Source organism: Mycobacterium colombiense (assembly GCF_001665835.1).
Taxonomy (GTDB): Bacteria; Actinomycetota; Actinomycetes; order Mycobacteriales; family Mycobacteriaceae; genus Mycobacterium; species Mycobacterium colombiense_A.
In genome coordinates, this window is record NZ_LZSX01000025.1 from 1 (window position 1) to 57,671 (window position 57,671).

Here is a 57,671-nt window from a genome sequence, read left to right on the forward strand (position 1 = left end):
TTTACTCGGCCCGATCATTTCGTTGAGCGGCTGCGCGCCAAATAGCTCACAGCCCGATGTAGACGGCCTTGGTGTTGCCGGCGGCGGGGCGTTGAGCGCAGCCCTCTTGGCCGCCAATCGGTTTGCGGCGTCGTCTCGGAGGGCGTGGCGTTGTGGGTCCGGGTCGGTGTTGCCGGCGAAGCACGCTTGCGGCGCGGCGTCGACGACGGCAAGCGCGCTCGCGTAGCGCTCGTCGGCGTGTGCGCGGTCGCCTGCGGCCGCGGCCCGGTCGCCCTGGGTTTCGCGGACGAGTTCGAGGTTGACGCGCACCGGGCAGGAGCCCGCCACGTCGGTTCGGGTCAGTGCGTCGGTGAAGTGGGAGTCGGCGTCCTCGAGCCGGCCGTCGAGCACGGCGGCTGCGCCCGCGACAAACGGCGCCCTCGCCGGTTCCACCACGTTGGCGACGCCGAGGATCGCCGCGTCGGACCGCACCGCGTCTGCGTCACGGCTCGCGAACGCGCCAGCCGCCGAATTGCCCGCCAGCACAACCGACAACAGCTTGATCGCAACCAGCAGCGCGACGGCGACGAGCGGAGCCGAGTAGACGAGCAGCCGCCGTCGCAGCCGCAACCGAGCCGGTCTGCCCGTCATGACGCCAGGTCCCGTCGAGCAATGCGGCCGCGCCGGAACTCTCGGACCGAGAGGTAGATCTCAGCGAGCAGCAGCCCCGCCGCGAGCAGCGCAGGGAGCCAATACAGCTCGGTCTGGTCGGACGCATCCCCACCCCTACCCGGCGCGTCGGGCAGTCCAACCTGGAAGGGCTGGCCGAGACCGCGGTGTACGTACGGAACGTCGAGTTGTGCTGCGATTCTGTGCAATTCGGGCTCATCGATCGCGTCGCCGCTGCCGTAACCCAGCACCGCTCCCCCGGCCACCGAACCCCCCATGAGGTTGAAGTCGCCCTGCGGCGCGCGCGACCCGGGCGCACCGGAGCCGAAGTAGAGCACCACGTTCCGCGAACCCGGATATTGCTGCGTCGCCTGGATCAGCTGGTATCGGAGCACGTTGTCCGCCGCGCTCGCGTTCACGTCGGAACCCGTGTTCTGCGAGCCGAGCGCCGCGACGGTTGGTCGCAGGCTCCAAACATCCTCGGACAGCGGCCAATCCAAGGAGGCTTTCGAGGCGAAGCCGATGAGCGCGTATCGAGCCGCCGGGTACTGCTTGATCAACGCCGCGATGTCGTCGCGCATGCCCGCGATCTGTGGTTCGCCATTGCCGTAGTCCTCGGCATTTGCGCCTGCCGAACGGTCGACCACCAGGAACACGTTGAGATTGGCGCCGGCGGCGGCCCTTGCGCCCTGGCCCTTTCCATTGTCAAGGAGCGCCGGGCGGGTGGTCGCCGTGATGAGCAACAGCACCGCCAAAGTCACGCCACTCCAGCGCAGTACCGCGCGGCCCCGCCGGTGTCCCGCCGAGAGCAGCACCTGGCGCAGCGCCACCACGCGCGCCAGCAACAGCGCGCCGGCCACGACAGCAAGGATTGGCCAGGGCAGTATTGGTTGAAACGTCATCGGCGCAACACCAAGAGGGCCACCGACAGCACGGCCGCCGACAACAAGGCGATCACCAGCGGTGCCACCGGCGCGTCCCGGAAGTCCGCGGTCACGACGGTGCCATCGGCAAGGCGCGCCGGTGGGGCGTGCGCGCAAATTTCGTTGAGCGCCGCGGTCACCGATTTGGCTCCCGGGGCGACATACCGGCCACCGGTCTGCTTGGTGAGCGTGACCAGCTCAGCGCTCGCGGGTGAGGCGGCAGTCTCGATCACATTGACTTGGGCCCCGGCCCGCTCGACCAAGGCCCGGACACTGGCATCGGTGAACAATGCGGGACGCTGCTCCCCCGCGGCACGAAGATCCGACGGCCCGAGATAGATCACCGAGCGTCGGTGCGTGGCGCGCTGCTCGGCGGCAGGAAAGCCGGAGAGGCACAACGCGAGAACGTCATTCACGCTTACGGCGTAGTCGGTATACGGCACGGCAGGGGCGAACGACGCCGAAGGCGTCTCGTGGACGCCGGTGTAGTCGCCGAACCGGCCGGCGGCGTATTGATGGTCGCGCGTCAGCGGCACCAGGCGGCGGTTGGCCGACGTCAGGCCGATCCGTTGGGCCTGAGGGGAATTCGTGGTCTGGCGGGCGAAGTAGTCGAGCAGTTCCGCCGTCGACGCATCGGCCACCGGCTGCCCGACGCACAACATGATGTCCTCGGGGTGGGCGGCGTCGAAATCGTTGGTCGCCACGCTCGGACGGGCCGCAGCCCAGGTCGCGGCGCCGAACATGACCGTCAGGACCACCAGCGTCACAATTGTCGACAGCGACCGCAGCCGCGCTACTTTCGCGTACTCGGGCAACCGGGTCAGTCGTGCGACGTTGGCCAGCGGGCGCAACCGGCGGCGGGTAGCGGTCATCGACAGCAACGCCGCCAGCGCGACAACTGCGGCGAAGCAAATCAATCCGATGAGCGCGACAGGCCACCACTTCAGGTCCACGAGCGGATCAACTCCTGCGCCCGAGCACTCACGTCGTCGACGTCGACCCGCGTCTCGGCGTTGAACTGCCCGTCACCGAGCCGGGTGAGCAGCGGCGCGGCCGCGGCCAGGTCCCCGCCGGCCATGGCGGCGATCTGCAGATACTGCGCCCGCGTGCCGGTCGCTTGATGCAGAAAACTGCGCAGCGTCCGGCTGATCGCCGTGCACGCCGCCGGAGCCGGCATCCGCCCGGCAGTGTGCTCGTCGGCGATCCCCTGCACGCAGCGGGCGAATCGGTCGCGGATCAGCCGGGCATGCACTCGCCGCGCAACCGGGATGCGTCGCAACCTGTCCGACGGCAGCGTCCACACGAAAACACCGACATACCAACCGAACACGGCGAGGATCAGCACCACGGCCAGCCACAGCCACCACGACGAGTACGGCTGCGGGCCGAACACATAGCGCAGCAGGTCATCCGGCACGGGCGGCCACCTCGGTCAGGAGAACGAGCTCGCGCCGAATGTCCTTGCTGCCGGCGATAGTCGCGTGCGGAATGGCGTGGGCGGTCAGGAACGCATCGAGGCGGTTGCGTCGCGTCCGCTCGGCGCGGCGGTACGCGGTGACCACCCGAGGCCCGAGGTCGGCTCCGTTCAGGACGAAGCGACCGGTGGCGACGTCGTAGCCGTCGGTGTTGTCGGGACCCACCGCGGGCATGTCCGACACCATCGCCCACATGATGTCGTGGCGCCCGGTCAGTCTGGTGAGCACCTCGCTGAGCCGGTCATCGACCTCCGGTTCGTCGGAGACGACGATGATCAGCATGATGTGCCGGTAATGCGTTGCGACATAGTCGAGTTGGGCGGTGACGTCGCTACGACCGGGGCCGCTCGTGGTGTGTTGATACCAGCGGTGCAGCAGTCCCTCGATGTGCGACTCGCCGCGCCGCTGCGGGATGTTCACGCTGCCGCGGTGGTCGCCGTAGACTATGCCGATCTGGTCGGACCGCCGCAGGCCGATCAATCCCACCGCACCCATGATGTGCGCGGCGACGTCGCGTTTGCACTCCCCGCTCGGGGCGAGCGCCGACATGTTGCGACCGGCGTCGGCGACGAGCAGGATCTTGTGGTGCTTTTCGGACACGAACCGTTTGATGAGCACGCCGCCCGAGCGTGCGGAAGCCTTCCAGTCGATGTCTCGGACGTCGTCGCCGGGAACGTACGGGCGTAGGTCGTCGAATTCCATGCTGCGCGTATGCAATAGCGCGTAGCGGCCGCCTTCGAGCAGACCGCGGGTGTCGGTGCCGAAGTGCGCCCTGGCCCGGTTGAGGTGCTTACCCACGATTGGCCTCAGGGCACGCGAACGGCCCGCAGCGCGGCGTCGATCACGACCTCGGGAGTGATGTCGGCGCTGGCCGCTTCGAAACCGAGGATGAGCCGGTGGCGCAGCACCCGGTGCGCGAGGTTCGCGATGTCATCGGGAAGCACGTGCGCGCGCCCGGCCAGCACCGCCTGCGCCCGGGCCGCCTTGCAGAACGCGATCGTGGCCCGTGGGCTGGCACCGTACTCGACTAGGCGCGCGATCTGCTTGGGCAGCGCCCGCGCGGGATGGCGGGTCACGTCGACCAGTTGGCTGGCGTAGAGCATCAGCGCGCGGTCCATATGGACGTGGCGCACCACCTCCTGCAGGCGCAACACGTCGTCGAGGTTGACCACCGGCGCCGTCGGGTGTCCCCTGTCGTAGATGCCGGCGTCGATCCGCGACATGACTTCCACCTCCTCCTGCGGGGAGGGGTAGCGCACGACCTCCTTGAGCAGGAAACGGTCGGTCTGCGCCTCGGAGAGCGGATAGGTACCTTCCTGGTCGACAGGGTTCTGGGTGGCGATGACCAGAAACGGATCCGCAAGGGGGTGGACCTGCCCGGCGATCGTGGTCTGCCGCTCCTCCATTGCCTCGAGCATCGCGCTCTGCGTCTTGGCACTGGACCGGTTGATCTCGTCGAGCAGCACGATGTTGGCGTGCACCGGACCCAGTTGGGTGACGAAGGAGTTGGTCGCCGAGTCGTAGATCTGGGTGCCGATGATGTCGCTGGGCAGCAGGTCGGGTGTGCACTGAATGCGTTGAAAGCGGCCATGAATCGACTCGGCGAGCACCTTGGCGGCGGTGGTCTTGGCCAGGCCCGGCACGCTTTCGAGCAGGACGTGGCCGCCCGCGAGCAGACCGATGAGCAGCGACTCCCGAAGCTCACGCTGCCCGACGATCTTGGCGGCGAACGCCTGGGAGATGGCGTCGACGATCCGTTGGACGCCGTCGAGTTCGCGCTGATCCGGTTGTGTCCGTGCTGTAGACATACGCCCGCTGGGATACCCAGGTGCCGATTTTCCACACTTCCGGCCACACGACGCTGCTCGCGCCTGTTCAGCGTGTTCGCGAGCGCCGCACCACTGCTACGGCTAATTCCCTTGCGGGGGCCACTTGTTCTTGGCTTCAGCCTCGAGCCGCAGCCGGATTGCCTTCGCCCGCGCCTCGGCAGCCCGAGCTTGGGCTTCGGCGGCTTCTGCTCCCGCCCAAACCTCGGCCGCCCGAGCGCGAGTTTCGGCGGCTTCCGCGCGCGCCCGCGACTCGGCGGCCAGGGCCTCGGCTTCGGCGGCTTCCGCGCGCGCCCGCTCCCGCGCCCGCGCCTCGGCGGCCAGGGCCTGAGTTTCGGCGGCTTCGGCGCGCGCCCGCGACTCGGCCACCAGCGCTTCTGCTTCGGCGGCTTTTGCCCGCTTGCGCGCTTCGGCCGCGAGGGCCTCGATTTCGGCGGCTTCTGCCCGCTTTCGCGCCGCGGCGGCGTGCGCTTGCGCTTCGGCGGCTTCCGCCTGCTTCCGCGCCTCGATGGCCAACGCCTCGGCTTCGGCAGCTTTTGCGCGCGCCCGCTCCCGTTCCCGCGCCTCGGCGATCAAGGCTTGAGTTTCGCTGGCTTCTGCCTGCGCCCGCGCCTCGGCAGCCAAAGCTTCGGGTTCGGCGGCTTTCGCCCGCCTCCGGGCTTCGGCGGCCAGAGCGTGGGCTTCGGCGGCTTTGGCCTGCTTCCTTGCTTCGGCGGCCCGGGCCTGGGCTTCGGCGGCTTCTGCCCGCTTGTGCGCCTCGGTGGCCAACGCTTCGGCGGCCGCGGCTTCCGCGCGCGCCTGCTCTCGCACCCGCGCCTCCACAGCCAGCGCATCCGCCACGGCGACCTCTGCCTGTGCCTGCGCCTCCGCGGCCACCGCTTCGGGTTCGGCGGCCAGCGCTTCGGCCGCGGCGGCTTCGTCCTGCGCCCGCGCCTCGGCGGCCAGCGCTTCGGCTTCCGCGGCCAGAGCTTCCGCTTCCGCGGCCAGGGCTTCGGCTGCGGCCGCGTCAGCCCGCGCCCGCGCTGCGGCGGCCACCGCTTCGGCTTCCGCGGCCAACGCCTGCGCCGCGGCGGCTTCCGCCTGCGCCCCCGCGTCAGCTTCCGCCTTGGGTCGCGGCGGCTTCGGCTTGGTCGGCGGCCTGGGTTGATTGACGAGCGGCTGACGGTTCCGCATCGGGGCGCCGGCCGCGGCCCGCGCCTTTTGCTCGGCCACTCTGTATGGGCCGGCGAGGAAATCGGCCAATACCAAGGCCACGCCGACCAGCAGTACCAGCGGCAGGGCCAAGGATGGGCGGGTGACCATTCCCCAGATACCGGCGACTGTCAGCGGCGCCGCGAGCAACACTGCGGCTCCCGGATAACGACCGCCCAGGTCGAGGATTGTTGCGGGCACCGCGGACGCGCGAGCGGCGAACGGGAGCCGATCCGGTCGACTGACGACGACTCTCTGAGACCCCACGATCCCGCTCCTTTATGGAGATGCTGGCTCATAAGAGTACTGCGCTGTCGGCCGTTCTGGTGGATCAAATTTTCGTGTCGAAGTAGCAATGTCGCCGCAATACCGGCGGCCAGGCCGGGCGGCTTGGGAGGTGACGGTAGTTCGCGGCGATGGCGAGCGTGGGTGTGGCCGTCGAGCGCTGGGATCTGGACGACCTACCACCGGTGCCGACCGGATTTCACAATCCATCGTGAATTACGTGCCAAGCCTCTACGCTGCCGATAATGCTGCGTCTTCCGGCGAGGAGGTTGAGCGCATGGAGCCGTCGGTGGCGTCAGATTATCCGTGTAGCAACGGATTCAATTGGGCTCAATTGGTGAAGATGCCGATCGTGAGCGATGAGTGGCATCATGGACACCAAATCCTCAACTTCTACCCGATGGACAAGAATTATCGAGAATCACCGGCAGCGCGGACGATGGTGACCGAGCACTTCGGCAATGCACAGGCTCTCGACACCGATGCGGAATTGCTCAAATTCGGCTCTGACCACGTTACGTTGCGCGGCGCGTTTTTGGAGATGGGCGTATGCACCGGCAGAACCATCAACTTCATTGCCGCGCTCAACCCCCGGCAACGCATCTGGGGGTTCGATTCCTTCGACGGCCTTCCTGAACGATGGGCTCGCACCGATATCACTGTCCCCCAAGGTACTTTTCGAGCGAACGTCGAGGGGTGGATGCCCCCGGTGCTCCATAACGTAGCGTTGGTAAAGGGCATGTTCCACGACGCCCTTCCGGAGTTCAAAAAGCAAATTCTGAAATCCACTCCCATCGCGTTCCTACATGTCGATTGCGACATTTACGTATCGACGAAAGAGATTTTCAACCAGTTGGTCGACAACATCGTGTCAGGTACCGTGATCGTATTTGATGAGTTTTATAATTATCCGGGCGCCGAGGAACATGAGTTCAGGGCATTCCAGGAGTTTCTGGACCGGACCGGGAAGGAACCGGTCTACCTTGCCTACAACCAGTACTTCGAACAAGCGGTTGTCCAGATTGCCTGAGGCGATTTGCGGTGGCGCTCAAACCGGTAAGTGCTCGGCGCGCGCCAACCGCTTCGCCAGATACGGCGCCGTGCGACTGTGTTTCGCGCGTGCCACCTCGATCGGCGGGCCCGCCGCAACGATTCGTCCGCCGTCGCTGCCGGCCCCCGGTCCCAGGTCGATCACCCAGTCCGCACCCGCGACCATCCGCATGTCGTGTTCGGCCACCACGACGGTGTTGCCCACGTCGACCAGGCGGTGCAGCTGGCGGTCGAGCAGATCCACATCGGCGGGGTGGAGCCCGGTGGTCGGCTCGTCGAGGACGTAGAGGGTGTGCCCTCGTCGGGGTCTCTGCAGTTCGGCGGCGAGCTTGATCCGCTGCGCCTCGCCACCCGACAGCTCGGTCGCGGGCTGTCCCAGACGGAGATACCCCAGTCCGACCTCTTGCAGCGTGGTCAGGCTCCGCGCTGCGGTGGTGACGTCGGCAAAAAACTCCGAGGCCTCGTCGACCGTCATCGCGAGCACGTCGGCGATCGTTCGGTCGCGATAGCGCACCTCGAGTGTCTCGTCGGAGTAACGCGCTCCTTGACACGCCGGACATGTGGCGTATGTGCCTGGCAAGAACAACAATTCGACCGAGACGAACCCCTCCCCCTGACAGGTGGGGCAGCGACCTTCGGCCACATTGAACGAGAACCTGCCCGCTGTCCAACCGCGGCGACGCGCCTTCGGGGTCGCGGCGAATTCACGGCGCACGGCGTCGAACAGGCCGGTGTAGGTCGCCAGCGTCGAGCGCGGCGTGCGTCCGATCGGGCGCTGGTCGACTGATACCAGCCGGTTGATCTGCTCGGCCCCCTCTGCCGTCACACCGACACTCGCGTCGTGATCGAGATCGACGATCCCACTGTCGGTTTCGTCGTCATCGGATTCGGCCGGTTCGGCTGCTCGTCCCATGCCGAGATGGCTGTGCACGACATCACCGAGCACCTTGACGACGAGCGTCGACTTGCCTGATCCGGACACTCCGGTGACCGCGGTGTACACGCCGAGTGGCAGCTCCACGTCGAGTTCTCGCAAATTGTGGAAGCAGATCCCGCGCAGCCGCAGCCACCCGGACGGCGTGCGCGGTTGCCGAGGCGGCGGCCCGGCCCCGTCGAAAAGGTACCGACGAGTGACCGACCCCTCGATGTCAGCGAGACCCGGCACCGGCCCGCTGTAGAGCACGCCCCCGCCAAGCTCTCCGGCCCCGGGCCCAACGTCGACGATCCAGTCGGCGCGGCGTACCACGTCCATGTCGTGCTCGACCACGAATAACGAATTGCCCGCGCGCCGCAGGCGATCGAGCACCTCGAGTAGCGGTTCGGCGTCGGCGGGGTGCAGTCCGGCCGACGGCTCGTCCAGCACATAGAGCACGCCGAACAAGCCGGCCCGCAGTTGAGTCGCCAGCCGCAACCGCTGAAGTTCGCCGGGTGACACCGTCGGAGTGCGGCGACTCAGCGTGAGATAGCCGAGGCCGAGATCCATGAGTACCTGCAGGCGCGCGACGAGGTCGGCGGCGATCATGGTCGCCACTTCCGTCAGCTCACCGGATTTCGTGGACTCGTACGCGGCGGCGGCATCGGTCCGAGAAGCCGTCGGGCGCAACGCCTCAGCAAGGTCGGCCAACGGCATCGCGGTGTAGTCGGCGATGGTGCGCCCGGCGAATGTCACCTTCAGCGCCTCCGGCCGCAACCCGGAACCGTCGCATACTGGGCACTCGACGCTGTCGACGAATTGCAGTACCCGGCGACGCATCATCGCGCTATGGGAATTGGCCAACGTGTGGCGGACATGACGCTCGGCGCTGGAGAACGTGCCGTTGTAGTAATAATCGGCCTGCACGGGGTGCTGGCTTGGATCGATTTCGACCGTTGGTTGTTCGTCGGTGAACAGGATCCAATTGCGTTGCCGTTTAGGGAGTTTGCGCCATGGCTTGTCGATGTCGTACCCCAGCGTGACGAGGATGTCGCGGAGGTTTTGGCCCTGCCACGCGCCCGGCCATGCGGCAACGGCGCCCTCGCGGATGGTCAGCGAGGGGTCCGGTACCAGTGTCTCTTCGGTCACCCGATGGATTCGGCCCAGCCCGTGGCATTCGGGGCACGCCCCCACCGCGGTGTTCGGCGAGAACGCATCGGAGTCCAGTCGTTCCGTAGCGCCGGTCGGGTAGGTGCCGGCGCGGGAGAACAGCATCCTCAGCAGGTTCGACAGCGTGGTGACGGTGCCGACGGTCGACCGCGACGTCGCCGAACCCCGGCGCTGCTGCAGTGCGACGGCAGGCGGTAGCCCGGTGATGTCATCCACCTTTGGTGCGCCGGTTGGCAGTAGCAGCCGACGGGCGTACGGAGCAACCGATTCGAAGTAGCGGCGCTGGGCCTCGGCATAGATGGTCCCGAAGGCCAACGACGATTTGCCGGATCCGGAGATTCCGGTGAACGCGACCAGCGCGTCACGCGGCGCTATGACGTCGACACCCCGCAGGTTGTGGACCCGCGTCCCGTAAACACGCACGCAAGGGTCGATTTCGTCCGTGCTCCGATTGGACATTTGCGCCATCTTGCTCAGCCGGATACCCCCAGGTGCGGCCCCGCAAGCGTGTGCTCCCCGGCAGCGACTAGCGGGGTCTGTCTGCAATCCCATTTAACGGCCGGCCGGCCGGGAATTCGGCCGAGGCCATGACGGAGACATCACCAAGCCGCATCCGCCTGAGTCATCACGTCGTGGAACTCGACGACGGGCGCCGGATCGGACTTTCGGTCGACGGCCGCGGAGTGCCGTTGTTGTTCATGCACGGGCCGCTGAGTCGTAGGGCATATCCCAGCACTGACAATCCAAAAGCCACATCCACTTCCACGTTCGTGGCGGCCGTGCCGCTCATTCTGTGCGATGAGCTACCAGCGTTGATGGATGGAGCTACGCGCCTGATTTCGCAACGTTAAAAGGGCATGGGTCAACCGTTTTAGGTGATCAGCAAGTCGACACCACTATCAGTGACGTTGAGACTGACGCGGGATAGATCGGTTACGACAACGTCGGCATCCGCCAGTTCGTCCGCGCGGTGAGTGGTGGTGACGGCCAGTACTTGCGCCCCTGCGGCTCGACCAGAACCGACGCCCGCAGGCGCATCCTCCACCACCAGGCACTCGCGTGCCTCGAAGCCCAGCGCGGCAGCCGCCTTGAGGTAGCTCTCGGGGTCCGGCTTGCCGGCTGATACGTCTTCTGCGCCGATCAGCAGCTTGGGATCTGGCAACCCTGCTGCCGCTAGGCGCGCAGCCATCAACGAGCGGGGCCCGGAGGTCACCGCCGCCCAGTGACCACGCGGTAGGGCATCGAGCAGCCGATGTGCTCCCGGTAACGCCACTACACCATCGAGATCAGCGGACTCTTGCAGCGCGAGTAGCCGAGCTGTGGCTGCGACGCGCTGCTGTGGTGCCACGAATTGCGCGACAGTGTCTTCGGTTCGCCTGCCATGACAGACCTTGAGGACCGGTTCATAGTCGACGCCGTATTCCTTGGCCCAGGTACCCCAGGACCGTTCGACTGTGGCGGTTGAGTCAACCAGGGTGCCATCGATGTCGAACAAGATTCTCTTGCCGTGCAGTACCGCCATCGACTGCAACCCTAATGGGGGTAGGGCCCGTGCATCCGAGGGTGTGTCCTACGAAACAGGTGCGTCCCCACACCTCTCCCAGCCGGCGACCTGAGGTGCGCTGGGCGGAGGCGGCAAGCCTTCGTTTGCCGTCTATGGCGACGCTCGGCGATGTCCAGGCCACTAGGAACAGGCCACTATCCGGTGAAAAACGCACGTCAAGCGGGCTATTCGCTACAGCGTTGATTAACGCGATCCGCCCCTTCGCTGGGTTGACCATCGTTGCTAATACGCGGGTTACGCACTTTTGTAAAGGTGAATCGAAGGAAATTTAACTACTTTGTCCCAGCATCTTCAATTTGCGTCGTCCTGATATCATGCATTCAATCAACTGCTTGGCCCCTGCCTGCCGCTACCCAACGACGCCGCGTCAGGCATTTTCAGCGTGGGCGACGAAAGGATTTCTTGGTGCCGACAGCCACCAAAATGGCTCAATACGAGTTCATTCATGAGACTTTACAGCAGGGAACGGCCGCACTGGACTTCACAATGTCGCTGTTCGAGAAGAGTTATAAATCTAACTTTCCTGGCCATGTTCGCGAGGTGAGTGTCCTTTTAGAGAACGCGTGGAAGTACCTGCTGGGAGCTAGCGACGGGCACGAACTATATCAAGTATGTGGAGAGGTACATGAGCAGTTCTTCACATCCGAAGGAACCGGATCATGGTTCAGCGAGGGCTACTCGAGGTACAAATCACAGCGTAAGCCGAAACAGGATTTCAATAATCTCGCAGACGCCATCAGCGGTAGAACCGTACTCGACTTCGGCTGTGGCCGCGGTCATTTAGCGCTGCTGATCGCACGTGCCGGCTTTGACTGCTACACCACAGACGTCATGGACTACCGTTGCGCCGACGCTGGTGTCCTACCCTTTCGGCAGATGGCATCCCCTGTCGATGTCCCCTACCCAGACGACTCGTTCGACAGCGCGATTGTCAAAACGGTTCTCCATCACGTTGATGAGCCCGATGTAACTCCGCTATTGATCAATTTGCGGCGTGTTGCGCGGCGGCTGATCATCGAGGAGGACACTTACGCTGTCCCGGCTGCGTCGCTCGGGCGTGTACGGGAACAAACTGAGCTAACCGACTTTAACAAATTGGATGATAGCGCTCAATTCCAAGCGCTCGTGCTTATTGATTTATTCGGTAATGCCGTTGCCCAGGGGCTTGTCGATATGAATTTCGGTCTTCAGTTCAAACAAATTAGCGAGTGGCATTCATTATTTAGTAGCCTTGGCTTCCGTATCGTCGACACCGAAGTTGTGGGCTTCCGCCCCGGCAACATTCACAAATGCTGCCAGGTTCGCTTCGTCGTTGATCGCGAAGAAGTGAAATAGCGCACTAAAGCATGGTGGTGTGATGCATGCCACGAAGCGTGTCTGCACGAAGAGGCTATTTGGCCGGCCACTCAAGCCCAAGATGATCGCGCAATATGGGCCCAGCGTACTGGGTGCGGAATCGTCCGCGGCGCTGCAGGATGGGCACGACGTGATCGACAAACGTCGTGAGCTCGTGCGGCAGTGTCGAACCCATGATGGTGAACCCGTTGACCGCGCCCGCGTCTGCCAAGCGATCACATGATCGGCGAGCTGCTCGGGGCATGCCAATGAAATGCGTCTGCCCCGCCAGCCCGCCAGTCACCTCCTCGGCGGTCTTCCGCAACGAAGCATCGGGCCGCGCACGCAGCCGCAAAGAGCTGCTCGCCCCGGCTTGACGGCGCCGACCGCTCGGCCCAGAGTTCGGCGGGCAGCGGAAGCATCAGGATCGAAACCATCCGTGTCAACCGCCGCCAACACGCCGACCCACGCGCGAGGTGACGTGACTTTGACGCTCACTTTTGACGAGGTGGCCGATCGACCAGCACCCGCTGTCCGTCTCGCCACTGAACGACGCGAATCTGATGGCCGGTTTGCACGCCGGTGACCGGGTCGACACGAAAGCGACCGAACAAGGTGGTGGTATCGAGTCGTTGTGACGCGGCCAGCACCGGCAAGGATTCAACAGTGCCGGCTTCCTTCACACAGCGCTGCCAAACGACACCCGCGGCGAAGGCCGCAGCAGCCGGATAGGGCGGCTCAATACTGTTCGCGCCCCGGTAACAACGGCTGAACCACTCGCTGTTAGGCCCGTCCACGGGATCATCTGTCCCGTCGTCGAACCACTGGCACGGTCCGTAAAACCGCTCAACGAGATCACCGATGGCATGCCGGAGCTCATCGACCCCCGCGGCGACCAATCCAACTGCACGCCAACGGCGTTCGCTGCACCACTGTGCGATGGCGACGTCATCGTCGAAGGAACCGGCCGATAACAGCACATCGCCCGCCGGGACTTGCGCCAGCACGTCTCTTGCCCGGCCTGGCCGAAAAGTGACCGCCCGCCGCCGCAGACCAAGTCGCCGCGCTGCCGTCGCCGCCCCTTCGGCCACCTCGCGGCCGAACCCCGTGTCGACATGCATTATTACCACCTGCGACCCCTCACCAAGACCTTCGGCCACAAGCGTTTCGAGCACAGCGGCCAGATAGCGGTAAGCGGGAGACCCCCCGTTGACAACACGCGGATACGCCGGCCGCGCCAGCCGGGCGGTGGCGCCACCGTGGTTCCAGACGACCCCTTTGCTGGCGGCCGCGGCCGCGAGCGCGGGCCCCGAACCGTAGGGCCCGAACACCACGTCGGGCCGGCGAGCCTCGGCGGCCCGCATCGCGGACGCCGCGGAGGGGTAAGCGTCGAGGACCTCGAGACTTACTCCGGAACGGTCGGCCCAGAGAGCAAGGGCGCTCGCCCCCGCTTTCCCGAATCTGGCCAGCGGCCCCGACAGCGGAGTAACCAGGACGGCGCGAGTTGCCACGCCCACAACTTAAGCGAGTCGAACAACCGCCCACCACCCCGCCCGCCCGACCTCATTTCGCAGTCCCGTCTGGCGCTAACACCCTGGTAAAAGGTCGGGGGCTGACCTGCTCAATGCGTCTCGCTGATGGCCGAACGGTCGGAGCCAACCGTCCACTATGTGACGGCTCGCCTTGGCCGCAAGCCCGTGAGGATCAGCAGACCAACCGGCAGCAGTACGGCGACCGTGAGCAGAATCGTTTGCCAGACCGTGGCCCCCGTCGTGAAGTGTTCCAGGTGTGTGAGATGAAAGATCAGGTGCGGGATGGCGAACAGCAGGTACGCGCCCAGCGCAATTCGCACCATGCGGCGCTCCATCGTGACTGCGGCGACAACGAATACGAGCGCAAGCGAGAGATTCATGGCGCCGTAGTCGCGCATGAGGTGCTCGGAGAACGGCGGGATGAGGTCCACCCAGGGCACGTAGTCGTAGAACGCCCGAGGCGCCAGTGTCGCGACAAGCCCGACCACGATCTCCACGAATGTCAGAAACCACACCCCGGCGCGAAGCACGATCAGCCGGGCGTTCACCGCGACCTCTTGCGTCGGCGATGCGGTAGGGGCAGGTAAGCGCGGATGGCGTCGCGGTACGGCCGTTGGCCGGCGGCCTGCTGTTCATTGAGGTATTGCTCGAAGGTGATCGTGCCGGCGGCGTGCTCGGGGGCTAGCAGTCCGCCGGCCCGTATCCCGCCAAACACCTTGCCGGGCAAGCGGATCGGGGCGATGGGTCGGCGCTTACCGACGATCGCCAGGTAGCTGCGGGCAAGATCGTCGAGCGCACGCGCCTGCGGGCCGCCGAAATCCGGCGCACGCCCGATCGGCTCGCCCAGCGCCAACCGGGCCAACCGTTCGCCCACGTCGCGCACGTCGACCGGTTGGAACCGCAGGCCCGACGGCAGCGCGATGACCGGCGGCTTCGCGAGCATGCGCAATAGGAAGGCGATCAGATCGTGAAACTGGGTCGCCCGCAGCACCGTCCACGGCAGGCCCGACTCGGCGATCGTGCGTTCGTTGGCGAGCATCATGCGGTAGAGGGCGAATGGGATGCGGTCGATTCCGACGATCGAGACATAAACCAGATGCGGTGAGCCCGCCCGTTTCGCCGCCGCGACCAGCTGCTCGACGGGATAGACGCAGTGCACGATTGTGTCGACGCCGTCCACGGCCGCGTCGAGCCCATCACCGGTCTGCACGTCCCCCAGGACATGCCGAACATCGGTGGACTGCTGGGGGCGCCGCCCGCGACTGAGAACGCGGACCTCCGCCCCCGCCGCCGTCAAACTGTCGACAACGATGCGGCCCACGGTTCCCGTGCCGCCGGTTACGAGTACAGAGTTCGTCATACCCTATGAACCGGACAGGCCCGCAGGATGTGACAACTGCTGGGCAAGAAACCGCAGTTTGTCGGGATTAGCCAGGATCCGCACGGCCGCTATCCGCTCGCCCGTGATCTCGAAGCACAAGACACCCGCCAGTGTGTCGCCGTCGAATGCCAGCATCGCCGGCTCGCCGTTGACCTCGGCGGCATCGAGACGCAGCTGTATCTGCGCCAGGTTTCTGGTGAACACCCGCGCCACGTACTGGGCCATCCGGTCGCGGCCCGAGATTGGGCGCCGGGCGGCCGCCACCTTGCCGCCGCCGTCGGCCGTGGAGGTCACATCAGCTGTCAAGATTTCGACGAGTCCGGCCACGTCGCCCGCGCTGGCGGCGGTGAAGAAGCGATCGACCAGGGACCGCCACTGTGCCCGATCCGGTTGGTGCACCGGCTGACGGGGTTCACCCAGTCGCTGCCTCGCTCGCCGGTACAGCTGCCGGACGTTGGCTTCCGACATCTCGAGGATCTCGGCGATCTCTAAATGGCTGTACGCGAACGCCTCTCTGAGCACGAACGCCGCCCGCTCGTTGGGCTTGAGTTGCTCCATCAAGCTCAGCAACGCGATGGACACCGACTCGCGTTGCTCGGCGGTTTCCTGCGGGCCGAGTGTCCGGTCGTCGGTGAGGACTGGCTCCGGAAGCCACGGCCCGGGATAGACCTCCCGTCGAGCGCGGGCCGACGTGAGCCGGTTGAGGCACAGGTTCGTGACGGCCTTGGTAAGCCACGCCGGCAGCGATTCGATGAGCGCTGAGTCTGCGCCGTGTAGTCGCAGGTATGCATCCTGCACCGCGTCTTCGGCTTCGCTCGCCGACCCCAGCAGGCGGTAGGCCAACCAGAACAGGCGCGGCCGCTGAGCCTCGAAGTCCTCCACGAGGTCGGTCACACTGCCAAGACTGCCACGGCTCGGATGTCGCCGGATGGCTCCGGTGGGGCGGGCGGGGCTCGAACCCGCGACCAACGGATTATGAGTCCGCGGCTCTAACCAACTGAGCTACCGCCCCCGACAAGGTTGTCCGTAGGAAACCGTAGCCGAAGACGGGAGTCAGGGTGCGTCGGGCGGCGGCGCCACCTCGACCTGAGCCGACATGCACGGTGGGCGCCCCGTAACCGGAGCGCCCACCGGCAATCCATCTCTACGTCCTCAAGATCACGCAGGCGCCGGCCCCGGCTGCCCGGCTTGACCCTTGATCTTGGGGATCATCTCAGGCGCGTAGACGAAAATCGCCGACTCGACCTCCCACTCGGCCTGGGCCTGACTCATCGGCGTGGTGCGGGTGATCATGTTGATCAGCTCCTGGCCCTCTCCGTACGGATTGGGGTTGGACCGAACCTGATCGGCGAACCAACGACCCTCGGCGGCCTCGCTGCAATCATTGAAATCGGCGTTGTGCACCATCTTGTTCTGCGCCAGCAGCTTGATGTACTGGTCGTCGGCTGGGGTCATATTGCACGCCGCCGACGCCTGCGGCGCTGACACCACAGCACCACCGAGCATCGCGGTGCCCAACGCAAGGCCGGCGGCCCCCACCGTCAGCACCCGCACGCGCGATCGTGTCGTTCTCACCTCTCCGGACCCCCTTATCGTGAAATTTGCTAGCTTCCCTCTTGCACCAGAGTTCGGGTACCACCGGTGTTAAGCGCGGCAAACGACGATTCCAACAAACAACGCGTGAACAGCAATTAGCTAAAATTACTGTGCGAGAAACTGTTCGGGTCTAAATCGGTAACTGGGCACGACCGGTACGAAGAATGCGGCGCGCCTTGCCGAAACCCGTATCAAGGGTTCCGCTTCCGGGCAGACTCAAGCTAGCTGGCATACGAACACGAAAACGGCCGGAGGGCACAGCCCTCACGGCCGCTTACGCTCTCAGCACAACAGAATCCGTTGCGCCCCAATGATTCTCGCTACGCCGCCGGCCAGTTCGCGTTTGCGGCCTGGTCTTTGATCTTGGGGATCAAGTCTGGCGCGTAAACGTAAATCGCCGACTCGACCTCCCACTCCGCCTGCGCCTGGGTCATCGGGGTGGTGTTGGTGATCATGTTGACCAGCTCTTGGCCCTCGCCGAACGGATTGGGGTTGGCCCGAACCTGGTCGGCGAACCAACGACCCTCGGCGGCCTCGTGGCAATCGCTGTAGTCGGCGTTGTGCACCATCTTGTTCTGCGCCAGCAGCTTGATGTATTGCTCGTCGGCCGGACTCAAATTGCAAGTAGCGGAGGCGAGCGGAGCCGACAGCACCGCGCCGCCGAGCATCGAGGCGCCCAGCGCGACGCCGGCGGCCCACACCGATGACACTCGAACGCGCGAGCGTGTGCGGGTGCTTGTCATTTCCGAACCTCCCTCTGCGCGGGCACGCAGTCGCTTCCGACGCAAACCCAAGCTAGAAATCCTGCAAACAACTGAACGGAATGCCATCCGGACCGCGGGCCAAACGACGCACGATCCATGGCCGTCCGGCTCGGGCCACGCTGCCATCTCGTTACCGCCACATATTTGTTCACATAAGTCTCAGTGACCGCGCTTAAGTTAGCGAATGACCCTCACATACAGCGGAAACGGATGCTTGCGCGGCAGTGTACGAATGGTTAACATTTCGTGCCCTCGCCCCGGGCCGGCGGGCCGGTGAGCCCTCAACCACTCCGCGTCACAACACCTGTGGCCAGCTACGACCGAACGTCACGCGCCGTCAGCGAAGACCCGTCCGGCCCGCGCCAGCGAGCGCGCATTCGCAAACGTCAGCTGAATACCGTCTGGCCGTCGGCGGCGAGCAAGTACCGCTCAGTGCCGGTCTCGACGCGCGGCGCATCGGCGCCCAATGACACGGCGACTTTATTGCTGGCATTTCGCATGATGTCGAAGGTGAGCTCCACGGCCTCCGCCTCGGAGAACCGGGAGCGCACCTCGGCGACATCGTCGGCGACGAGGTGCGCAGGAGTCCAAATTAACGCATCCGCATAGCGAAGCGCTGCTTTAGCGCGGTCGTCGAGCAAACTCGACGATTCGAAACGCGCGATCTCCTCGTACAGCGTTTCCGATCCGCCGGCATCGAGCGCGCCGCCCTCGCGGAGCGAGTTGCACAGGCGGCAGTTGTGCTGCGCCGCCCCGCGCAGCCGAACCAATTCGGAGGTCACGGGGTCAAGCGCACGCATTCGCGCCACGGCGATTAAAAACTTATTGAAGACCAGATAAGCCGGGTCGGTGGTGTGATCCCAGGCGATTGGTTGACCGACCCAGCCGAGGTATTGCGCGCCGACCCCGAGCGCTTCCAGCCCGGCCCGAACCCGGGGGATGAAGTCGGCGATGTACATCTGCACGACGATCTCAAAAGTGCGGTCCCCTAGCTGCTTCCACAACCGCGACCGCTGTTCGACCGTCACCGACGAGACGTCGGCACTGAATTGCTCGGCGAACTCGGCGACGGCGGCCTCGGCTTCCGATTCCGGCTCGTCGAACTCGACGCTCGCGGGCAACGGCGGCAGCGACATCGTCTGCGCGCATACCCGGCGAACCAGCGCCGCCAGGCGACCGTCGCCCGGAGCTAACGACACCAACCGCGTGAGCTGGTCTTCTTGAACAGAAACCGGAGCCGCCATTCGTCACACGCTAGAACGCTCGTCCTCCGGCGGCAATGCGTTACTGGGCCTGGCTCACCGATGACATGTGGAAGTCGGGTATCCGCAGCGACGGCATGGCGGCGCGGGTGGCCCAATCTCCCCATTCACGGGGCAGGGTCTTTTCACTGACGCCGGCTTCGGCGGCCCGCCGCAACAGGTCCAGCGGACTCTCGTTGAACCGGAAGTTGTTGACCGCCGCGGTCACCTGACCGTCCTCGATGAGGTAGACGCCGTCGCGGGTCAACCCGGTGAACAACAACGTGGTGGGGTCGACGACGCGGATGTACCACAGCGTGGTCAGCAGCAGGCCGCGCTCGGTGGCCGCGATCATGTCGCCCTGACTGGCCGTCCCGCCGGTCATCACCAGGTTGTCGGCGGCCACCGCGACGCCGACGTCGTATTTGGCAGCGGTGGCCCGCGGATAGGCCAACGCGTTGATAACTCCCTCGCGGATCCAGTCCACCTGATTGATCTCCGCACCGTTGTCGAACACAGACACCGTCTCCGAGGAACTGCTGACCGCGACGAACGGCGTGCAGGCCAGGCCGGGCGCCATCGGATCGGAGTAGAGCGTCAGCGGGAGATCGGTGAGCCGCTCCCCCACCCGGGTTCCGCCGCCGGGCGCCGAGAACGCGGTCCGGCCCTCCTGGGCGCCGCGGCCGGCCATCGACCACGCCATGTAGATCATCATGTCGGCCACCGTCGACGGCGGCATGATCGTCTCGTAGCGTCCCGCCGGCAATTCGACGCTGCGCTGCGCCCAGCCCAGCCGCGTCGACAGCTGCTCGAGCAGCGAATCGGTTGGCACATCGACAAAGTCGGGTGTCCCGACGCCCGCCCACGCGCTGGCGTCGCCGCGTTTGGCGTTGATCTCCACCGCCCCGGTGGGCTGGGTGAAACGTCGCCGCAATCCGGTCGACGATGCCAGGAAGGTCGTCGAAACACTATGGTGAGCAAAGCCATACAGCCGGTCTTCGCCGCGGAAGCCGCGGGTCAGTGAGTCGGCGACGTCGGAGAAGACCAGCGGCCCGGTGCCGGGCACCGGCGCGTCCCAATCGACGGGCACCCCGGTATCGCTCAGCAGCGGCGCGGCATCGCCGGCCTCCGGCGCCGCGCAGGCTGCCTCCTGCGACGCGGCCACCAGCCCGGGCAGCACCCGGGGGTCGGCCTCGGCGGACACCACCGTGCCGATGCGCGCGCCGGACCCCCGACGCACCACCGAAATCACCGTTACGCTGCGGCTAACCGAAACCCCGTTGGTGGTCATCGAATTGCCCGCCCAGCGCAACGTGGCCTCGACCTTGTCGGTGACCAGCACCATGGTCTCGTCGGCGCGGCCGAGCTTGGCCGCCTCATCGAGCACGATGTTGACGACATGCTGTGCAGTGATCATCGGCGCCGCTCCTCAGCATCGCGTCGCTCTGCATCGTCGCCGGCGCGGATCACTGGCGCCCGCCCTCGGTGCGGGTGTTGAGCACGTTGACGCCGCGGAACAACGCCGACGGGCTGCCGTGGCTGACCGCCGCGATCTGTCCGGGCTGGGCCTTGCCGCAGTTGAACGCACCGCCCAGGCGCCAGGTCGACGGGCCCCCCACGGCCTCCATCGAATTCCAGAACTCGGTCGTGGTGGCCTGATAAGCGACGTCACGCAGCTGACCGTCCAGCCGGCCGTCGCGGATCTGGAAGAATCGCTGACCGGTGAATTGGAAATTGTAGCGCTGCATGTCGATTGACCATGACTTGTCGCCGACGATGTAGATGCCGTCCTCGACCCGGCCGATCAAGTCGTCGGTGCTGATGTCGTCCGGTGCCGGCTGCAGCGACACGTTGGCCATCCGCTGGATCGGCACATGGTGCGGCGAGTCGGCATACGAACATCCGTTGGAGCGTGGCTGCCCCAGTCGTTGCGCGAACACCCGGTCGAGCTGGTAGCCGGTGAAGATGCCGTCGCGCACCAGATCCCAGCTTTGCGCGGCCACCCCCTCGTCGTCGTAACCGATGGTGGCCAAACCGAACTCGAGGGTGCGGTCAGCGGTCACCGTCATCACCGGGGACCCGTATCGCATGGTGCCCAACTTGTCCGGCGTGGCGAACGACGTGCCGGCGTAGGCCGCCTCGTAGCCGATCGCGCGATCGTATTCGGTTGCGTGCCCGATTGATTCATGGATGGTCAGCCACAGGTTGGTCGGGTCGATCACCAGGTCTTTGGGCCCTGGAACAACGGTGGGCGCCTTGATCTTCTCGGCCAGCAGCGACGGCAGCTGCGCCAGCTCGTCGGTCCAGTTCCACACCTCGTCGCCGGCCAGGACCTCCCAGCCCCGGCCCATCGGCGGCGCCAGCGTGCGCATCGAATCGAAGCTGCCGGCCGCGGGGTCGACCGTTACCGCTTCCAGCGAGGGCAGCACCCGCACCCGCTGCTGGGTGATCGAGGATCCGAACGTGTCGGCGTAGAACGTCTGTTCCTTGACGGCGGTCATGATCACCGACACGTGGTTGATGCCGTCGGCGCTCAGCAGCCGCCCAGAGTAGTCCTCCAGCACGGCAATCTTGTCGGTGGGCGAAATGTCGAACGGGTCGATCCGGTAGTCCGACACCCAGGCCGCGTCCGCGTATACCGGTTCGGGCGCCAGCTCGACGCGGTCGGTGCTCAGCGTCGCCAACGTGGTGGCCACGTGGACCGCACGCCGCGCCGTCTCGGCCGCCACCGACGGCACCAGCTCCGCGTGCGAGGCGAATCCCCACGTGCCGTCAACGATCACTCGCACCGCCAGGCCGACCTCACGATTGATCACCGCGGTTTCCAGCTCGCCGTCGCGCAGCTGGATGATCTCGGTAATGATGCGATGAACCCGCAGGTCGGCGTGCGTCGCCCCGGCCGCCTTGGCCGCCGAGAGCGCGGCTTCGGCCAAGTCGTGGCGTGGCAGGTCCAGGAAGTCGGCATCGATCCCCCGGTTCGGTGTCACGCTTCCACCGTAACGGCCGGTCACCCCAAACCCCGGCGGCGCCCGCTTTAATTAGCCCATGGCCAGCGCGGTGCTGAGGAAACAACCTCGATCCACCGCGCTGGGCTATGCGCTGCTGGCGCCCAGCCTGTTCGGCGTGCTCGCTTTTCTGCTGCTGCCCATCCTGGTCGTGCTCTGGCTGAGCCTGTGCCGATGGGATCTGCTCGGCCCCCTGCACTTTGTGGGCCTGTCCAACTGGCGGTCCGTTCTGACCGACGCCGGGTTCAGCAACTCGCTGATCGTCACGGCCATCTTCGTGGCGATTGTGGTGCCGGCGCAGACCGTGCTGGGGCTGCTGGCCGCGACCATGCTGGCCCGCCAGCTCCGCGGCACCAATCTGTTTCGCACCCTGTTTGTGCTGCCGTGGATCTGCGCGCCGCTGGCAATCGCGGTGCTGTGGCGCTGGATCCTGGCCCCAACGGACGGCGTCGTGAGCACCGTGCTCGGGCACAGCATCGAGTGGCTGTCGGATCCCAGCTTTGCGTTGCCGCTCGTTTCGGCCGTGGTGGTGTGGACCAACGTCGGCTACGTCTCGCTGTCGTTTTTGGCGGGCCTGCTGGCCATTCCCGACGACGTCCACGCCGCGGCACGCACCGACGGCGCCACCGCGTGGCAGCGGTTCTGGCGCATCACCATGCCCATGCTGCGGCCTACGACCTTCTTTGTGCTGGTGACCGGGATCGTCAGCACCGCACAGGTTTTCGACATGGTCTACGCGCTGACCGGCGGCGGACCGGCCGGCAGCACCGACCTGGTGGCCCATCGCATCTACGCGGAGGCGTTCGCTTCGGCGTCCATCGGCCGGGCGTCGGTGATGGCGGTGGTGCTGTTCGTCATCCTGATCGGGGTCACCCTGGTTCAGCATCTGTACTTCCGGCGACGGATCAGCTATGACCTCACCTAGTCGCGCCACGAATGTGGTGATTTACGCCGGGCTGTCGCTGGGCGCGTTGATCACGTTGGCGCCGTTCGCACTTGGATTGATGACGTCATTCACCTCGGCGCACCAATTCGTCACGGGCACCCCGTTGCGGCTGCCGCGGCCACCCACGCTGTCCAACTTCACCAACCTGGCCGGGGCCGGGTTCGGCCGGGCGGCGGCGGTGACGGCCTTGGTGACGGCGGTGATCCTGGTGGGCCAGTTGACCTTTTCGGTGCTGGCCGGATATGCCTTCGCGCGCCTGCAATTCCCCGGCCGTGACGCGCTGTTCTGGGTGTACATCGCGACGCTGATGGTGCCGGGCACGGTCACGGTGGTGCCGATGTATCTGATGATGGCCCAGCTCGGCCTGCGCAACACGTTCTGGGCGTTGGTGCTGCCGTTCATGTTCGGCTCGCCCTACGCGATCTTCTTGCTGCGCGAGCACTTCCGCATCATCCCGAACGACCTGATCAACGCGGCCCGCCTGGACGGGGCGAACACCCTGGACGTGATCGTGCACGTGGTGATCCCGTCCAGTCGCCCGGTCCTGGCCGCGCTCGCGTTGATCACCGTGGTCTCGCAATGGAATAACTTCATGTGGCCGTTGGTGATCACCAGCGGGCACAAATGGCGGGTGCTCACAGTCGCGACGGCCGACCTGCAGTCGCGGTTCAATTCCCAGTGGACATTGGTGATGGCGGCGACCACGGTCGCGATCGCCCCACTGATCGCGCTGTTCGTGGTCTTCCAGCGCCACATCGTCGCGTCGATCGTCGTTTCGGGACTCAAGTGACCCGGCCCCGCTTTTCCACACTGGTCGCGGGATCGGTTGCGCTGGTGGCGGTGCTGCTGGCGGCGATGGCGGTGCTGCTGGATTACTCCGGCCAGCCGCATGGCGGCAAGACCGTCGTCACGGTGCGCATCTGGGGCGATCAGATCGGCGCGGCCTATCGGCAATCCTTCGAAGCCTTCAGTCGCGCGCATCCCGACATCGAGGTGCACCTGAATCTTGTGGCGTACTCGACCTACTTCAACACGCTGCGCACCGATGTGGCCGGCGGCAGCGCCGACGACATCTTCTGGTTGTCCAACGCCTACCTCGCGGCGTATGCCGACAGCGGCCGACTCCTGAACATCGGCGAAGTGCTTGGGCCCAAAGCCGCCGCGGATTGGGAGCGGCCGGTCGTCGAGCAGTTCACCCGCAACGGCACGCTGTGGGGCGTGCCGCAACTGACCGACGCGGGAATCGCGTTGTATTACAACGCGGATCTCCTCGCCGAAGCCGGCGTCGATGCCGCTCAATTGAACACCTTGCGGTGGAGCCCTGACGGCGGCGACACGTTGCGTCCCATGCTGGGCCGGCTCACCGTCGACGCCGACGGAAACCGCGGCGACACATCCCGTTTCGACGCCGGACGGGTCCGACAGTGGGCGTACAACGCGGCCAACGACCCGCAGGGCATCTACCTGAACTACATCGGATCGGCCGGCGGCGTGTTCCAGCGGGGCGACACGTTCGCGTTCGACAACCCCGCCGCCGTGACGGCCTTCCGGTATCTGGTCGACCTGATCAACCGCGACCATGTCGCGCCGCCCGCCGCCAACACCAACGACAACGGCGACTTCTCCCGCAACCAGTTCCTGGCCGGCAGGATGGCGCTCTTTCAGTCCGGCACCTACAACCTGGCGCCGGTAGCGCACGATGCCCGCTTCCACTGGGGTGTGGCGATGATGCCCACCGGGCCGGCGGGCCGGGTCAGCGTCACCAACGGCATTGCCGCGGCGGGCAATGCGGCGACGAAGCACCCCGACGCGGTGCGCCAGGTGCTGGCCTGGATGGGCGGCAAGCAGGGCAACGAATACCTGGGGCGTTACGGCGCGGCCATCCCCGCGGTGTCCTCGGCCCAACCGGTCTACTTCCAGTACTGGGCCGCGCGGGGCGTGGACGTCACGCCCTTTTTCGCCGTGTTGAACGGTCCGCGCATCGCGGCGCCCGGCGGTGCGGGCTTTGCCGCCGGCAACGACGCCCTGCAGCCGTACTTCGACGAAATGTTCTTGGGCCGCGGCGATGTCGCGGCGACGTTGCAGCGGGCTCAGGCGGCGGCCAACACCGCTGCGGCGCGCCAGTAGGGGCCCGTCACCGGACGTTGTCCGCTGACTGCTCGACCGTCTCGTCGTTGAGCGCGCTGTGGCGGCGGCCCCAGACGAAATAGAAGATCAACGCCAGTGACACCCAGCCGCTGAACGCGATCCAGGTGTACCAGTGCAGGCTGGCGAGGATGTAGCCGCAGGCCGCCACCGAAAGGATCGGCGTGACGGGGTAACCCGGCACCTTGAATCCCCGTGACAGGTCGGGCTCGCGCACCCGCAGGACGATCACCCCGACGGAAACGACGATGAACGCGGTGAGCGTGCCGATCGACACCATGTCGGCGAGCTTTTGCAGCGGGATGAACGCGGCCAGGGCCGAGGCGACGATGGCGACGATCACCGTGTTGTTCACCGGCGTCATGGTGCGTGCGTTCACCGTCGCGAACCTCGCGGGCAGCAGCCCGTCGCGGCCCATGGCGAACAGGATGCGGGTCAGGCCGTACATGGTGACGAGCGTGACGCTGAAGATCGAAATGACCGCTCCGGCGGCCAGAATCGTGCCGGCCCAGCCACCGTGCGTGACGTTGTCGAGAATGATGGCCAACCCGGCTTCCTGCTGGCCGGCGAAGTTCCGCCACGGCTGGGCGCCCAGCGCAGCCACCGCGACGAGGACGTAGACGCCGGTGACGGTCAACAGCGCGCCGATCAGTGCGCGCGGCATGGTTTTCTGCGGATTCTTCACCTCGTCACCCGCGGTGGACACGGCATCGAGGCCGATGTAGGAGAAGAAGATGGTGCCGGCGGCCGAACCGATACCGGAAACGCCGAAGGGCGCGAAGTCACGGAGATGGCTCGTGTCGAACGCCGTGAAAGCGACGACGGCGAAGACGACCAATACGCCGAGTTTGATCATCACCATGATCGCGTTGACCTTGGCCGACTCGCTGGCGCCGCGGATGAGCAGCAACGCGCACATCACGATCAGCATGACCGCCGGCACGTTCACGTACCCGGGTTGGGAATCCCACGGCGCGGCCGACAAGGCTTGCGGCAGCCGAAATCCCAGGACATTGCTCAGCAGCTTGTTCAGGTAGCCACTCCAGTTGACGGCGACCGCCGCGGTGGCCACCCCGTATTCCAGCAGCAGGCACGCCGCCACGCCCACTGCCACCACCTCACCGAGGGTGGTGTAGGCATACGAATACGACGACCCCGAAACCGGCACCGCCGAAGCCAATTCGGCGTAGCAGACGGCCGCCAGCCCCGCGGCGAAGCCCGCCAAGAGGAAGGAGACGATCACTCCCGGTCCCGCCTCGGGCACCGCATCAGCCATGACGAAGAAGATGCCGGTGCCGACGGTCGAGCCGACCCCGAACATGGTCAGCTGGAAGGTTCCGATACCGCGCTTGAGGTGATCGGCGGTCCCGTGTGCGACGTGCGCGCCCACCACCGGGCGCCGCCGTAGCATCTGCTCTTTCAGGCTGATCGACGTGGCTGGCAAGCGCCCCTCCTGTGGCCGGATCAGCTGATTATGAAGCAGCCTCCCGCAATACCGCAGCAAGGCGGCCGACCGCCCACTCGATCTCCTGGGCGGTGACCACCAAAGGCGGAGCAAAGCGCAGCGTCGAACCGTGGGTGTCTTTCACCAGTACGCCGTGGTCGGCCAGCCGCAGGCTGATCTCCTTGCCGGTGCCCAGCGACGGGTCGAAGTCGACGCCTGCCCACAAGCCCAGGCCCCGTATCTCCTGGACACCGTGGCCGATCAGTTGTCGCAGCCGCCGATGCAGGTGCGCGCCCAGCGCGGTCGCCCGGGCCTGGAATTCGCCGCGCGCCAGCATGGACACCACCGTGGTGCCGATGGCGGCGGCCAGCGGGTTGCCGCCGAAGGTGGAGCCATGCTCGCCGGGGTGCAACACGCCGAGGACGTCGCGATCGGCCACCACGGCCGACAGCGGGACCACTCCGCCGCCCAGCGCCTTGCCCAGCAGGTAGACGTCGGGGATCACCCGCCATCGATCGCAGGCGAACGTATAGCCGGTGCGCGCCAGGCCCGACTGGATCTCGTCGGCGATCATCAGCACGTTGTGCTCGCTGCACAGCGCGCGGACCGTCGGCAGGTAGTCGTCGGGCGGCACGATGATCCCGGCCTCGCCCTGGATGGGCTCCAACAGCACCGCGACGGTGTTGTCGTCGATCGCCTGCGCCAGCGCGGCGGGGTCACCGAACGGAACCGATCGGAATCCCGGCGTGAAGGGCCCGAACCCATTTCGCGCGGCGGGATCCGAGGAGAAGCTGACGATGCTGATCGTGCGGCCGTGAAAGTTGTTGTCGGCCACGATGATGTTGGCCTGATCCGCGGGTACGCCCTTGACGTCGGCGCCCCACTTGCGGGCGACCTTGAGGCCGCTTTCGACGGCCTCGGCGCCCGAGTTCATCGGCAGCACCATGTCCTTGTCGCACAGGTAGGCAAGGGCGGCGCAGAAGGGGCCGAGCTTGTCGGAATGAAATGCGCGGCTGACCAACGTCACGGTGTCGAGTTGCGCATGCGCGGTGGCGGTGATCTCCGGGTTGCGGTGACCGAAGTTCACCGCGGAATAGGCGGACAGGCAATCCAGGTAGCGGCGGCCGTCGATGTCGGTGATCCATGCACCCTCGGCGCTTGCGGCGACCACCGGAAGCGGCGAATAGTTGTGCGCTGCGCGCCTTTCCGCCAACCTGATCGCGGTGTCGATCCGGCTGGCGGTGACCTTCTGCGACGTCTGCGCATCGAGAATCGTCATGGGAATACCTCCAGGGTGCAGCACTTGACGGAACCGCCGCCCTTGAGCAGCTCGGACAAATCGACACCGATCGGCTCGAAGCCGGCCCGGCGCAGCTGAGCGGCGAAACCCGTTGCCGCGCTGGGAAGCACCACGTGCAGGCCGTCGGAGACGACGTTGAGACCCAGCACGTAGGCGTCGGCCGTGTCGGCGATGATGGCGTCCGGGAACAGCGCGCCCAGCTGATCCTGTGCGTCGGCGCTGAACGCCGGCGGGTAGAACGCGATGGTGTAATCGTCGAGAACGGCCAGGGCGGTGTCGAGGTGGTAGAAGCGAGGGTCCACCAGCTCCAGGGAGATCACCGGCGCACGCAGCGCCGCGGAGATTTCCGCATGCGCACGCCGGTCGGTGCGAAATCCCCAACCGGCCAACACGATGTCGCCGACCTTCAGCAGGTCGCCTTGCCCTTCGTTGACGTGGCGGGTGCACAGCGGCCGGTAACCGAGCGACGACATCCATCGGGCGTAGGCGCGCGATTCGCCGTCCCGCTCGGCGAACCGGAACCTGGCGACGATCGCGACATCGTGAGCGACGAACCCGCCGTTGGCCGCATAGACCATGTCCGGAAGCCCGGGCACGGGTTCGATCACCTCCACGTGATGCCCCAGCCGTAGGTAGGTGTCACGCAGGCGTTCCCACTGCGCTTGCGCGAGGCCGGCATCGACGGGTCTGGTGATGTCCATCCAGGGGTTGATCGCGTATTCGACGGCGAAGAAGGCCGGCGGCGTCATCGCGTACCGACGGACGCTCGGCGTGCGACCGAGCGCGACGGGCGCGGCCGACCTGGCGGTACGGGGCGCCAGCACAGGTTGTTCCGTCATGAATCAACGATATTTAGGGTGCTGTCGTTAATCAAACCACGAATATTGCGTGTCTACTGTTGATTTATTGCGCTAGAGTGCTGCAATCGTCGATTTGTTGTTTATCACCGGGAAGGGGCGGCCATGGACCGCTTGGACGAGACCGACGAGCGCATCCTCGCCGAGCTGACCGAGCATGCGCGCGCCACCTTCGCCGAGATCGGCGAAAAGGTGAATCTGTCTGCGCCGGCGGTGAAGCGGCGCGTGGATCGGATGCTGGACAGCGGCGTGATCAAGAGCTTCACTACGGTCATCGACCGCAACGCGCTCGGCTGGAACACCGAGGCTTACGTGCAGGTGTTCTGCCACGGCCGGATCGCACCCGATGAGCTGCGAGCGGCCTGGGTGGATATCCCCGAGGTGTTCAGCGCCGCGACGGTCACCGGCACCCCTGATGCGATCCTGCATGTACTGGCCCGCGACATGCGGCATCTGGAGACGGCCTTGGAGAAAATTCGGTCCAGTGCGGACATCGAGCGCAGTGAGAGCATCGTCGTGTTGTCCAACCTGATCGACCGGATGCGGCCGTAATGCTCGGCGGTCAGTGCCGGCCGAGCAGCCGGGACGGCCGCGGACGGGCCGCCGTCGAACGGCGAGATGCGTACGGCCACGGATTGTTCCGCTCGGGGGATCGGTCCAACGGTTCTCGGCTTCGATCGGGTCGGTGCGCTGGACTTCGGTCATCTGCTCACGCGGCCGGGCAACGGGTTGCCTAGTGGAACTGCAATAGCGAGTCGATCACGACGCCGGTGGCGCCGGCCGCGGTGGTGATGCCGAGCGTCACCCAGTCCGCCAGCTTCGGTCGCGCCGGTGCGGCCGCCAGCTGGCCGATGCCGCCCCGGGCGGTGATCGCGTCGCCCATCTCGTCGGCCCGTCGCAGCGTCACAACGATTGCCGCCGTGAGCAAATCGATCATGTCGCGGGCCTGCTGCCGCCGCCGGGCCCTGCGGTTCCGCGGTTCCTGGTTGGGGCGCAACCGCCGGGCGGCGTAGAGCACCTGGAATTCTTCGATCAACATCGGGAAGGCACGCAACGCAAGCGCCAGGGCGACGGCCCACTCGTCGCTCGGGATCCGCAGCCACCGCAGCGGTCGTCCCAAAGCCGCCAGCGCGGGCCCCATTTCGGCGACGTTGGTGGTCCACGACAGCATCGCGCCGAGCCCGATCAACACGATCGACAGCGCGGTCACCCGCACGAAGTGCAACGTCCCGCCCAGCCCGATGTGCACTCCGGCTATCTCGATCACCGGACTACCGGCGCCGAGCGCGGCAGTTATGGCGCCCACCGCCAGGGCGATCCATATCCAGCGCCGCGGCGACGGCAGCGCGCCGCGGGGAATGTGGGCGAGCCGGGCCGCGGTGATCAGCAAGGCCAACATCAGCCCGACGGTCGCCCAGCCCGGATAGAAGGTCAGCAGTATCGAAACACCCAGCACCACCAGCAGTTTGGTGCCGGCCCACAACTCGTGGATCGTCGACGTGCCGGGCACCGGCACCAACAGCACCACCGGACGGCGTGTGCGCTTGGTGCGGCTCGGTGCCGACTTGGTGCCCGCGGGTGCGGTCACGACATACCCCCCGCCGCGGTCGACGCCGTTTCCAGCGTGCCTTCGCGCAGGAACAGCGCTCGCGGACAGAGCTCCTCGAGCCCGACGATGTCATGGGAGATCACCACAACCGTCAGGCCTCGTTCCTTGCGCAGGTTCTCCAGCAGCCGCAGCAGGCCGCGCTGGCTGCCGATGTCCAGTCCTGCCATCGGCTCGTCGAGGACCAACGCTCGCGGGGAGCGCGCCAGCAGCCCGGCCAGCACCACGCGGCGCATCTGGCCGCCGCTGAGCTGATCGATCCGGCGCTTGCCCATCGCCGGGTCCAGCCCGACCGAGATCAGCGCCTCAGCCACGCGATCGGTGTCGAGGTGCGAAAACCCCGCTGCGGATGCGACTTCGGCGTCGACGTGATCACGCATCAACTGCAACCGGGCGGACTGGAACGACAGCGCGACCTCGCCCACGCGCTCGTGGGTGGGCTCGCCATCGATCAGGCAGGTGCCGGCCGTCGGGGTCGTCAGGCCGGCCATGATCCACGCCAGCGTCGACTTGCCCGAGCCGTTGCCGCCGTGGATCAACACGCCGTCACCGTGTTCCACCACGAAGCTGATATCACGCAGGGCGACCTTGGACCACGGTGTGCCGCTGGCGTATTCGTGGCTTACATCGATGAGTTCCAGCACCGGCGTCCGCGAGCTGTGACCGACGGCGGTGGTCTGGGCCGGCGCGGTCGCGGCGTCGCTCGTCACCGTGTTGTCCGGCGAATCACTGAGTTTGATGATGCGGTCCGCGGATGCGGCCTCGTTGTCGTAATGGGTGATGTGCACCAACGCCGTCTGGTGTCGCTTCGCGAGGCCAGACAGGACGCTCAGCAAGGCATCTCGCCCCTGCTGGTCGACCATGGTGGTGACCTCGTCGGCGATGAGCAGCGCCGGATCGCGCGCCAGTGCGGCCGCGAGCGCGAGGCGCTGCAGTTCCCCGCCGGACAAACTTCCGGTGTCGCGTTCGGCCAGCCCTTCGAGGCCGACCTCGTGCAGTAGCTGGTCGACGTCGATCTCGGCGTCCGGGGGTAATCCCCACACCACGTCGTCGGCGACCCGGGTGCCCAGGACCTGGCTTTTGGGGTGCTGCAACACAATTGCCGTGCCGCCCATCTCGCCCAGTCCCACCGTTCCCGGGCGCTCGACGGTGCCTGCCGTCGGTGCCCGGCCGGCCAAGATCAGCATCAACGTCGTCTTGCCTGAACCGTTGGCGCCGGTCACCGCGATGTGTTCGCCGGCCTGGACGTCGAGACTGACCTCACCCAGCGCGTCCCGCTCGGCGCCGGGGTACCGGAACCGCACCTTGTCCAACCGCACCGGCACCGGCCCCACCGGACTGCCTTGCGCCTGCGCGTCATCGGAGGTGTCCAGCTTGTGGACGTCAGGGATTTTGCGCATCCGCTCCAGGAGGCGGGACAGTGCCGACCAACTGATGAACGCAACGATGACGACCAACAGGACCATGTAGGGGAAAATCAGCAACGGCCAGTGCTGTATCCCGTCGGCGACGTACCGCTTCAGCCCCGCGCCGACGCCCTGCAGGTGGACCCAATTCAGGAATGCCGCGACGCCGTTGGCGTTGGCGGTGATGACGTCGAAGAACAACTGCCGCAGCCGGGTCAGCACCGCAAGCACCGCGACCCAGCCGGCGCCCCAGAGGACTCCGGCGGCCAACGACAACAGGGCGACCGTCGGCAAGCCGCGGCCTTTGCGTTTGACGATGCCGCACAATCCGCCGACCCAGGCGCAGTCGATCAACATGAACAGGCTGCCCAGCCCCGCGATCAAAAACGCGATCACCCCGCCGGCCACCGTCGCGGCCATCAGCGCTCGGGGGCGATACCGGTAGGCGAGCAGTCCCATCGGCACGGTGCCCAGCACGCCGAGTCCCTGAGCGAATGGGATTACCGCGGCCAGGATCTCGATCGCCGCGCAGAGGGCCCCCATGACCGCGGCCTGTGCCAACTCATTCGGCCGCAGCGCCCCTTCCTTCGATCGCCGGAAACGCAGCAAGGTCACCTGGGCGATTCTGCCAGCCGGTAGCAGGAGTGTCCGCTGAAGATGGGTTTTGCGCGGCACGCGTCGTCCTTTTGGCCTCGCTTAGCAAAGCTATGCAACCATGGATACATGGACAACGTCGTCGATCCCGCAAAGCTCGAGGGAGCGCAGGGACTGGGAGCCGACCTGCTCGCCGTGGTCGCGCGGCTCAACCGCATGGCCACCCAGCGCATCCAGATGCCCTTGCCCGCAGCGCAGGCCAGGCTGCTGGCCACCATCGAAGCTCACGGCGAAGCCCGCATCGGTGACCTGGCCGCCGTCGACCACTGTTCGCAACCGACGATGACGACGCAGGTGCGCCGCCTCGAGGAGGCGGGCCTGGTCACCCGGATGGTCGACCCGGGGGACGCGCGTGCGGTCCGAATCCGCATCACGGCCGAGGGCCGGCGCACGCTCAACGCGGTTCGGGCCGACCGTGCCGCCGCGATCGAACCGCAATTGGCGCTGCTCGACGACGCGGACCGGCAGGTGCTGATGCAAGCGGTCGAGGTGCTGCGCGGGCTGCTCGACAACGCCTCGGTTGCCACCTCCCTTGCGGGCCGCCGCAACCCACTGTGAGCGGCGCGACGCTGGCGGTTGAAGCTCGGGCAGGGGTAGACACTTAAACGAGCGCGGCAACCGACGCCTGGGGCGAGGCAGTCGTGACGGCGAGACCAAATCGAGCTGACCCGGTGACGAAAGGTGGCGGCCATGCCGACCGAGGCTTCGGCCTTTCCGGCCTCGCTGACCGTATGGGCCGGACCGACGCGGTACGTCTTCACCCCGGGCCGCGATGTGCTCGTGGGCTACGGCCCGGGTTGTGACATTCCGCTAGAGCACATGGGCAATCCCCCGCGACCGCTCCATGCGCCCCGGGTGGATGTGATCCTGCGGTTCACGGGGACTCACTGGGTGGCGATCGATCTGAGCCGCCACGGCATCTTCGCCGGTGGGTCGCGGGTGCCCGCCCTCGAGATCCGCGACGGCCTGGGGATCAGCATCGGGGATCCGCAGCACGGTCCGCGCCTGGTCTTTCAAACCGCGCCCTCGGCCGCACCGCCCGGGCCTCCCCCGCCAGCCGGCCCGGCGTATCCACCGCAGCCGCCTCCCATTCCACCCGGAGCTGCGCCGCCAGGTCGTCCGAACGAGCCCAACCCGCGGGTTCCCACGCAGAGCGCCACCCAGCGCATGCCCGTGGTTACGCCTCCGCCGCCCGCCGTCCAGCGGCCTGTCCAGCCCGGCCCACCGCCACCGCCGCCTCCCGCCGCGGTTCCCCCGCCCGCGGCACCCCCGGCTCAGCCGCCGGCTCCGCCGGTCCCCCCGCCCGCCGCGGAACCCGAGCAGCACAAGGGCCCGAGCCTGATCGAGCGGATGGTGACCAGCAAGCTGCGGGTCCAGCGCCCCTCCTTCCGCACCGAAGAACCCAACTCCACCTTTCGGCTGCCGTTGCGAACCGCGTCGCGCACCACCGGGGCAACGGCCTACCAGCTGGGGCTGACGGTCGATGGCCGCGAGACGCTGTCGGGCATCTCGTTCACCGCGCGTCCCGGCGCCATGACCGCCGTCATAGGGCCGTCGGCGGCGCGCAATTCCGCGCTGCTCGCGCTGCTGGCCGGCACCAGAGAACCCCGCGCCGGGCGCGTCATCGTGGACGGACACGACGTCCACGCCGATCCGGAGTTCATGCGCACCCGCATCGGGGTGGTCCCCCGCGACGACCGCCTGCACCGGCAGCTCACCGTCGCGCAGGTGGTGGGGTACGCCGCCGAACTGCGGCTGCCACCGGACACCGTGGCCGAGCAGCGCGACCACGTGGTCAGCCAGGTTCTCGACGAACTCGAGCTGACGCCGCACCGGGACACCAGAATCCGCAAACTCTCGCCCGAGGTGCGTCGGTGCGCCGCGCTGGCGGTCGAGCTCGTCAGCCGGCCGAGCCTGCTCGTGGTCGACGAACCCACCGCCGGGCTGGACGCGGCCCAGCAGCGTCACGTCATGGCGATGCTGCGGCACCAGGCCAACATCGGCTGCGCCGTGGTGGTTGCGATTTCGGCACACACATCGCTCACCGACGTGAACGCGTGCGACCAGGTGTTGGTGCTCACCGCCGCGGGCAAGGTCGCGTACCTCGGAACGCCCCTGCAGGTCGAGTCCGCGATGGGCACCACCGAATGGTCGAGAGTGCTCGCGCAGGTCGGCGCCGATCCCGAGGGCGCCCACCGCGCCTTCCGCGCGCGGCCGCAGACGGCGGCACCGACCACCCCGCCCGAAGTCGCAGCACCCGGTCCACCGCCACCCGGGCTGTCCAGGAACCGGCAGATCCGGTTGCTGGCCCGGCGCGAGGTTCGCCTGCTGCTCGGCGATCGCATCTACTTTGCGTTTCTGGCGATCCTGCCGTTCGTGCTGGCGGGGCTCGCACTGCTGATCCCGGGTGAATCCGGCCTGACGCGGCCCGAGCCGGGCAGCAGCACCAACGCGCACGAAGCCATCGAAATCCTGGCGGCCTTCAACATCGCCGCGGTGATCATCGGCACGGCGCTGACCATCCGCGCGGTGGTGTGCGAGCATCGCGTGTTCCGCCGCGAGCAGGAGGTCGGCCTGTCCGCGCCGGCCTACCTGACCGCCAAGCTCACCGTGTACGGACTGGCCGCGGCCATCTGGACGGCCGTCGTGTTCGCGATCGTCATCGCGGTCAAGGGCGAGCCGGGACGCAGCGCCGTCTTGCTGCACAACGCCACGGTCGAGCTCTACGTGAGCGTGGCCGTCACCGCGATCGTCGCTGGGGTCATCGGCCTCGCGCTGTCGTCGCTGGGCAAGTCGCTGCGCGAGGTGCTGCCGCTTGTGGTTCCGGTAATCCTGGCGTCCGCGCTGTTCAACGGGAGCCTGGTGCAGCTGGTGAGCGTGCTCGGCCTGCAGCAGATCAGCTGGTTCGTCCCGGCCCAGTGGGGGTTCGCGGCCGCGGCGTCCACCGCGAATCTGCGCAGGGTCGACTCGCTGGCCGCCGACGTCGTGACGTGGACCCACTACAGCGGCTGGTGGGTGTTCGACATGGGAATGCTCGTGTTGTTCGGAATCATCGCGGCCGGGTTCACGCTCTATCGGCTGCGGTCGCCCCTCGGCCAAAGCCGGGGCCCGTCCCCCGATCCGGAGCCACAAACCGGTCGTCCCGAGCGCTGAGTTTCCGGCGCCCGGCGGCCGACGGCCGCCGCGAAGTTTCGTTCGGCCGCATGAACTGTCGTCGATGTTCGCCGCGACGCGAACTGCCCATTACTGTCGGCCTTATGGCGCCTGAAACGACTACCACTGCCGAGTATCTGCGCAACGCCTTGGACGGGCGCTGGCGCGATGTCAGAAACCGGATGCGCGACACGCTCACCGAGGACCTGTTCCGCCCCCACTACACACCGAACACCGTGATCGCCCGCACCAAGGTGGCGGAGCAGATGCGAATCATGGCGGCGTTCGGCGCGGCCGCCGACAGTTTCAAGAAGGAACACGGCGGCACCGGCGACGTCGGTGCGGCGATCACGATGATCGAGATGCTGGCGATGTCGGACCTGTCGCTGATGGTGAAGGCCGGCGTGCAGTGGGGGCTGTTCGGCGGGGCCGTGGAGAATCTGGGCACGGAACGCCACCACGAGATCTACGTGCCCAAGATCATCAGCCTGGAGTTGCGCGGCTGTTTCGCGATGACCGAGACCGGACACGGCAGCGACGTGCAGTCGCTGGAGACCACCGCGACCTACGACCCGCAGACCCAAGAGTTCGTCATCGACTCCCCCACGCCGTCGGCCCGCAAGGACTACATCGGCGGCGCCGCCGAAACCGCAACCATGGCAGCGGTTTTCGCGCAACTGATCACCACCGAGGACGGCAAGCCGGTCAATCACGGTGTGCACTGCGTCCTGGTCCCGATCCGCGACGAGGAGGGCAACGACCTGCCCGGCGTCACCACGTCGGATTGCGAATACAAGGGCGGGCTGCCCGGCGTCGACAACGGGCGCATCGTGTTCGACCATGTCCGCGTACCGCGGGTCAACCTGCTGAACAAGTACGGCGACGTCGCGGCCGACGGCACGTACAGTTCGCCGATCGAGAACCCGAATCGCCGGTTCTTCACCATGCTGGGCACCCTGGTCCGCGGCCGGATCACCGTGGGCGGCAGCGCCGGCGCCGCCGGCCGGGTGGCACTGGATATCGCCACCCGATATGCGTTGCAGCGCAGGCAGTTCAGCGCACCCGATGACGATTCCGAGGTGCTGATCATGGATTACCTGGTGCACCAGCGGCGACTGTTTCCGTTGATCGCGAAGTCATACGCGCTGCAGTTCGCCCAGAACGAGCTGGTCGGCAAGTGTCACGACGTGCAGAGCGCGGACGCCCCCGACGCCGATGAGCAGCGCGAACTGGAAGCGCGTGCCGCCGGGCTGAAGGCCGCCAACACCTGGCACGCCAGCCGCGCGATCCAGGAGTCTCGCGAGGCGTGCGGCGGCGCCGGCTACATGGCCGAAAACAGGCTGATCGGGCTGCGGGGTGACACCGACGTCTTCACCACGTTCGAGGGCGACAACCACGTGCTGACCCAGCTGGTGGCCAAGGAACTGTTGACCGCCTACGCCGACGACATCAAGAGCATGAGCCCGGTCGAATGGGTTCGCTTCGCCGCCAACACCGTTGGCGAACGCGTCGTCAAACGCACTGCGGCAGAAACGATCATCCAGACGATCGTGGATGCGCGGCAAGACAGCGAGGAAGAGGGCAGCCTGTTCAACCGCGGCACCCAGATCAAGATGTTCGAAGACCGCGAGGAATATCTGCTGGCATCCGTGGCCCGCCGACTGCAGGCCAAATCCAAAGAGATGTCGGCATTCGACGCCTTCAACTCGGTGCAGGATCACGTGCTGCATGCGGCCAGCGCGCACATCGATCGAGTCATCTTGGAGGCGTTCGTCGCCGGGATCGACGCGTGCCCCGACGAGCAGGCCTGCGAACTGCTCGGCATCCTGTGCGACCTGTACGCGCTGTCGGTGATCGAGGACGACAAGGCGTGGTACATCGAGCACCGCTACCTGTCCACCGAGCGCGCCAAGGCGGTCACCCGGGGGATCAACGACCGGTGCCGCGCGCTGCGCCCGCACGCCGAGACGCTGGTAGATGGTTTCGGCATCCCGGAGCCGCTGCGTCACGTCGAGATGCTGCACCCGGAGAACCTGGCGGAGGCCCTCAGGAGCTGACGCGCTGCCCGGCGATCGCCTCCCGGCCGGGTGCGCGGGCTGAGCGCTGCGGCCGCACGTACCTCGTCCAGGTCAAGAACGCCGCAGCGACGTAGCAGATCATGAAGGCCCAGAATGCCGGCGTCTCGGTGCCGGTGGTGGCGTAGGACTCCCGCAGCGCCAGGTTGATCCCCATGCCGCCCAGCGCGCCGAACGATCCGGCGAACCCGATCAACGCCGCCGACCTGACGCGTTCCCAGTGGCGGCGCTCGGTGTTATCCAGGTCCAGCTCGCGGCTGCGCTCGGCGAAGACAGACGGGATGAGCTTGAACACCGAGCCTTTGCCGACGCCGCAGAAGATGAACAGGGCGATGAATCCGGCGATGTAGCCGGCGGTGGTGTAGATCGACACCGGTGCGCCGGGGGCGCGGGTGAGGTCGTCGTGAGTGCTCACAGCGACCAGGAACCCGCCGGCGGCGATCATGGCGGCCAGCACGGTGAGCGTGACGCGGCCGCCGTCGAAGCGGTCGCCCAGCTTGCCGCCGATCACCCGCGCCACCGACCCGAGCAGCGGTCCGATGAAGGCGATCTCCGCGGCGTGCAGGGCCGCTTGCGCATGGGTCTGCCCGCCGGCGATCAAGTTGTGCGCGATGACCTGGCCGAACGCAAAGGCGAACCCGATGAACGAGCCCGAGGCGCACATGTAGAGAAACGAGATTGCCCAGGTGTCGGGCACCGCGAGCACGGAGCGCACGTGCGCGACCTCGATGAAGTGATCCAGGTTGTCCATGAACAGCGCGGCGCCGACGCCGACGACGGCCAAGAGCACCAGGTAGACGGCGCACACCCAGTACGGTGCCTGGTTGCCCGCCGTGGCCAGTACGACGAGCCCGACCGCCTGGATGCTCGCCGCGCCCAGGTTGCCGATCCCGCCGGTGAGGCCCAGCGCGAAGCCTTTGCGACGCTGCGGGAAGAAGGATTCGACGTTGGCCAGCGAAGCCGCGTAGTTCCCGCCGCCCAGGCCGGTCAACGCGGCACACATCAGATACGGCCACAACGGCAGCCCTGGGTGCGCCAACAGCACGATGGCGGCCACGGTGGGGATCAGGAGCACCAGCGACGACAACACCGCCCAGTTGCGGCCGCCCAGCCGGGCCGTGGCCATGGCGTAGGGGATGCGCACCAGCGCCCCCACCAGCGCCGCGGTGGCGCCCACCAACAGCTTGTCGCCGGTGGAGAAACCGTAGACGGACTGCGGCATGAACAGCACCATCACCGACCACAGGTACCAGATCGAGAAGGCGACGTGCATGGTCGCAATGGACCAGATCAGATTGCGCTGGGCGATGACCTTGTTACCGGCTTCCCATGCCACGTCGTCTTCGGGGTCCCAGTGCGAGATCCGTCGTGACCGTCCCATCAAACCTGCCTTCCAGCCTCACTGCTCGTAGACGTCACACGCGGATGCCGGGTCGCGCGCTGTTGCGGCCGAGCCGAAATGCCTTCGCCCCGGGTGGTTTTGAATCCTGGGTCGCGCTTGGCCGCGGCCACGCGGCCCCCGCCGACGTGATCAGACTGTCACACAACGCCATTGGTATTCCGGCGAACCCTCGGGTGCGCAGGGAAGTCATTGGCGTGGAACGTTATTGATTCGGGACCTTGCCAAGGGTCTGCAGCTTGCCGTCCGGGCCGATCCGGAACTTCACCGTTCCGATCCCGGTGGGACAGCACAGCTGATCATTTCCCTTCTGCCACTGGTATTGAACGGTGACGGTGTCATTCGAAGGCGGTAGCACGGTTATATACGGCTTCGGGTTCGAGGTAGGGCTACCGAGCGGCGTGTTGTAGTCGAAGAACAGCAGTTGTTGCGGACTCGATTCGCTGGCGATCGTCGGGATGATCTGCACCCAGTGCAACCGGCAGTTTCGCGTGTGCCCCCGGCCCATCTCGACCCAGATGGTGCCTGGGACGGCGATGGGAACCGCGGTGATGGCCCGGCGCACGGTGTCGGCCGTGGGCCCATCGGACTCCTTGCAGGTGTCGGGTCGGGCCTGCGGTGGCGCGGTCGGCTTCCAGCCGCAGCCGGAAGCCAGCAAAACCAGAAGGATCACAATGAGCTGACGCACGCGGTGAGCTTAGCGAAGACTGTGAATGTCCCATCGGTTTGGTCAAAAACCCCGTTCTGAGAAGCGTTTCGAGGGTCGCGCTGACTAACCTCAAGCGAGACGGACGGTCAATGGTGACCTGCACTAATGCAATCCTGAGCGGTGAATTCCCCCGACGATTTCACACCGGCGCATTGGCCGTTGAGAGGAAGAAGTAAACCGGGGGACATTTCGGGCAGCGATGCCGAAACATGCCTGCTCCACAATGAACTGACCTGATACGGAGCTAACCCGTGCGCACTCGACGGAGGGATGTGAGCGTGGCGAGGGAGTCCATGGCGCCTGAGAACGCCGTGAACACCATGTGCGCTTACTGCGGCGTCGGTTGCGGCATGGTGTTGCAGATCACAACGGATCCGAAAACGGGCCGCGATCACGTCGCCAAGTCGGTTGGGAACAAGCAACATCCGGCCAACTTCGGCCGGTTGTGCACCAAGGGCGCCACCACCGCGGACATGCTCGGCGCGCCGGGCCGGATGGACTCGGCGCATGCGCGGGCCGACCGCGGTGAACCACTCGATCCCATCGACATGGACCAGGCGATCGCCCAGTGCGCGAAGCGGTTACGGGCGATCGTCGATGAGCACGGCGCGGACGCCTTCGCGATGTACGTGTCCGGCCAGATGTCCATCGAGGCGCAGTACCTGGCGAACAAGCTGACCAAGGGCTTCATCGGCACCAACCAGATCGAGTCGAATTCGCGACTGTGCATGGCCAGCGCGGCATCTGGTTACAAGCTCTCACTGGGCGCGGACGGACCGCCCGGGTCCTACCAGGACTTCGACCGTGCCGACGTCTTTTTCGTCATCGGCGCCAACATGGCCGACTGCCATCCCATCCTGTTCCTGCGCATGATGGACCGGGTCAAGGCCGGCGCAAAGCTGATCGTCGTCGACCCGCGCCGCACCGCGACCGCCGACAAGGCCGATCTGTTTCTGCAGATCGCACCGGGATCGGATCTGGCACTGCTCAACGGACTGCTGCACCTGATCGTCGAGAACGGCCACACCGACGCCGAATTCATCGCCGAATTCACCGAAGGCTGGGAGGTGATGCCCAGTTTCCTGGAGCAGTACACCCCCAACATGGTCAGCGCGGCGACCGGCATCCCCGAAGAGGACATCCGCGCGGCGGCTCAAATGATCGGCGAAGCCGAGAATTTCATGAGCTGCTGGACGATGGGCCTCAACCAGAGCACCCACGGCACGTGGAACACCAACGCCATCTGCAACCTGCACCTGGCCACCGGCGCGATCTGCAAGCCGGGCAGCGGCCCCTTCTCCCTCACCGGACAACCCAACGCGATGGGCGGTCGCGAGATGGGTTACATGGGGCCGGGATTGCCGGGGCAGCGTTCGGTGGCATCCGACGACGACCGCGAATTCGTCGAAAACCTGTGGGGCATTCCCCGCGGCACGCTGCGCACCGAGGTGGGCAGCGGCACCATCGACATGTTCTCCCGGATGGCCGACGGGCAGATCAAGGCCTGCTGGATCATCTGCACCAATCCCGTTGCCTCCGTCGCCAATCGAAAGACGGTGCTGGCCGGACTGGAACGCGCCGATTTAGTGATGGTCCAGGACGCGTTCTTCGAGACCGAGACCAACGAATACGCCGATGTGTTGTTGCCGGCGACCCTGTGGACGGAGTCCGAAGGGGTCATGGTCAATTCGGAACGCAACATGACGTTGTTCCAGCCCGCGGTCCAGGCGCCGAGCCACGCCCTGCCCGACTGGCAGATCATCGCCCGGATCGCCTGCGAGATGGGCTTTTCGGATGCGTTCAGCTACAACTCCGCCGAGGAAGTCTTCGAAGAGATCAAGCGGTTCTCGAACCCGAAGACCGGTTATGACGTGCGCGGCGTCAGCTATGAGCGGCTGCGTCAGAGCCCGCTGCAGTGGCCGTGCCCACCGGAGGGCGAGGGTTACCGCAACCCGATTCGCTATCTCAACGACGGTGTCAGCCAGACGCGGTTGGTCCGCGAGGACGGCAGTGTACCGCGGCTGGCCTTCCCCACGGCGACGGGTCGCGCGATGTTCTTCGCCCGCCCGCACCTGCTGCCCGAGGAAATGCCCGACGACGAATACCCGTTCCTGCTGAACACCGGTCGCCTGCCGCACCAATGGCACACCATGACCAAGACCGGCAAGGTCGCCAAACTCAACAAACTCAATCCCGGGCCGTTCGTCGAGATCCACCCCGACGATGCCGCGGCCCTGCAGATCGCCGACGACGATCAGATCGAAATCGCTTCCCGCCGAGGGCGTGCCGTGCTGCCCGCCGTCGTCAGCGACCGGGTGCGTCCCGGTAACTGCTTCGCGCCCTTCCACTGGAACGATGCCTTCGGCGAATACCTGTCGATCAACGCCGTCACCAACGATGCGGTCGACCCGATCTCTAGCCAGCCGGAATTCAAGGCGTGCGCTGTCACGCTGACGAAGATCGCTGTCTCTCAACCCGTTTCGGCCACCGAGACGCCGGCGCCCACCGACACACCAGAATCCGCGCCCACGGAGGTACGAGAAATCAGCGTGTCACAAGTCGACGCCCTCGGCGAATTGCTGGGTGTGGCAACACAACCCAGGCCGGAATTCAACGAGATCGGTCGCACCTACCTGGCCGGCATGCTGTCCGGGCTTCGTTCGGACGCGGGACGCCGCACCGGCGGGGTGCCCACCCTGCCGCTGAGCGCGCCGTTCGATGCCAGCACCCGGCTATGGGTGGACGGCCTTCTGGCGGGACTGTTCTCGCGCATCGACGGGCCCCCGCCGGTGGCGCTGCCCGAGGGGGCCCTACCGACGCCGGCCGCTCAGCAACCGCCCGCCGCGCCGGCAGTTGCGAAGCCCGCGGCCGAGCGCGCTCCCATCGTGGTGCTGTGGGCATCGCAGACCGGGAACGCAGAGGAACTCGCCGCCGAGATCGCCGCGCAATTGGGCGCCGCCGAACTCCCGGTCGCGCTGCAGAGCATGGACGACTTCCCTGTGGCCGAGTTGGCGACGACGAAGGAACTGTTGTTCGTCACCAGCACCACCGGCGACGGCGATGCGCCCGACAACGGCGCCGGCCTCTGGCGGGCGCTGACCGGCCAGGGTGCGCCGCGATTCACCGACACCCGCTATGCCGTGCTCGCGCTGGGCGACTCCAATTACGACGATTTCTGTGGTCACGGTCGCAATTTGGACGCCCGCCTAGCCGAGCTGGGGGCGACCCGCATCACCGATCGGGTGGACTGCGAACCCGACTACGACGACACCGCGGCGAAGTGGTTGGGCGACGTCGTCGACGCGCTGACCAAGACGCCCACGTCGGTCGGCGGCGACGGAGCCGCGGTGGCGCCGGCCCGCACTGCCCCGGTAGCGGCACCGTCTCACCAGAATGGCCACGCGACGAACGCTTACAGCAAGAAGCACCCGCTGATCACCGGCATGGTCCGCAACACCGTGTTGAGTCAGCCGGAATCGACGAAAGACGTGCGGCACTTGGTGTTCGACCTGCCGGAAGAATCCGTGACCTACGAGGCCGGCGACGCGCTCGGCGTGTGGCCGCGCAACAGCGACGAGTTGGTCGACGAATGGCTGTCGGTGACCGGGCTGAACGGCCAGACCCCGGTCGAGGTCGGGGAGCACGGCCTGATGTCGTTGCGCTCCGCGCTCACCGAGCGCATCGAGATCGCCCACATCAGCCGGGACCTGGTGCGGTTCGTCCAGGAGCGCACCGGTGACTCGACGCTCGCGGAGCTGCTGAAGCCGGAAAACAAACGCGCACTGGCGGATTGGACGTGGGGGCGCCAGTCCATCGACCTGCTGTCGAGGCTGCCGGTCTCCGCGTCGGCGCACGAGTGGCTGCGGGTTCTCAAGCGCCTTCAGCCACGGCTGTACTCGATCTCGTCGAGCCCCAAGGCGTGTCCGGGCGAAGTTCACCTGACGGTCTCCCCGGTGCGCTTCAACTTCCAGGGCGTGCCACGCCGCGGTGTGTGTTCGACCTACCTGGCCGACCGCTCCCCCGGCGATCGAGTCGCCGTCTATCTGCAGCAGTCGAGCAACTTCCGGCCACCGAGCGAGTCGGACACGCCGATGATCATGATCGGCCCCGGCACCGGTATCGCGCCCTTCCGCGGTTTTCTGCAGGAACGGCGCGCGCTCGGCCACACCGGACCCAACTGGCTGTTCTTCGGCGAGCAGCACGCCGCCACCGACTTCTACTACCGCGACGAGCTCGAGCAGATGCGTGACGACGGGTTCCTCACCGAGTTGGACCTGGCGTTCTCCCGGGATCAGCAGCAGAAGGTCTACGTGCAGCACCTGATGCGCAATCGTGGGGCGCAGTTGTGGAGCTGGCTGCAGGACGGCGCCCAGCTGTACGTCTGCGGCACCGCGGATCCCATGGCCAAGGACGTCGACCGGGCGCTCTGCGAGATCGCGGCCGAATTCGGCAAGCTCGACCCGGAGGCGGCGAAGGACTACGTCCAGTCGTTGAGCGCCGACAAGCGCTACCACCGCGACGTCTACTAGCGCCGATCGGCCGCTGCCGCCAAAGCCGTAACACGGCGGAAACAACACACGACCGCCGCCGAAACTTCGGCGTCGCACGATGCACTCACAAGGTCGCGCACCTGAAGGAGTGACGTCATCGTGGCTCGGGAGTGTGATGGACCCGATCGGGTCATCAAGAACGGCTGCCCGCTGCAATGCCGGTTGCGGTATGGCGGGACGGCCGACGAACTGGTCAGTGACCAGGTCGATTGGGCGGGGCTGCCCGTCAACCTGGACTTCGCGTTCTCGCGGGGCCAACGCGACAAGGTCTTGGCGCAGCATCTGCTGCGCCGGCGCGGTACGCAGTTCGGCCCGTGGCGACACGGCGCCCTGGTGTGCGTCTGCGAGGCGGCCGACGAGCGTGACGGCGGGGAAACGCGTTTGTCCGCGCTCGAAAACGCGTCCCCGGAGTAACTTCCTTCTGCCGCTTACCGTTTGGGCTGGTCGGGCTGACCGTACACCGCCACATCCGGGTTGGAATACCACTGGTCGACCAGTTCCAGGCTGCTGATGGCGATGGCCGGGTTGATGGCCACCGTCTCGGCGGCCCTGCCGCGAAAGCCCGCGGCGTTGGCGCGGTCTTGCGGCGTCGAGCCGTCGGAGTCGGTGTCGTCGTTGATGTTTCGGTTGTTGATCATGTCGTCGGCGTGCCACTCGGCGGCGAGGGTGAGCGCGTTGTTCCTGATGACGTCGTTCGTGCAGCCCGCCTGGTGCTGCAGGGTGTAGACGGCGGACACGACCGCGCTGTTGAGCCGCTTGTTGTCGGCCCGCGCGGCGGGAGCCGCCACAACCGTCGTGCCCAAGAGGACAACACCGGCCGCGCGGCGGCTTCGGGCAGACGGGCCGATGCCCAGCCGGTGGCGCACGCAGGCGGCGGGATCGATCTGCGGATAAACTCGGGCGGCCGCCGGAAATAGATTGCAACGCAGCGCTTCTCAATGCAACGCTTCTCAACGCAGCACGGGTCGCGCCGCTGACGCGGCTTTCCGTCCCCTCCGAAACCAGATGAGCACCCACGGCCACCGTCCCGTTCGGCTGTCGTCGCCGAAAGCCACAGTTCGGGCAAGTCTGTTTCAACGCAAGGGTTTCCTTCAGGCTGACCCTAAGCGCGCCAGCTCCGGATACGAATTGAGCGTTCTGGATACACTCTGCCGGTGAGCAATAGCCCGTCGTCATATCTGGTGTTGGCGTCGCAGCGCAGCGGCAGCACGCTGCTGGTCGAGTCGCTGCGCGCCACCGGCGTGGCCGGCGAGCCACAGGAGTTCTTCCAATACCTCCCGTCCACCAGCCAGTCCCCGCAGCCACGGGAGTGGTTCGCCGGCGTCGAGGACGAGTCGATCCTGAGCCTGCTCGACCCGCTGGACGTCGGGACGCCGGACCTGGCGGCGCCGGAGATCTGGCGCGCCTACATCCGCACGGTCGGACGGACACCCAACGGGGTGTGGGGCGGCAAGCTGATGTGGAACCAGACGCCGCTGCTGCTGGACCGTGCGAAGAACCTCCCGGACCGCAGTGGCGACGGCCTGCTGGCGGCGATCACCGACGTGGTGGGCGAGCAGCCCTTGCTGATCCACGTCTACCGGCCCGATGTGGTCTCGCAGGCGGTGTCGTTCTGGCGGGCGGTGCAGACGCGGGTCTGGCGGGGCAGGCCCGATCCGGTCCGGGACGCGCGCGCCACCTATCACGCCGGAGCGATCGCCCACGTCGTCACCATGCTGCGCGCGCAGGAAGCGGGCTGGCGCAACTGGTTCGCCGAGGAAGACATCAAGCCGATGGACATCTCGTATCCGGTGTTGTGGCGCAACCTGACTCAGGTGGTGGGATCCATCCTCGAGGCATTGGGGATGGACCCGCAACTGGCGCCCCAGCCGGTGCTGGAGCGCCAGGCCGACCATCGCTCCGACGAGTGGGTGGACCGCTACCGTGCCGATGCCGAGAAGCACGGCCTGCCAACCTGATCGACCGGCAGAGCTAAATTCAGCCCGAGCCAATCACTTGGATGTGGCGCGCGCGGACGCCACCATTCGGAGTCGACGGGTGCGGCTGGGAGACGCCGCCATGGGCGCTTGAGGAGCGGTCATCGTGGGTGAAGGCGCGCCAACTGACGGAAGAGACCCCGACCGTTCGCAGCGGCCGGATTGGGCGGCCCGGCTCGGTTCGGTGTCGGTGGACTCGTGGGCGACGGCGGTGGCGGGTGTGATCGTCGCGTTGGCCGTGGCCAACGTGCTCCCGAAGGTCCCCTGGTGACCGGCGTGAGCACGGTCCAGGTGGAGCCCGACGAAACGTCGGATGAAGCCACCTTCACCAGCGCCCGTCCGCTCGACTATGTGCCCGGCATCCTGCTCCTGATCGGCGTCGGGGTGTTGGGCAAGTACGCCCAGATCTGGTGGAACGCGCTGGGCAAGCACCAACACTGGACCGTGCCCGACATCGAATATGTGTTGTGGGCGATCGTGATCGGGTTGCTCATCACCAACACCATCGGCCTGCACAAGATATTCCGCCCCGGCGTGCTGACCTACGAATTCTGGCTCAAGGTCGGCATCGTGGCGCTTGGTTCGCGATTCGTGCTGGGCGATATCGCCAAGCTCGGCGGGATCAGCCTGGTGCAGATCTTGGTGGACATGACCATTGCCGGAACGATCATCATCGTGGTGGCCCGCGCGTTCGGGTTGTCGGGCAAGCTCGGCTCGCTGTTGGCGATAGGCACGTCCATCTGCGGGGTGTCGGCCATCGTGGCGGCCAAGGGCGCGATCCGGGCCCGCAACTCCGATGTCAGCTACGCGATCGCCGCGATCCTGGCGCTGGGGGCGGTGTCACTGTTCGTGCTGCCGCCACTAGGCCATGCGATCGGTCTCACCGACCACGAATTCGGTTTGTGGGCAGGGCTTTCGGTGGACAACACCGCCGAGACCACCGCCACCGGATACCTGTACTCCGACCATGCCGGCAAGATCGCGGTGCTGGTGAAGTCGACCCGCAACGCGCTGATCGGGTTCGTCGTGCTGGGCTTCGCGCTGTTTTGGGCGGGTCGGGGGCAAGCCGACGAGATCGCGCGGGGCGCCAAGGCCAAGGCCGCGTTCGTCTGGAACAAGTTCCCGAAATTCGTGCTCGGTTTCCTGGTGGTCTCGGCGATCGCCACCGCCGGCTGGCTGACGAAGGGTCAGACCGCCAACCTCGCGAACGTGTCGAAATGGGCGTTCCTGCTGACCTTTGCCGGTGTGGGACTCAACACCGACATCCGTCAGATCGCGCGCACCGGGTGGCGTCCGCTGGTGGTCGCGGTCATCGGGCTCACCGTCGTCGCCACGGTCTCGCTCGGCATCGTGTTGCTGACGTCACGCGTATTAGGTTGGGGCGCAGGAACCTAAAGGTTCTTCCGGCCCGACTACGTCACGCAATTCGCCCGGCTGGGCGGCGCCACTCAGCCGACGTTAGCGCCGCCTTCGGCGATCCGGCTCACCGCCTTCAGGCAGTGGTGGCCGGCCCGCACCGCGATGCCTTCCGCGTTGACCACCTTGCCCACCTCGAGTGGTTCGTGTCCGGCCAGCACGAACGACAGCGCGCTGGCTTTCTCCTCGGCGGTACCCCACCAGGCGCACACCCGGACCGTCGCCCAGCCGCGGCGTCGCGTACTCGAGCAATGCGTGCTCGTGGGCGGCGATGCGTTCGATTCCCCCGCTCGAGGTAGCGCAGGGCCTGCCCTCAGCCCGACGGCGTCGGCGATGTTCCCGGTGCCGGCCTCGAACTTGGTCGGTGCCCTTGGTCCAGCGACCGCTCCAGTGTGTCGCCGGAGATCATCTGACCCGCCGTGCTCGCTCGCCGCAGCGGGTCTACGCGCCGAGCGAAGGTAAGGGTATGGCCTGGCCAGAAGGCCTAAAGCCGGGTTGAGCCCAACGATCGACCACGGCCGATGGCCTATACTCGTGATATGCAACACCCCGTACAGCCGCGCTTTGTCCCGTCGCGCCGCATCGTCGTGGACTGTTGTTGCTGTTGTTGTTGATTTCCTCAAGCGCTCTGACGTTGTAAAAATCCCCGCTCGCCCATGTCAGGGCGGTATCGCCGGGTCTGCCGGCGGAATGACGACGCGGGCCCGCGGATCGCCTTTCAGGAAGACCACCTACCCATGACCGTATTGTCCGAGCCCGACCGTGCCCTGGCGCCGATGGCGCGCGCCACGGCGGATGCGGCGCTTGTCGGAGCGTTTCAGGTGCGAATCCCGCTCATACTCAGTGCCAACGCCAGTCACGAAGAGCTGGATGCGGACGGCTTCGCCGTCGCTGGGCCGATCGAACCCGGCACGGATTTCCATCTACGTCAGGCGCCCGACACTTGGGGAATAACGCTCACCGCGAAAACGGTTGCCGATCTGCATGGACGCGTGCTCACCGGGGTGGCGCTGGATGAAGCGTCGCAACGCTTTACCCCGGTGGCGCTAGCCATCCCCACCGAGATGAACATAGAGTTCGGTATTAGCTGGCAGGCAGAGGCCTGGTCCTACGTCGTTGGAGACAATAGGTAGATGAGCATCGCGGAGAACGTCACGGAATTGATCGGTAACACCCCGCTGGTCCGGCTGAACCGGGTCACCGAAGGTGCGGTCGCCGACGTCGTCGCCAAGCTGGAATTCTTCAACCCGGGCAACAGCGTCAAGGACCGCATCGGGGTCGCGATGATCGACGCGGCCGAGCAGGCGGGCCTGATCAAACCGGACACCATCATCCTGGAGCCGACGAGCGGGAACACCGGCATCGCCCTGGCGCTGGTGGCCGCGGCCCGCGGCTACCGTTGCGTGCTGACCATGCCGGAGACCATGAGCGTCGAGCGTCGAATGTTGTTGCGCGCCTTGGGCGCCGAGATCGTTCTGACGCCGGGTCCCGATGGCATGCCGGGTGCCATCGCCAAGGCCGAGGAACTGGCCAAGAGCGACCAACGTTATTTCGTGCCACAGCAATTCGAGAACGAGGCCAACCCCGCCATCCACCGCGCCACCACCGCGGAGGAAGTGTGGCGCGACACCGACGGTAAAGTCGACATCTTCGTCGCCGGCGTGGGCACCGGTGGCACCATCACCGGCGTCGCCCAGGTGATCAAGGAACGCAAGCCCTCCGCACAATTCATCGCCGTGGAGCCGGCCGGGTCCCCGGTGCTGTCCGGCGGACAGAAGGGACCGCACCCCATCCAGGGCATCGGCGCCGGGTTCGTCCCGCCGGTGCTCGCGATGGATCTGGTCGACGAGGTGATCGCCGTCGGCAACGAGGAATCCATCACCCTGGCCCGGCGGCTGGCCGCGGAAGAGGGACTGTTGGTCGGCATCTCCTCGGGGGCGGCGGTGGTCGCCGCCCTGCAGGTAGCCCGCCGGCCCGAGAACGCCGGAAAGCTCGTCGTCGTGGTGCTGCCCGACTTCGGCGAGCGGTACCTCAGCACGCCGTTGTTCGCCGATCTGGCCGATTAGCCATGCTCGAAGCCATCCGACGTGACATACGAGCGGCCCGGGAGCGCGACCCGGCCGTTCCGACCACGCTGCAGGTGATCTTCGCCTACCCGGGCGTGCATGCCATCTGGGGTCACCGCATCAATCACTGGCTGTGGCAGCGCGGGGCAAGGCTGGTCGCGCGCATCACCGCCGAAATCACCCGGATCCTGACCGGCGTCGAGATCCATCCCGGTGCCGTCCTGGGTCCCGGTCTCTTCATCGACCACGCGACCGGGGTGGTGATCGGCGAGACCGCCGAGGTGGGCGAAGACGTGACCCTCTACCACGGCGTCACCCTCGGCGGCAGCGGCAGGGACACCGGAAAACGCCATCCCACCATCGGCGATCGGGTGACGATCGGCGCCGGGGCGAAGATCTTGGGCGCGATCAAAATCGGTGACGACAGCCGCATCGGCGCCAATGCCGTGGTGGTCAAAGAGGTTCCGTCGTGCTCGGTGGTCGTCGGGGTGCCCGGGCAGGTCATCAGCCGCAGCCGTCCCGGCAGTCCGGACGACTCGATGATGCCCGACCTCGTCGGCGTCAGCCTGCAGTCGCTGATGACCCGGGTGACCAGACTCGAAGCCCGGGCAGACGGCAACCAGAGCAATCACGTCATCAGGCCGCCCGAGGCCGGTGTCTGGCACGGCGAGGACTTCTCCATCTGATCTGTGAAAGATCGTGGAGCCCAGCTGAACACGCCCTGATCGCCGGTATTCGCCACCCTGCACCGAATCCGCATCGGCGCGTTCCGCGGGGGTTGAGCTCGGCGAAGTATTACTCACGCTGAACTTAACCCGCTCGTGGAATGCATCGCCGTCCACAGCGTTGCACAGTGGGTTATGACCACGGCGCGCGACGGCGACACTTTCGGGGGCCGACGATGACCGAGCTACATCTGGCGGTCGGCCTGGATGGCTACGGCTGGCACCCCCAGGCGTGGCGATACGCGTTCGCGCACAACACGACCGGTGGCGGGCAGCTCAGCGGTCGCTATTGGGCCGGACTAGCGGGCACCGCCGAGCGCGGGCTGCTGGATTTCCTGACCATCGACGACAGCCTGGACGTGCAGCCGGGCCGCCGGGCCGAGATCTCCCCGCGGCGCCTGGCGGGTCGCGCCGATGCCACGCTGGTGGCCGCCCGTATCGCGCCGGTGACCAAACACATCGGCATGATTCCCGTTGCCACAGTGACGCATACCGAGCCGTTCCACATCTCCAAAGCGATTGCGACGCTTGACCATGTCTCGCACGGCCGGGCGGGCTGGCAGGTGCGGGTGAGCCCGACCGCGCACGAAGCGGCGCTGTTCGGCCGGCGCGCCGCCCCCGCCGCCGACGAACTGTTCGACGAGGCCGCCGACGCCGTGGAGGTGGTGCGCCGCCTGTGGGACAGCTGGGAGGACGACACCGTCATCCGTGACGTCGCGACCGGTCGCTACATCGACCGCGACAAGCTGCACTACATCGACTTCACCGGCGAGCACTTCTCGGTCAAGGGGCCCTCGATCACCCCGCGGCCACCCCAGGGCCAGCCGGTGGTTACGGCGCTGGCGCACGCACCGCGGGTCTACGAGTTCGCTGCCGCCAACGCCGACCTGGTGTTCGTCACCCCGCATGACGAGGACTCCCTGCGTGCGATCCTGACCGACGTCAGCCACGCGCGGCGCGCCGCGGGCCGCGAGATCCAGGTCTATGCGGACCTGGTGGTGTCGCTGGCCGACGATCCGTTGGCACCGGCGGCGGCCATCTCCTCCGACGCGCACGTATTCATCAGCAACACAAGCGATCTGGCGGAGTTTCTGCTCGCCTGGCAGGACGCGGGGGTCGACGGCGTGCGGCTGCGGCCCGCGATCAACGCCATCGACCTGCCCGCCATCGTCGACGACCTGGTGCCGCGGCTGCAGCACGCCGGCCGATTCCGCGCCGGCTATCGCGACGGCGAGACGCTGCGCGAACGCCTGGGCCTGGCGCCCGCACTTAACCGGTACGCGACGGTGCCGTCATGACCGTCACTCCCCTGTCGATCCTCGACCTCGCGCCCATCAGCGCCGGCAGCGACGCCGCGACGGCACTGCGCAACACGATCGACCTGGCCCAGCACGCCGAGCGCTGGGGCTACCGGCGCTACTGGCTCGCCGAGCACCACTTCGTCGCGGTGGCCAGCTCGTCACCGGTGACGCTGATCGGCCAAATCGCCGCGGCCACAGAACGAATCCACGTCGGATCGGCCGCGGTGCAGGTCGGCCACACGACGGCGCTCGCCGTGGTGGAAAGCTTCGGCATCCTCGACGCGCTCTACCCCGGCCGCATCGACATGGGGCTGGGCCGGTCCGGGCAGCGGCGCCGAGAGGCGGCCTCGTCGTCTCCGGCCGTACCCGAACCGGCTCCCACGCCGTGGCGTGAGGTGGCCGGCGTCGTCATCCCCACACCCTTCGACCAGTCACCGCTGATGAAAAGCGACCGGATCCGGGCCCAGGCGTCGGTGCTCGCCCAGCCTTGTGCACAACCCCCCGACTTCGCCGAACAGCTGGCCGACATCGAGGCGATGCTGGACGGCACCTACAGCGTCAATGGCCATGAGCTGCATGCTGTTCCGGGCGAGCACGCCCAGTTGACACCGTGGATCTTCGGCAGCACCAAAGGGCAGAGCGCCGAGGTGGCCGGCGCCCGCGGGCTGCCGTTCGTCGCCAGTTACCACATCACCCCCGGCACGGCGCTCGATGCGATCACCGCGTACCGCAACGCATTCCGGCCGTCCGCCCGGCTCTCCGAGCCGTACGTGGTGGTCTCGGCCGACGTCGTGGTTGCCGAGGACAGCGCGACCGCACGACACCTCGCGTCCGGTTACGGCCGCTGGGTGCATTCCATCCGCAGCGGCCGCGGCGCGGTCCCCTACCCGGACCCCGACTTCTGCGAGCCGTTGACCGACGAGCAGCAGGCGCTGGTAGCCGACCGCACCGCAACACAATTCGTCGGCAATCCGGACGAGGTCGCCGACCGGCTCGAGCTACTGCGCCAAGCCACCGATGCCGACGAACTGGTGATCACCTCGGTGACGCACCGGCACGTCGACCGGCTGCGCTCACATGAATTGATCGCCAAGCGATGGGGATTGACCGGATGAGCGTTCGAGAAGCGGCCCGCCGCAAGCAGATTCATCTGGGCGCGCACTTTCCCGGGGTGAACAACACCACGGTGTGGTCGGACCCCAGCGCGGGCAGCCAGATCGCGTTCGAATCGTTTGTGCACCTTGCCAAGACGGCCGAGCGGGGACTGTTCGACTTCTTCTTCCTGGCCGAAGGCCTGCGGCTGCGTGAGCATCGCGGCAGGATCCACGACCTCGACGTTGTCGGCAGACCCGACACCTTCACCGTGCTGGCGGCGCTCGCCGCGGTCACCGACAGGCTCGGGCTCGCCGGCACCATCAACACCACCTTCAACGAACCCTACGAGGTGGCACGGCAATTCGCGACGCTGGACCACCTTTCCGACGGGCGGTCGGCCTGGAACATGGTCACCTCCTCGGACGCGTTCACCGGGGAGAACTTCCGCCGCGGCGGCTTTCTCGCCCACGCAGACCGCTACCACCGGGCCGAGGAATTCATCACCGTGGCCCGGCGGTTCTGGGACAGCTGGGCGGCCGAGGCCGTCGTCGCCGACGTCGACGCCGGAATCTATGCCGATCCGGCCCGCATCGGCAGCGTCGAGCACCGCGGCCCGCAATTCGATGTCCGAGGCGTCGCCTCGCTGCCCGCGGGGCCGCAAGGCCACCCGGTACTGCTGCAGGCCGGCGACTCCGACGACGGCCGCGACTTCGGCGCCCGGCACGCCGATGCCCTGTTCACGCTGCACGGGTCGCTCGAGGCGGGCCAGCGCTACTACGCCGACGTGAAGAGCCGCGCCGCGGCCTACGGGCGGGATCCCGACCAGCTCAAGGTGCTGCCCGGTGCGACGTTCGCGCTGGGTGACAGCCCCGCCGAGGCGCAGGACAACGCCCGCCACATCCGCGAGCAGCAGGTCAGCGGCCCGACCGCGATCGCGTTCCTCGAACAGGTGTGGGGCGTGGACCTCTCGGCCTACGACCCCGGCGGGCCGCTGCCCGACGTCGACCCCGTCGAGAACCCGAACATCACGCGAGGACGGGTACGGCACGGCGACCCCAAGACGGTCGCCCAAACCTGGCGGGCCCGAGCGGAGGCCGAAAGCCTGTCGATCCGCGAGCTGATCATCGAAGTGACCAGCCGCCAGCAGTTCGTCGGGACTCCGCAGCAGGTGGCCGAGGAGATCGACCGCTACGTGCAGGCGGATGCCTGCGACGGCTTCATCCTGGTGCCGCACCTGACGCCGCACGGCCTCGACGAATTCGTCGACAAGGTGGTGCCGCTGCTGCAGGAGCGCGGTAGCTTCCGCACCGAATACCGCGGCCACACCTTGCGCGAGCATCTGGGCCTGTCACCCACGCCGGGGTGGGCGGGAAATCCAGCCGGTATCGCCATCGGCCAATGAGAGCCGGCAGAGTGCCTGCCACAGTGAATTTTGCTCCCCCGCCTGGACTCGAACCAGGAACCCTTCGGTTAACAGCCGAATGCTCTGCCAATTGAGCTACAGGGGACTAACCCGATCGCGGGACGACTCTAGCGTACTGGCACGACCGCACCCAACTGCGGACCAGTGGCGATCGCCAGCGCGGCGTGGCCGGACGCAGCGGGTCGCCGGGCGGTGAGGCAGGATGGAGCCATCGATAGTCGGGAGGACCGTTTTGATCCGGTATGTCGTGGTGCTTGGACTGGGTTACGTGCTGGGCTCGAAGGCCGGGCGTCGCCGATACGAGCAGCTCGTCGGCACTTATCGCGCGCTGACCAGCAGTCCGGTGGCCAAGTCGATGATCGAGGGGGGACGCCGCAAGGTCGCCAATCGGATCTCCCCCGACGCCGGTTTCGTCACGCTGACGGAGATCGACGACAAAACGGCCATCATGGAACGCGACGTCGAGGGCTCGGCCGACGACGCGCTCGCGCCGTCTAATCGTCGCCGCTAGCCTGCTCCAACAGGCTGCGCCGGTAGGACTCCATCGCCACCAGGTCGCCGAACAGGGCGTGATACTCGTCGCCCTGCTCGATCGGCGACATGCGCTGCAGCTTCGACTTCACCTCGGCGATCTGCCGGCCCATCCACACCTCTTGCAGCCGGGCCAGCACGCCGCCGATGTAGCGCGGCAGCTTCTCCTCGTCGACCTGGATGGCCTCCACACCCAGCTCGCTGGCCAGACCGGCCGTCAGGGGCGACGAGGCCTGATCACGCACCGCCTCGATCCACTGCCCGCCGGTGACCCCGCTCGACGTACCCCCCGCGGTCTCGATGGCCGCGCGGATGGCCGCGTACCCGGGATGGGTGAAGCTCTCGATGGTCAGCGTGTCGAACACCGGCCCCGCGAACGCCGGGTACTGCAGGGCCGCCTTGAGCGCCTCCCGTTGTGGCCACAGGGTGGGATCACGCGGGTCCGGACGGCCGGCGGCGGCTGCCTGGGCCGCGGCCGGTGCCGGCTCGGCCCCGCGGCGGGAGGCCTTCGGCGCGGAACCGCCGCGGGCCTGGGCGTTAGAGCTCTTGGCCTGCCTGCGCACCCGGTCGATCAGCTGCGCGACATCGTCCCAGCCGACCCACCCGGCGAGCTGGCGAGCGTACTCGTCGCGCAGCGTGGGGTCCTTGATCTGGCTCACCATCGGCACGCAGCGGCGCAGCGCGGCAACACGGCCCTCGGCGCTGTCCAGATCCATCTCGGCGAGCGCCGAACGTATTGCGAATTCGAACAGCGGGGTTCGCCGCGCCACCAGGTCGCGCAGCGCGCCGTCGCCGGACTTCAGCCGGAGATCGCACGGATCCATGCCGTCCGGCGCGACGGCCACGAACGACTGGCCCGCCAGGTTCTGCTCGCCGCCGAAGGCCTTGAGCGCGGCGGCCCGCCCGGCCGCGTCACCGTCGAAAACGTAGATCAGTTCGCCGCGAAAGAAGCTGTCGTCCATCATCAGTCGGCGCAGCATCGACAGATGCTCGTCGCCGAACGCGGTGCCGCACGAGGCGACGGCCGTGGTGACCCCGCTCAGATGCATCGCCATCACGTCGGTGTAGCCCTCGACGACGACGGCTTGGTGCCCCTTGGCGATGTCGCGTTTGGCCAAGTCGATCCCGAACATCACGTTCGACTTCTTGTACAGCAGCGTCTCGGGCGTGTTGATGTACTTGGCTTCCATCGGATCGTCGTCGAACAGCCGCCGGGCCCCGAAGCCGATCACCTCACCGGCCGAACTCCGGATGGGCCACAACAATCGGCGGTGGAAGCGGTCCATCGGTCCGCGGCGCCCCTGCCGCGACAGGCCGGCCGCTTCCAGCTCCTTGAACTCAAAGCCCTTGCGCACCAAGTGCTTTGTCAGCGAATCCCAGCCCGACGGCGCGAAGCCGCAACCGAAGCGACGGGCCGCCTCGGCGTCGAAGTTCCGCTCGGTCAGGTACTGCCGCGCCGGTGCGGCCTCGGCGGATTCCAGCGCCGCCGCATAGAACTCCGCCGCGGCCGCGTTGGCCGCGACGAGCCGGCTGCGACTGCCGCGGTCGCGCTGCACGCTGGTCGCCGGGCCGGAGTAATTGATGGTGTGGCCGATCCGGTCGGCGAGCAGTTCGACCGCCTCGACGAAGCTGATGTGTTCGATCTTCTGGATGAACGCGTACACGTCGCCGCCCTCACCACAGCCGAAGCAGTGAAAGTGGCCGTGGTTGGGGCGGACGTGAAACGACGGCGACTTCTCGTCGTGGAACGGACACAGGCCCTTGAGTGAATCGGCGCCGGCGCGCCGCAATTGGACGTAATCGCCGACGACTTCGTCGATGCGCACCCGTTCGCGGATGGCCGCGATGTCGCGGTCGGGAATCCGGCCGCGCCCCCGGGCACGGCCATCGCCCTCCGCGCGTGAACCTGCCGGGCTTGACATCGGCTCAGTCTAAGGGCGCGACGGCGAAAGCTAGCCGGTACCGATGACGCCGCAGGCGACCCGGTCCATCGCGTTCTCGGTGTCCTGCGCACCGTGCAGCATCAGCGCGGTCTTGTTGCCGGCCAGCAGGTCGTCCCGGTTGAACGAATCGGTGGTGGTGACCAGGTACGCCGAGCCGTCCTGACGGACCTCGAGCGACGCCAGATCGCCGCTTTCCGGCTTCCCGGTGTGGCCGGGCGCCTGGTAGTGACCGCCGGCGGACAGGAAGTTCCCGGGTGCACCGCCGGTGGGAGCCACCGAGTTCGGCTCGCACTTGCCGATCTCGTGCACGTGCAGGCCGTGGATGCCGGGCGTCAGGATGCCCGGCGCCGCCGTCTTCACGGTGACGGTCACGTAGCCGCCGGTGAAGTCGAAGGTCGCGGTGGCCGCCGAGCGGCCATCGGGCGTCTTCAGGTCCGCGTTGAGCGAGCCGCCGGCCGGTGCCGGGGTCGTCGTCTCACCGGAGGACGTCGGAGCGGCACTCTTCACCGGCGGGGTAGTGCCCGGCTGGGTGCTCGCATGCTGCGGTGAACTGCAGGCCGCCATGGCGACGACGGGCAGTCCCATAAAGAAGGAGGCCAAAAAGGGCGAGCCGCTGAATTTCTTCATGTCGGGCAGCCTAACTCGCGGCGGCCCCGCCGAGTCCCGGACCGGACGACTTGATGCCCGCCGCGACTACGGCGCGGCCTGGCGGACGTCGATCCGTTCGAGCCGTCCCTCGGTGAACGAGGCGATCTGATCGACGATGACCCGCCATCTCGCGCCGTCGTCCGCCGCGGTGTTGAAGGCCGCAGCAAAGACCGGATCGAGCGTTCGGGGCGCTCCGGCATACAGCCAGTGCGCAACCCGGTGGATGCGTTCGCGCTGACCGGCTTGGGTTTCCAGATGCCGCGGATCGGACATGATGAATTGCAGCGCCAGGATTTTCAGCAAGGCGACCTCGGCACGCACCAGGTCGGGAACCTGTAGCTCGGCCCGGTAGCGGACCAGGGGCCCTGGGCCGGCCGCCGCGCGGGTGGTGGCGATGGCGGCCG

General features: G+C 66.8%; 51 protein-coding genes, 2 tRNA genes and 1 pseudogene (1 of these 54 running past the window's edge). 22 read left to right on the top strand and 32 right to left on the bottom strand.

Features of this window, described 5'->3' with window-relative positions:
• From A5760_RS04510 to A5760_RS04540, 7 genes are all read right to left on the bottom strand, one after another.
• The coding region (locus tag A5760_RS04510) for a hypothetical protein (protein WP_196771983.1) at positions 1–630 on the bottom strand (630 nt) is incomplete at its 3' end.
• A complete protein-coding gene (locus tag A5760_RS04515) occupies positions 627–1,550 on the bottom strand; it encodes a vWA domain-containing protein (protein WP_064878099.1) in 924 nt (307 codons plus the stop codon). The genes A5760_RS04515 and A5760_RS04510, both read right to left, overlap by 4 nt.
• The gene (locus tag A5760_RS04520) at positions 1,547–2,524 is read right to left on the bottom strand and encodes a hypothetical protein (protein WP_064878101.1); all 978 of its coding nucleotides are present in this window, start codon (positions 2,522–2,524) and stop codon (positions 1,547–1,549) included. Before A5760_RS04520 ends, A5760_RS04515 begins: the two co-directional genes overlap by 4 nt.
• Complete coding sequence (locus A5760_RS04525) at positions 2,515–2,988, bottom strand: hypothetical protein (RefSeq protein WP_064878103.1); 474 nt, start codon at positions 2,986–2,988, stop codon at positions 2,515–2,517. Before A5760_RS04525 ends, A5760_RS04520 begins: the two co-directional genes overlap by 10 nt.
• On the bottom strand, positions 2,978–3,844 hold the full coding sequence (locus tag A5760_RS04530; RefSeq protein ID WP_064878105.1) for a DUF58 domain-containing protein: 867 nt from the start codon (positions 3,842–3,844) through the stop codon (positions 2,978–2,980). Before A5760_RS04530 ends, A5760_RS04525 begins: the two co-directional genes overlap by 11 nt.
• Before the next feature lie 8 nt (positions 3,845–3,852).
• Positions 3,853–4,854 carry an AAA family ATPase gene (locus A5760_RS04535; RefSeq protein ID WP_064878107.1) on the bottom strand — a complete coding sequence of 334 codons (1,002 nt, stop codon included), beginning with the start codon at positions 4,852–4,854 and terminating at the stop codon, positions 3,853–3,855.
• Between the two features lie 102 nt (positions 4,855–4,956).
• Positions 4,957–6,216, bottom strand: a complete 1,260-nt coding sequence (locus A5760_RS04540) for a hypothetical protein (protein ID WP_064878108.1) — start codon at positions 6,214–6,216, stop codon at positions 4,957–4,959.
• 352 nt (positions 6,217–6,568) lie between these two features.
• Between A5760_RS04540 and A5760_RS04545 the strand changes: the two genes are divergently transcribed.
• On the top strand, positions 6,569–7,378 hold the full coding sequence (locus tag A5760_RS04545) for a TylF/MycF/NovP-related O-methyltransferase (RefSeq protein WP_196771984.1): 810 nt from the start codon (positions 6,569–6,571) through the stop codon (positions 7,376–7,378).
• A gap of 18 nt (positions 7,379–7,396) precedes the next feature.
• Here A5760_RS04545 and A5760_RS04550 read toward each other — a convergent pair whose 3' ends face one another.
• Positions 7,397–9,949 (bottom strand): excinuclease ABC subunit UvrA, encoded by a 2,553-nt coding sequence (locus tag A5760_RS04550; protein WP_064878112.1) that lies wholly within the window; start codon positions 9,947–9,949, stop codon positions 7,397–7,399.
• A 119-nt stretch (positions 9,950–10,068) separates the two neighbouring features.
• Here A5760_RS04550 and A5760_RS27645 point away from each other — a divergent pair.
• Positions 10,069–10,209 (top strand): annotated as a pseudogene (locus A5760_RS27645) (alpha/beta hydrolase); the annotation flags it as partial.
• 143 nt (positions 10,210–10,352) lie between these two features.
• On the opposite strand, the gene A5760_RS04555 reads toward A5760_RS27645, so the two are convergent.
• Positions 10,353–11,003, bottom strand: a complete 651-nt coding sequence (locus tag A5760_RS04555; protein ID WP_064878114.1) for an HAD family hydrolase — start codon at positions 11,001–11,003, stop codon at positions 10,353–10,355.
• A gap of 447 nt (positions 11,004–11,450) precedes the next feature.
• On the opposite strand from A5760_RS04555, the gene A5760_RS04560 reads away from it, so the two are divergent.
• On the top strand, positions 11,451–12,380 hold the full coding sequence (locus A5760_RS04560) for a class I SAM-dependent methyltransferase (protein ID WP_155764206.1): 930 nt from the start codon (positions 11,451–11,453) through the stop codon (positions 12,378–12,380).
• Positions 12,381–12,874: 494 nt separating this feature from the next.
• Here A5760_RS04560 and A5760_RS04565 read toward each other — a convergent pair whose 3' ends face one another.
• From A5760_RS04565 to A5760_RS04610, 10 genes are all read right to left on the bottom strand, one after another.
• Positions 12,875–13,891: an ABC transporter substrate-binding protein gene (locus A5760_RS04565; protein WP_196771985.1), complete on the bottom strand. Its 1,017-nt coding sequence runs from the start codon at positions 13,889–13,891 to the stop codon at positions 12,875–12,877.
• A 155-nt stretch (positions 13,892–14,046) separates the two neighbouring features.
• Positions 14,047–14,460: a hypothetical protein gene (locus A5760_RS04570; protein WP_231122539.1), complete on the bottom strand. Its 414-nt coding sequence runs from the start codon at positions 14,458–14,460 to the stop codon at positions 14,047–14,049.
• Positions 14,457–15,272 (bottom strand): SDR family oxidoreductase, encoded by an 816-nt coding sequence (locus tag A5760_RS04575; RefSeq protein ID WP_064878117.1) that lies wholly within the window; start codon positions 15,270–15,272, stop codon positions 14,457–14,459. The genes A5760_RS04570 and A5760_RS04575 overlap by 4 nt, the downstream gene beginning before the upstream one ends.
• A 3-nt stretch (positions 15,273–15,275) precedes the next feature.
• The gene (locus tag A5760_RS04580; RefSeq protein ID WP_064878119.1) at positions 15,276–16,187 is read right to left on the bottom strand and encodes an RNA polymerase sigma-70 factor; all 912 of its coding nucleotides are present in this window, start codon (positions 16,185–16,187) and stop codon (positions 15,276–15,278) included.
• A gap of 44 nt (positions 16,188–16,231) precedes the next feature.
• A tRNA-Ile gene (locus A5760_RS04585) sits at positions 16,232–16,305 on the bottom strand.
• Between the two features lie 146 nt (positions 16,306–16,451).
• Positions 16,452–16,832 (bottom strand): hypothetical protein, encoded by a 381-nt coding sequence (locus A5760_RS04590; protein ID WP_064878412.1) that lies wholly within the window; start codon positions 16,830–16,832, stop codon positions 16,452–16,454.
• A gap of 377 nt (positions 16,833–17,209) precedes the next feature.
• Entirely contained in the window at positions 17,210–17,632 is a 423-nt protein-coding gene (locus tag A5760_RS04595; protein WP_064878121.1) for a hypothetical protein, read from the bottom strand.
• A gap of 407 nt (positions 17,633–18,039) precedes the next feature.
• The gene (locus A5760_RS04600; RefSeq protein WP_064878123.1) at positions 18,040–18,897 is read right to left on the bottom strand and encodes a carboxymuconolactone decarboxylase family protein; all 858 of its coding nucleotides are present in this window, start codon (positions 18,895–18,897) and stop codon (positions 18,040–18,042) included.
• A 40-nt stretch (positions 18,898–18,937) separates the two neighbouring features.
• Positions 18,938–20,311, bottom strand: a complete 1,374-nt coding sequence (locus A5760_RS04605) for a TldD/PmbA family protein (RefSeq protein ID WP_064878125.1) — start codon at positions 20,309–20,311, stop codon at positions 18,938–18,940.
• A gap of 49 nt (positions 20,312–20,360) precedes the next feature.
• On the bottom strand, positions 20,361–21,881 hold the full coding sequence (locus A5760_RS04610; protein ID WP_064878414.1) for a TldD/PmbA family protein: 1,521 nt from the start codon (positions 21,879–21,881) through the stop codon (positions 20,361–20,363).
• Between the two features lie 73 nt (positions 21,882–21,954).
• Between A5760_RS04610 and A5760_RS04615 the strand changes: the two genes are divergently transcribed.
• Genes A5760_RS04615 through A5760_RS04625 form a run of 3 tightly spaced genes read left to right on the top strand, consistent with a single transcriptional unit; the run spans position 21,955 to position 24,972 of the window.
• Complete coding sequence (locus A5760_RS04615) at positions 21,955–22,824, top strand: carbohydrate ABC transporter permease (protein WP_155764208.1); 870 nt, start codon at positions 21,955–21,957, stop codon at positions 22,822–22,824.
• Positions 22,811–23,635, top strand: a complete 825-nt coding sequence (locus tag A5760_RS04620; RefSeq protein WP_064878129.1) for a carbohydrate ABC transporter permease — start codon at positions 22,811–22,813, stop codon at positions 23,633–23,635. The genes A5760_RS04615 and A5760_RS04620 overlap by 14 nt, the downstream gene beginning before the upstream one ends.
• Positions 23,632–24,972 carry an extracellular solute-binding protein gene (locus A5760_RS04625; protein ID WP_064878131.1) on the top strand — a complete coding sequence of 447 codons (1,341 nt, stop codon included), beginning with the start codon at positions 23,632–23,634 and terminating at the stop codon, positions 24,970–24,972. The genes A5760_RS04620 and A5760_RS04625 overlap by 4 nt, the downstream gene beginning before the upstream one ends.
• A 7-nt stretch (positions 24,973–24,979) precedes the next feature.
• On the opposite strand, the gene A5760_RS04630 is transcribed toward A5760_RS04625, so the two are convergent.
• The 3 genes from A5760_RS04630 to ddaH are packed head-to-tail and all read right to left on the bottom strand — an operon-like array spanning position 24,980 to position 28,573.
• Positions 24,980–26,434 (bottom strand): amino acid permease, encoded by a 1,455-nt coding sequence (locus tag A5760_RS04630; RefSeq protein ID WP_064878133.1) that lies wholly within the window; start codon positions 26,432–26,434, stop codon positions 24,980–24,982.
• A gap of 28 nt (positions 26,435–26,462) precedes the next feature.
• On the bottom strand, positions 26,463–27,713 hold the full coding sequence (rocD, locus tag A5760_RS04635) for an ornithine--oxo-acid transaminase (RefSeq protein ID WP_064878135.1): 1,251 nt from the start codon (positions 27,711–27,713) through the stop codon (positions 26,463–26,465).
• The gene (gene ddaH, locus A5760_RS04640) at positions 27,710–28,573 is read right to left on the bottom strand and encodes a dimethylargininase (RefSeq protein ID WP_064878136.1); all 864 of its coding nucleotides are present in this window, start codon (positions 28,571–28,573) and stop codon (positions 27,710–27,712) included. Before ddaH ends, rocD begins: the two co-directional genes overlap by 4 nt.
• Positions 28,574–28,696: 123 nt before the next feature.
• On the opposite strand from ddaH, the gene A5760_RS04645 reads away from it, so the two are divergent.
• Positions 28,697–29,143, top strand: a complete 447-nt coding sequence (locus tag A5760_RS04645; protein ID WP_064878138.1) for an Lrp/AsnC family transcriptional regulator — start codon at positions 28,697–28,699, stop codon at positions 29,141–29,143.
• Positions 29,144–29,324: 181 nt separating this feature from the next.
• Here the strand turns inward: A5760_RS04645 and A5760_RS04650 are convergent, their stop codons facing one another.
• Both A5760_RS04650 and A5760_RS04655 read right to left on the bottom strand, forming a co-directional pair.
• Positions 29,325–30,179: an energy-coupling factor transporter transmembrane component T family protein gene (locus A5760_RS04650; RefSeq protein ID WP_064878140.1), complete on the bottom strand. Its 855-nt coding sequence runs from the start codon at positions 30,177–30,179 to the stop codon at positions 29,325–29,327.
• Positions 30,176–32,218 carry an ABC transporter ATP-binding protein gene (locus A5760_RS04655; RefSeq protein ID WP_196771986.1) on the bottom strand — a complete coding sequence of 681 codons (2,043 nt, stop codon included), beginning with the start codon at positions 32,216–32,218 and terminating at the stop codon, positions 30,176–30,178. The genes A5760_RS04650 and A5760_RS04655 overlap by 4 nt, the downstream gene beginning before the upstream one ends.
• Positions 32,219–32,326: 108 nt before the next feature.
• On the opposite strand from A5760_RS04655, the gene A5760_RS04660 reads away from it, so the two are divergent.
• The 3 genes from A5760_RS04660 to A5760_RS04670 all read left to right on the top strand — a co-directional run bounded on the left by A5760_RS04660 (position 32,327) and on the right by A5760_RS04670 (position 37,467).
• On the top strand, positions 32,327–32,815 hold the full coding sequence (locus A5760_RS04660) for a MarR family winged helix-turn-helix transcriptional regulator (protein WP_064878142.1): 489 nt from the start codon (positions 32,327–32,329) through the stop codon (positions 32,813–32,815).
• A 132-nt stretch (positions 32,816–32,947) separates the two neighbouring features.
• On the top strand, positions 32,948–35,410 hold the full coding sequence (locus A5760_RS04665; protein WP_064878144.1) for an ATP-binding cassette domain-containing protein: 2,463 nt from the start codon (positions 32,948–32,950) through the stop codon (positions 35,408–35,410).
• Positions 35,411–35,514: 104 nt separating this feature from the next.
• Positions 35,515–37,467: an acyl-CoA dehydrogenase gene (locus tag A5760_RS04670; protein WP_064878146.1), complete on the top strand. Its 1,953-nt coding sequence runs from the start codon at positions 35,515–35,517 to the stop codon at positions 37,465–37,467.
• Here A5760_RS04670 and A5760_RS04675 read toward each other — a convergent pair.
• On the bottom strand, positions 37,457–38,866 hold the full coding sequence (locus A5760_RS04675; RefSeq protein ID WP_064878148.1) for a nitrate/nitrite transporter: 1,410 nt from the start codon (positions 38,864–38,866) through the stop codon (positions 37,457–37,459). The two genes, A5760_RS04670 and A5760_RS04675, sit on opposite strands and share 11 nt — an antisense overlap.
• A gap of 223 nt (positions 38,867–39,089) precedes the next feature.
• Positions 39,090–39,557 carry an LppP/LprE family lipoprotein gene (locus A5760_RS04680; RefSeq protein WP_064878418.1) on the bottom strand — a complete coding sequence of 156 codons (468 nt, stop codon included), beginning with the start codon at positions 39,555–39,557 and terminating at the stop codon, positions 39,090–39,092.
• Positions 39,558–39,886: 329 nt separating this feature from the next.
• On the opposite strand from A5760_RS04680, the gene A5760_RS04685 reads away from it, so the two are divergent.
• Positions 39,887–44,122, top strand: coding sequence for a bifunctional nitrate reductase/sulfite reductase flavoprotein subunit alpha (locus A5760_RS04685; protein ID WP_064878150.1), 4,236 nt, complete (start codon positions 39,887–39,889; stop codon positions 44,120–44,122).
• A gap of 153 nt (positions 44,123–44,275) precedes the next feature.
• Positions 44,276–44,557 (top strand): hypothetical protein, encoded by a 282-nt coding sequence (locus A5760_RS04690; RefSeq protein WP_196771993.1) that lies wholly within the window; start codon positions 44,276–44,278, stop codon positions 44,555–44,557.
• Between the two features lie 14 nt (positions 44,558–44,571).
• On the opposite strand, the gene A5760_RS04695 is transcribed toward A5760_RS04690, so the two are convergent.
• Entirely contained in the window at positions 44,572–44,991 is a 420-nt protein-coding gene (locus A5760_RS04695; protein WP_419538220.1) for a CAP domain-containing protein, read from the bottom strand.
• Positions 44,992–45,297: 306 nt separating this feature from the next.
• Here A5760_RS04695 and stf0 point away from each other — a divergent pair, with 306 nt between their 5' ends.
• From stf0 to A5760_RS04705, 3 genes are all read left to right on the top strand, one after another.
• Positions 45,298–46,101 carry a trehalose 2-sulfotransferase gene (gene stf0, locus A5760_RS04700; protein ID WP_064878152.1) on the top strand — a complete coding sequence of 268 codons (804 nt, stop codon included), beginning with the start codon at positions 45,298–45,300 and terminating at the stop codon, positions 46,099–46,101.
• Between the two features lie 124 nt (positions 46,102–46,225).
• Positions 46,226–46,390: a hypothetical protein gene (locus A5760_RS26930; protein ID WP_196771987.1), complete on the top strand. Its 165-nt coding sequence runs from the start codon at positions 46,226–46,228 to the stop codon at positions 46,388–46,390.
• Positions 46,384–47,514 carry a YeiH family protein gene (locus tag A5760_RS04705; RefSeq protein ID WP_064878422.1) on the top strand — a complete coding sequence of 377 codons (1,131 nt, stop codon included), beginning with the start codon at positions 46,384–46,386 and terminating at the stop codon, positions 47,512–47,514. The genes A5760_RS26930 and A5760_RS04705 overlap by 7 nt, the downstream gene beginning before the upstream one ends.
• Positions 47,515–47,567: 53 nt before the next feature.
• On the opposite strand, the gene A5760_RS25970 is transcribed toward A5760_RS04705, so the two are convergent.
• Positions 47,568–48,083, bottom strand: coding sequence for an aminotransferase class V-fold PLP-dependent enzyme (locus tag A5760_RS25970; RefSeq protein ID WP_231122550.1), 516 nt, complete (start codon positions 48,081–48,083; stop codon positions 47,568–47,570).
• 189 nt (positions 48,084–48,272) lie between these two features.
• On the opposite strand from A5760_RS25970, the gene A5760_RS04715 reads away from it, so the two are divergent.
• The 6 genes from A5760_RS04715 (at position 48,273) to A5760_RS04740 (ending at position 54,124) form a co-directional block, all read left to right on the top strand.
• The gene (locus tag A5760_RS04715; RefSeq protein ID WP_231122542.1) at positions 48,273–48,668 is read left to right on the top strand and encodes a hypothetical protein; all 396 of its coding nucleotides are present in this window, start codon (positions 48,273–48,275) and stop codon (positions 48,666–48,668) included.
• Entirely contained in the window at positions 48,669–49,601 is a 933-nt protein-coding gene (gene cysK / locus A5760_RS04720; protein ID WP_064878158.1) for a cysteine synthase A, read from the top strand.
• 2 nt (positions 49,602–49,603) lie between these two features.
• Positions 49,604–50,287 (top strand): serine O-acetyltransferase, encoded by a 684-nt coding sequence (gene cysE, locus A5760_RS04725; protein WP_064878160.1) that lies wholly within the window; start codon positions 49,604–49,606, stop codon positions 50,285–50,287.
• 215 nt (positions 50,288–50,502) lie between these two features.
• Complete coding sequence (locus A5760_RS04730; protein WP_064878162.1) at positions 50,503–51,624, top strand: LLM class flavin-dependent oxidoreductase; 1,122 nt, start codon at positions 50,503–50,505, stop codon at positions 51,622–51,624.
• Positions 51,621–52,742 carry an LLM class flavin-dependent oxidoreductase gene (locus A5760_RS04735; RefSeq protein ID WP_064878164.1) on the top strand — a complete coding sequence of 374 codons (1,122 nt, stop codon included), beginning with the start codon at positions 51,621–51,623 and terminating at the stop codon, positions 52,740–52,742. The genes A5760_RS04730 and A5760_RS04735 overlap by 4 nt, the downstream gene beginning before the upstream one ends.
• On the top strand, positions 52,739–54,124 hold the full coding sequence (locus A5760_RS04740; RefSeq protein ID WP_064878166.1) for an NtaA/DmoA family FMN-dependent monooxygenase: 1,386 nt from the start codon (positions 52,739–52,741) through the stop codon (positions 54,122–54,124). The genes A5760_RS04735 and A5760_RS04740 overlap by 4 nt, the downstream gene beginning before the upstream one ends.
• 33 nt (positions 54,125–54,157) lie before the next feature.
• Here A5760_RS04740 and A5760_RS04745 read toward each other — a convergent pair.
• Positions 54,158–54,230 (bottom strand) — tRNA-Asn (locus A5760_RS04745).
• Between the two features lie 147 nt (positions 54,231–54,377).
• On the opposite strand from A5760_RS04745, the gene A5760_RS04750 reads away from it, so the two are divergent.
• The gene (locus A5760_RS04750; protein ID WP_064878168.1) at positions 54,378–54,656 is read left to right on the top strand and encodes a hypothetical protein; all 279 of its coding nucleotides are present in this window, start codon (positions 54,378–54,380) and stop codon (positions 54,654–54,656) included.
• On the opposite strand, the gene dnaG is transcribed toward A5760_RS04750, so the two are convergent.
• The 3 genes from dnaG to A5760_RS04765 all read right to left on the bottom strand — a co-directional run.
• Positions 54,640–56,598: a DNA primase gene (dnaG, locus tag A5760_RS04755; RefSeq protein ID WP_064878170.1), complete on the bottom strand. Its 1,959-nt coding sequence runs from the start codon at positions 56,596–56,598 to the stop codon at positions 54,640–54,642. The genes A5760_RS04750 and dnaG overlap by 17 nt on opposite strands.
• Before the next feature lie 30 nt (positions 56,599–56,628).
• Entirely contained in the window at positions 56,629–57,246 is a 618-nt protein-coding gene (gene sodC, locus A5760_RS04760) for a superoxide dismutase[Cu-Zn] (RefSeq protein WP_082279334.1), read from the bottom strand.
• A 66-nt stretch (positions 57,247–57,312) separates the two neighbouring features.
• Positions 57,313–57,671, bottom strand: the end of a protein-coding gene (locus tag A5760_RS04765) for a deoxyguanosinetriphosphate triphosphohydrolase (protein ID WP_064878174.1). The gene runs 907 nt beyond the window's last position; only the last 359 of its 1,266 coding nucleotides appear in the window; its start codon lies beyond the right edge, outside the window; the stop codon is at positions 57,313–57,315.

What these genes read in the sequence shown, in the direction of transcription:
- A5760_RS04620 (WP_064878129.1), top strand. Translation starts at nt 22,811, where the DNA reads ATGACCTCACCTAGTCGCGCCACGAATGTGGTGATTTACGCCGGGCTG.
- A5760_RS04670 (WP_064878146.1), top strand. Translation starts at nt 35,515, where the DNA reads ATGGCGCCTGAAACGACTACCACTGCCGAGTATCTGCGCAACGCCTTG.
- A5760_RS04575 (WP_064878117.1), bottom strand. Translation starts at nt 15,272, where the DNA reads ATGACGAACTCTGTACTCGTAACCGGCGGCACGGGAACCGTGGGCCGC.
- A5760_RS04535 (WP_064878107.1), bottom strand. Translation starts at nt 4,854, where the DNA reads ATGTCTACAGCACGGACACAACCGGATCAGCGCGAACTCGACGGCGTC.
- A5760_RS04645 (WP_064878138.1), top strand. Translation starts at nt 28,697, where the DNA reads ATGGACCGCTTGGACGAGACCGACGAGCGCATCCTCGCCGAGCTGACC.
- A5760_RS04665 (WP_064878144.1), top strand. Translation starts at nt 32,948, where the DNA reads ATGCCGACCGAGGCTTCGGCCTTTCCGGCCTCGCTGACCGTATGGGCC.
- A5760_RS04600 (WP_064878123.1), bottom strand. Translation starts at nt 18,897, where the DNA reads ATGGCGGCTCCGGTTTCTGTTCAAGAAGACCAGCTCACGCGGTTGGTG.
- A5760_RS04550 (WP_064878112.1), bottom strand. Translation starts at nt 9,949, where the DNA reads ATGGCGCAAATGTCCAATCGGAGCACGGACGAAATCGACCCTTGCGTG.
- A5760_RS04740 (WP_064878166.1), top strand. Translation starts at nt 52,739, where the DNA reads ATGAGCGTTCGAGAAGCGGCCCGCCGCAAGCAGATTCATCTGGGCGCG.
- A5760_RS04730 (WP_064878162.1), top strand. Translation starts at nt 50,503, where the DNA reads ATGACCGAGCTACATCTGGCGGTCGGCCTGGATGGCTACGGCTGGCAC.
- sodC (WP_082279334.1), bottom strand. Translation starts at nt 57,246, where the DNA reads ATGAAGAAATTCAGCGGCTCGCCCTTTTTGGCCTCCTTCTTTATGGGA.
- A5760_RS04555 (WP_064878114.1), bottom strand. Translation starts at nt 11,003, where the DNA reads ATGGCGGTACTGCACGGCAAGAGAATCTTGTTCGACATCGATGGCACC.
- A5760_RS04605 (WP_064878125.1), bottom strand. Translation starts at nt 20,311, where the DNA reads ATGATCACTGCACAGCATGTCGTCAACATCGTGCTCGATGAGGCGGCC.
- A5760_RS04515 (WP_064878099.1), bottom strand. Translation starts at nt 1,550, where the DNA reads ATGACGTTTCAACCAATACTGCCCTGGCCAATCCTTGCTGTCGTGGCC.
- A5760_RS04685 (WP_064878150.1), top strand. Translation starts at nt 39,887, where the DNA reads ATGGCGCCTGAGAACGCCGTGAACACCATGTGCGCTTACTGCGGCGTC.
- rocD (WP_064878135.1), bottom strand. Translation starts at nt 27,713, where the DNA reads ATGACGATTCTCGATGCGCAGACGTCGCAGAAGGTCACCGCCAGCCGG.
- dnaG (WP_064878170.1), bottom strand. Translation starts at nt 56,598, where the DNA reads ATGTCAAGCCCGGCAGGTTCACGCGCGGAGGGCGATGGCCGTGCCCGG.
- A5760_RS04735 (WP_064878164.1), top strand. Translation starts at nt 51,621, where the DNA reads ATGACCGTCACTCCCCTGTCGATCCTCGACCTCGCGCCCATCAGCGCC.
- A5760_RS04595 (WP_064878121.1), bottom strand. Translation starts at nt 17,632, where the DNA reads ATGACAAGCACCCGCACACGCTCGCGCGTTCGAGTGTCATCGGTGTGG.
- A5760_RS04715 (WP_231122542.1), top strand. Translation starts at nt 48,273, where the DNA reads ATGACCGTATTGTCCGAGCCCGACCGTGCCCTGGCGCCGATGGCGCGC.
- cysE (WP_064878160.1), top strand. Translation starts at nt 49,604, where the DNA reads ATGCTCGAAGCCATCCGACGTGACATACGAGCGGCCCGGGAGCGCGAC.
- A5760_RS04660 (WP_064878142.1), top strand. Translation starts at nt 32,327, where the DNA reads ATGGACAACGTCGTCGATCCCGCAAAGCTCGAGGGAGCGCAGGGACTG.
- cysK (WP_064878158.1), top strand. Translation starts at nt 48,669, where the DNA reads ATGAGCATCGCGGAGAACGTCACGGAATTGATCGGTAACACCCCGCTG.
- A5760_RS04675 (WP_064878148.1), bottom strand. Translation starts at nt 38,866, where the DNA reads ATGGGACGGTCACGACGGATCTCGCACTGGGACCCCGAAGACGACGTG.
- ddaH (WP_064878136.1), bottom strand. Translation starts at nt 28,573, where the DNA reads ATGACGGAACAACCTGTGCTGGCGCCCCGTACCGCCAGGTCGGCCGCG.